At 60.6% G+C, this 57,011-nt stretch carries 52 protein-coding genes, 2 pseudogenes and 1 riboswitch (2 of these 55 only partly in view); of the genes and pseudogenes, 42 read left to right on the top strand and 12 right to left on the bottom strand.

Going from position 1 to position 57,011, the window contains the following annotated elements; genetic code table 11:
• From K5Q02_RS23100 to K5Q02_RS23090, 3 genes are all read left to right on the top strand, one after another.
• Positions 1-1,512, top strand: partial view of a hybrid sensor histidine kinase/response regulator gene (locus K5Q02_RS23100; protein WP_225834728.1) — the 3' portion only. 900 nt of this gene lie to the left of the window's left edge; the window shows 1,512 of its 2,412 coding nt (coding positions 901-2,412); the start codon falls outside the window, past its left edge; its stop codon occupies positions 1,510-1,512.
• A 431-nt stretch (positions 1,513-1,943) separates the two neighbouring features.
• Complete coding sequence (locus K5Q02_RS23095) at positions 1,944-3,230, top strand: iron-containing redox enzyme family protein (RefSeq protein ID WP_225834726.1); 1,287 nt, start codon at positions 1,944-1,946, stop codon at positions 3,228-3,230.
• A 17-nt stretch (positions 3,231-3,247) separates the two neighbouring features.
• On the top strand, positions 3,248-4,192 hold the full coding sequence (locus K5Q02_RS23090; protein ID WP_225834724.1) for a methyltransferase: 945 nt from the start codon (positions 3,248-3,250) through the stop codon (positions 4,190-4,192).
• A gap of 38 nt (positions 4,193-4,230) precedes the next feature.
• On the opposite strand, the gene dapC is transcribed toward K5Q02_RS23090, so the two are convergent.
• A complete protein-coding gene (gene dapC, locus K5Q02_RS23085; RefSeq protein ID WP_225834718.1) occupies positions 4,231-5,427 on the bottom strand; it encodes a succinyldiaminopimelate transaminase in 1,197 nt (398 codons plus the stop codon).
• Positions 5,428-5,630: 203 nt separating this feature from the next.
• Between dapC and K5Q02_RS24680 the strand changes: the two are divergent.
• Positions 5,631-6,620 (top strand): annotated as a pseudogene (locus tag K5Q02_RS24680) (cache domain-containing protein); the annotation flags it as partial.
• A 111-nt stretch (positions 6,621-6,731) separates the two neighbouring features.
• Positions 6,732-7,523: a methyl-accepting chemotaxis protein gene (locus K5Q02_RS24675; RefSeq protein ID WP_442964025.1), complete on the top strand. Its 792-nt coding sequence runs from the start codon at positions 6,732-6,734 to the stop codon at positions 7,521-7,523.
• Positions 7,524-7,574: 51 nt separating this feature from the next.
• Here the strand turns inward: K5Q02_RS24675 and K5Q02_RS23075 are convergent, their stop codons facing one another.
• The gene (locus tag K5Q02_RS23075) at positions 7,575-10,271 is read right to left on the bottom strand and encodes a [protein-PII] uridylyltransferase (RefSeq protein ID WP_225834715.1); all 2,697 of its coding nucleotides are present in this window, start codon (positions 10,269-10,271) and stop codon (positions 7,575-7,577) included.
• A gap of 38 nt (positions 10,272-10,309) precedes the next feature.
• A complete protein-coding gene (gene map, locus K5Q02_RS23070) occupies positions 10,310-11,110 on the bottom strand; it encodes a type I methionyl aminopeptidase (protein ID WP_225834713.1) in 801 nt (266 codons plus the stop codon).
• Between the two features lie 265 nt (positions 11,111-11,375).
• Between map and rpsB the strand changes: the two genes are divergently transcribed.
• The 23 genes and pseudogenes from rpsB (at position 11,376) to ispD (ending at position 37,359) form a co-directional block, all read left to right on the top strand.
• A complete protein-coding gene (gene rpsB, locus K5Q02_RS23065; RefSeq protein WP_225834712.1) occupies positions 11,376-12,119 on the top strand; it encodes a 30S ribosomal protein S2 in 744 nt (247 codons plus the stop codon).
• Between the two features lie 130 nt (positions 12,120-12,249).
• Positions 12,250-13,113 carry a translation elongation factor Ts gene (tsf, locus tag K5Q02_RS23060; protein WP_225834710.1) on the top strand — a complete coding sequence of 288 codons (864 nt, stop codon included), beginning with the start codon at positions 12,250-12,252 and terminating at the stop codon, positions 13,111-13,113.
• A 187-nt stretch (positions 13,114-13,300) separates the two neighbouring features.
• Positions 13,301-14,044, top strand: coding sequence for a UMP kinase (gene pyrH, locus K5Q02_RS23055; RefSeq protein WP_225834708.1), 744 nt, complete (start codon positions 13,301-13,303; stop codon positions 14,042-14,044).
• Complete coding sequence (frr, locus tag K5Q02_RS23050) at positions 14,041-14,598, top strand: ribosome recycling factor (RefSeq protein WP_225834706.1); 558 nt, start codon at positions 14,041-14,043, stop codon at positions 14,596-14,598. Before pyrH ends, frr begins: the two co-directional genes overlap by 4 nt.
• 16 nt (positions 14,599-14,614) lie before the next feature.
• A complete protein-coding gene (uppS, locus tag K5Q02_RS23045; protein ID WP_225834704.1) occupies positions 14,615-15,379 on the top strand; it encodes a polyprenyl diphosphate synthase in 765 nt (254 codons plus the stop codon).
• Entirely contained in the window at positions 15,379-16,194 is an 816-nt protein-coding gene (locus tag K5Q02_RS23040; RefSeq protein ID WP_225834702.1) for a phosphatidate cytidylyltransferase, read from the top strand. The genes uppS and K5Q02_RS23040 overlap by 1 nt, the downstream gene beginning before the upstream one ends.
• Positions 16,191-17,384, top strand: a complete 1,194-nt coding sequence (gene ispC, locus K5Q02_RS23035) for a 1-deoxy-D-xylulose-5-phosphate reductoisomerase (protein WP_225834700.1) — start codon at positions 16,191-16,193, stop codon at positions 17,382-17,384. The genes K5Q02_RS23040 and ispC overlap by 4 nt, the downstream gene beginning before the upstream one ends.
• On the top strand, positions 17,381-18,733 hold the full coding sequence (gene rseP, locus K5Q02_RS23030) for a sigma E protease regulator RseP (protein WP_225834698.1): 1,353 nt from the start codon (positions 17,381-17,383) through the stop codon (positions 18,731-18,733). The genes ispC and rseP overlap by 4 nt, the downstream gene beginning before the upstream one ends.
• A 73-nt stretch (positions 18,734-18,806) precedes the next feature.
• A pseudogene (gene bamA / locus K5Q02_RS23025) lies at positions 18,807-21,166 on the top strand (outer membrane protein assembly factor BamA).
• A 48-nt stretch (positions 21,167-21,214) separates the two neighbouring features.
• On the top strand, positions 21,215-21,718 hold the full coding sequence (locus tag K5Q02_RS23020; protein WP_225834696.1) for an OmpH family outer membrane protein: 504 nt from the start codon (positions 21,215-21,217) through the stop codon (positions 21,716-21,718).
• Positions 21,718-22,779 (top strand): UDP-3-O-(3-hydroxymyristoyl)glucosamine N-acyltransferase, encoded by a 1,062-nt coding sequence (lpxD, locus tag K5Q02_RS23015; RefSeq protein WP_225834694.1) that lies wholly within the window; start codon positions 21,718-21,720, stop codon positions 22,777-22,779. Before K5Q02_RS23020 ends, lpxD begins: the two co-directional genes overlap by 1 nt.
• A gap of 48 nt (positions 22,780-22,827) precedes the next feature.
• Positions 22,828-23,268 carry a 3-hydroxyacyl-ACP dehydratase FabZ gene (gene fabZ, locus K5Q02_RS23010; protein ID WP_042555181.1) on the top strand — a complete coding sequence of 147 codons (441 nt, stop codon included), beginning with the start codon at positions 22,828-22,830 and terminating at the stop codon, positions 23,266-23,268.
• Positions 23,265-24,041: an acyl-ACP--UDP-N-acetylglucosamine O-acyltransferase gene (gene lpxA, locus K5Q02_RS23005; protein ID WP_225834692.1), complete on the top strand. Its 777-nt coding sequence runs from the start codon at positions 23,265-23,267 to the stop codon at positions 24,039-24,041. The genes fabZ and lpxA overlap by 4 nt, the downstream gene beginning before the upstream one ends.
• Before the next feature lie 3 nt (positions 24,042-24,044).
• Complete coding sequence (gene lpxB / locus K5Q02_RS23000) at positions 24,045-25,178, top strand: lipid-A-disaccharide synthase (protein ID WP_225834690.1); 1,134 nt, start codon at positions 24,045-24,047, stop codon at positions 25,176-25,178.
• Positions 25,178-25,786, top strand: coding sequence for a ribonuclease HII (gene rnhB, locus K5Q02_RS22995; RefSeq protein WP_225834688.1), 609 nt, complete (start codon positions 25,178-25,180; stop codon positions 25,784-25,786). The genes lpxB and rnhB overlap by 1 nt, the downstream gene beginning before the upstream one ends.
• A gap of 76 nt (positions 25,787-25,862) precedes the next feature.
• A complete protein-coding gene (gene dnaE / locus K5Q02_RS22990; protein WP_225834686.1) occupies positions 25,863-29,402 on the top strand; it encodes a DNA polymerase III subunit alpha in 3,540 nt (1,179 codons plus the stop codon).
• Between the two features lie 244 nt (positions 29,403-29,646).
• Positions 29,647-30,597 (top strand): acetyl-CoA carboxylase carboxyltransferase subunit alpha, encoded by a 951-nt coding sequence (locus K5Q02_RS22985; RefSeq protein WP_225834684.1) that lies wholly within the window; start codon positions 29,647-29,649, stop codon positions 30,595-30,597.
• Positions 30,598-30,676: 79 nt separating this feature from the next.
• Positions 30,677-32,002 carry a tRNA lysidine(34) synthetase TilS gene (gene tilS, locus K5Q02_RS22980; protein WP_225834682.1) on the top strand — a complete coding sequence of 442 codons (1,326 nt, stop codon included), beginning with the start codon at positions 30,677-30,679 and terminating at the stop codon, positions 32,000-32,002.
• Between the two features lie 295 nt (positions 32,003-32,297).
• Complete coding sequence (locus K5Q02_RS22975; RefSeq protein WP_225834680.1) at positions 32,298-33,929, top strand: CTP synthase; 1,632 nt, start codon at positions 32,298-32,300, stop codon at positions 33,927-33,929.
• 3 nt (positions 33,930-33,932) lie between these two features.
• Entirely contained in the window at positions 33,933-34,778 is an 846-nt protein-coding gene (gene kdsA / locus K5Q02_RS22970; RefSeq protein ID WP_225834678.1) for a 3-deoxy-8-phosphooctulonate synthase, read from the top strand.
• Between the two features lie 148 nt (positions 34,779-34,926).
• Positions 34,927-36,216 carry a phosphopyruvate hydratase gene (eno, locus tag K5Q02_RS22965; protein ID WP_225834676.1) on the top strand — a complete coding sequence of 430 codons (1,290 nt, stop codon included), beginning with the start codon at positions 34,927-34,929 and terminating at the stop codon, positions 36,214-36,216.
• A 157-nt stretch (positions 36,217-36,373) separates the two neighbouring features.
• On the top strand, positions 36,374-36,652 hold the full coding sequence (gene ftsB, locus K5Q02_RS22960; RefSeq protein WP_225834674.1) for a cell division protein FtsB: 279 nt from the start codon (positions 36,374-36,376) through the stop codon (positions 36,650-36,652).
• Positions 36,649-37,359, top strand: a complete 711-nt coding sequence (ispD, locus tag K5Q02_RS22955; RefSeq protein WP_225834673.1) for a 2-C-methyl-D-erythritol 4-phosphate cytidylyltransferase — start codon at positions 36,649-36,651, stop codon at positions 37,357-37,359. Before ftsB ends, ispD begins: the two co-directional genes overlap by 4 nt.
• A gap of 124 nt (positions 37,360-37,483) precedes the next feature.
• On the opposite strand, the gene K5Q02_RS22950 is transcribed toward ispD, so the two are convergent.
• Positions 37,484-37,807, bottom strand: a complete 324-nt coding sequence (locus tag K5Q02_RS22950; RefSeq protein WP_225834671.1) for an HPF/RaiA family ribosome-associated protein — start codon at positions 37,805-37,807, stop codon at positions 37,484-37,486.
• Positions 37,808-37,918: 111 nt separating this feature from the next.
• Positions 37,919-38,806 (bottom strand): LysR substrate-binding domain-containing protein, encoded by an 888-nt coding sequence (locus K5Q02_RS22945; RefSeq protein WP_225834664.1) that lies wholly within the window; start codon positions 38,804-38,806, stop codon positions 37,919-37,921.
• A gap of 135 nt (positions 38,807-38,941) precedes the next feature.
• On the opposite strand from K5Q02_RS22945, the gene K5Q02_RS22940 reads away from it, so the two are divergent.
• Together K5Q02_RS22940 and fghA are read left to right on the top strand one after the other, a co-directional pair.
• Entirely contained in the window at positions 38,942-40,054 is a 1,113-nt protein-coding gene (locus tag K5Q02_RS22940; protein WP_225834662.1) for an S-(hydroxymethyl)glutathione dehydrogenase/class III alcohol dehydrogenase, read from the top strand.
• Between the two features lie 79 nt (positions 40,055-40,133).
• Positions 40,134-40,973, top strand: coding sequence for an S-formylglutathione hydrolase (gene fghA / locus K5Q02_RS22935; RefSeq protein ID WP_225834661.1), 840 nt, complete (start codon positions 40,134-40,136; stop codon positions 40,971-40,973).
• A gap of 56 nt (positions 40,974-41,029) precedes the next feature.
• Here the strand turns inward: fghA and K5Q02_RS22930 are convergent, their stop codons facing one another.
• Entirely contained in the window at positions 41,030-41,575 is a 546-nt protein-coding gene (locus K5Q02_RS22930) for a Dps family protein (protein ID WP_225834659.1), read from the bottom strand.
• Between the two features lie 331 nt (positions 41,576-41,906).
• On the opposite strand from K5Q02_RS22930, the gene ispF reads away from it, so the two are divergent.
• From ispF to rpoS, 7 genes are all read left to right on the top strand, one after another.
• The gene (gene ispF / locus K5Q02_RS22925) at positions 41,907-42,380 is read left to right on the top strand and encodes a 2-C-methyl-D-erythritol 2,4-cyclodiphosphate synthase (protein WP_225834656.1); all 474 of its coding nucleotides are present in this window, start codon (positions 41,907-41,909) and stop codon (positions 42,378-42,380) included.
• Positions 42,377-43,435: a tRNA pseudouridine(13) synthase TruD gene (gene truD, locus K5Q02_RS22920; RefSeq protein ID WP_225834654.1), complete on the top strand. Its 1,059-nt coding sequence runs from the start codon at positions 42,377-42,379 to the stop codon at positions 43,433-43,435. The genes ispF and truD overlap by 4 nt, the downstream gene beginning before the upstream one ends.
• On the top strand, positions 43,423-44,175 hold the full coding sequence (surE, locus tag K5Q02_RS22915; protein WP_225834653.1) for a 5'/3'-nucleotidase SurE: 753 nt from the start codon (positions 43,423-43,425) through the stop codon (positions 44,173-44,175). The genes truD and surE overlap by 13 nt, the downstream gene beginning before the upstream one ends.
• 29 nt (positions 44,176-44,204) lie before the next feature.
• The gene (locus K5Q02_RS22910) at positions 44,205-44,840 is read left to right on the top strand and encodes a protein-L-isoaspartate(D-aspartate) O-methyltransferase (RefSeq protein WP_225839846.1); all 636 of its coding nucleotides are present in this window, start codon (positions 44,205-44,207) and stop codon (positions 44,838-44,840) included.
• 21 nt (positions 44,841-44,861) lie between these two features.
• On the top strand, positions 44,862-45,791 hold the full coding sequence (locus K5Q02_RS22905; protein ID WP_225834651.1) for a DUF368 domain-containing protein: 930 nt from the start codon (positions 44,862-44,864) through the stop codon (positions 45,789-45,791).
• A gap of 52 nt (positions 45,792-45,843) precedes the next feature.
• Positions 45,844-46,701 carry a peptidoglycan DD-metalloendopeptidase family protein gene (locus K5Q02_RS22900; RefSeq protein WP_442963947.1) on the top strand — a complete coding sequence of 286 codons (858 nt, stop codon included), beginning with the start codon at positions 45,844-45,846 and terminating at the stop codon, positions 46,699-46,701.
• 107 nt (positions 46,702-46,808) lie between these two features.
• A complete protein-coding gene (gene rpoS, locus K5Q02_RS22895) occupies positions 46,809-47,819 on the top strand; it encodes an RNA polymerase sigma factor RpoS (RefSeq protein ID WP_225834649.1) in 1,011 nt (336 codons plus the stop codon).
• A 135-nt stretch (positions 47,820-47,954) separates the two neighbouring features.
• Here rpoS and mqo read toward each other — a convergent pair whose 3' ends face one another.
• Positions 47,955-49,457, bottom strand: coding sequence for a malate dehydrogenase (quinone) (mqo, locus tag K5Q02_RS22890; RefSeq protein WP_225834647.1), 1,503 nt, complete (start codon positions 49,455-49,457; stop codon positions 47,955-47,957).
• A gap of 488 nt (positions 49,458-49,945) precedes the next feature.
• A complete protein-coding gene (locus K5Q02_RS22885; protein WP_225834645.1) occupies positions 49,946-50,140 on the bottom strand; it encodes a hypothetical protein in 195 nt (64 codons plus the stop codon).
• Positions 50,141-50,284: 144 nt separating this feature from the next.
• Between K5Q02_RS22885 and K5Q02_RS22880 the strand changes: the two genes are divergently transcribed.
• On the top strand, positions 50,285-50,869 hold the full coding sequence (locus K5Q02_RS22880; protein WP_225834643.1) for a YajG family lipoprotein: 585 nt from the start codon (positions 50,285-50,287) through the stop codon (positions 50,867-50,869).
• A gap of 69 nt (positions 50,870-50,938) precedes the next feature.
• Here K5Q02_RS22880 and K5Q02_RS22875 read toward each other — a convergent pair whose 3' ends face one another.
• The gene (locus K5Q02_RS22875; protein ID WP_442963946.1) at positions 50,939-52,105 is read right to left on the bottom strand and encodes a 1-acyl-sn-glycerol-3-phosphate acyltransferase; all 1,167 of its coding nucleotides are present in this window, start codon (positions 52,103-52,105) and stop codon (positions 50,939-50,941) included.
• Positions 52,106-52,255: 150 nt separating this feature from the next.
• On the opposite strand from K5Q02_RS22875, the gene K5Q02_RS22870 reads away from it, so the two are divergent.
• The 4 genes from K5Q02_RS22870 to K5Q02_RS22855 all read left to right on the top strand — a co-directional run bounded on the left by K5Q02_RS22870 (position 52,256) and on the right by K5Q02_RS22855 (position 54,236).
• A complete protein-coding gene (locus K5Q02_RS22870; RefSeq protein ID WP_225834639.1) occupies positions 52,256-52,438 on the top strand; it encodes a CPXCG motif-containing cysteine-rich protein in 183 nt (60 codons plus the stop codon).
• Complete coding sequence (locus K5Q02_RS22865; RefSeq protein WP_225834637.1) at positions 52,438-52,698, top strand: putative signal transducing protein; 261 nt, start codon at positions 52,438-52,440, stop codon at positions 52,696-52,698. Before K5Q02_RS22870 ends, K5Q02_RS22865 begins: the two co-directional genes overlap by 1 nt.
• A gap of 37 nt (positions 52,699-52,735) precedes the next feature.
• Positions 52,736-53,353, top strand: coding sequence for an SOS response-associated peptidase (locus tag K5Q02_RS22860; protein WP_225834635.1), 618 nt, complete (start codon positions 52,736-52,738; stop codon positions 53,351-53,353).
• Positions 53,354-53,420: 67 nt separating this feature from the next.
• Positions 53,421-54,236: a M48 family metallopeptidase gene (locus K5Q02_RS22855; RefSeq protein ID WP_225834633.1), complete on the top strand. Its 816-nt coding sequence runs from the start codon at positions 53,421-53,423 to the stop codon at positions 54,234-54,236.
• A gap of 108 nt (positions 54,237-54,344) precedes the next feature.
• On the opposite strand, the gene K5Q02_RS22850 is transcribed toward K5Q02_RS22855, so the two are convergent.
• The 3 genes from K5Q02_RS22850 to K5Q02_RS22840 form a co-directional block, all read right to left on the bottom strand.
• Positions 54,345-54,932 carry a TMEM165/GDT1 family protein gene (locus K5Q02_RS22850; protein ID WP_225839842.1) on the bottom strand — a complete coding sequence of 196 codons (588 nt, stop codon included), beginning with the start codon at positions 54,930-54,932 and terminating at the stop codon, positions 54,345-54,347.
• 90 nt (positions 54,933-55,022) lie between these two features.
• Positions 55,023-55,177: riboswitch (yybP-ykoY riboswitch) on the bottom strand.
• A gap of 61 nt (positions 55,178-55,238) precedes the next feature.
• Positions 55,239-56,237, bottom strand: coding sequence for a class I SAM-dependent methyltransferase (locus K5Q02_RS22845; RefSeq protein ID WP_225834632.1), 999 nt, complete (start codon positions 56,235-56,237; stop codon positions 55,239-55,241).
• An 84-nt stretch (positions 56,238-56,321) separates the two neighbouring features.
• Positions 56,322-57,011, bottom strand: the 3' portion of a protein-coding gene (locus K5Q02_RS22840; RefSeq protein WP_225834630.1) for a 2-hydroxyacid dehydrogenase. 276 nt of this gene lie beyond the right edge of the window; 690 of the gene's 966 nt are visible here — the last part of the coding sequence; its start codon lies beyond the right edge, outside the window; its stop codon occupies positions 56,322-56,324.

The raw sequence follows: 57,011 nt of genomic DNA, 5'->3' as shown, positions 1-57,011 counted from the left end.
CTGGCACTGACTGCCAGTTATGCCGTGTCGCTGCGCCTGGCGACCTTGCTGGCGTTGGTGTTTACCCTGGTGGTATCCATCGCCGGTGTGCTGGCCTGGCTGCGAGGCATGCGGGTCGCGCGTTATTTCATCATTGCTTGGGCGGCTTTCCTGCTCGGTGGTGTGGTCAATACGCTGATGGTGCTTGGCTACCTGCCTAATATGTTCCTGACCATGTACGCCAGCCAGATCGGCAGTGCGATCGAAGTTGCCTTGTTATCGTTGGCGTTGGCCGACCGTATCAACGCGATGAAGGAGGAACGTGCGCGCATTCTGCAAAGCGCTACTGCCAAGCTGGAGGCGCTGAACCACGAATTGGCCGACAGCAATCGCCTCAAGGACGACTTCCTGGCCACCGTAACCCATGAGTTGCGCACGCCGATGAACGGCGTTATCGGTTCCCTGGAGTTGATGCAGACCCTGCGTCTGGAGCCGGAGGCCGAGCAGTACCAGAAGACCGCGACGCGTTCGGCGCGGGACATGATGCAGATGGTCAACGACATCCTTGCGCTCACCGAGCTGCAATCCGGCAGGCTCTACCCGCGGAGTGAGACGTTCAGCCTGCGTGGCCTGCTCGATGGGGTGTGCGCCAACTACGAAGGGCGCGCCCGTGACAAGGGCCTGGCTTTCGCTCTCGACCTGGACGAGCATCTGCCTGACACCGTGGAAGGCGATGCGGTAAAGCTGGCGCAAGCATTGGGTTATCTGCTGGATAACGCCATCAAGTTCACGGCGGCAGGCAAGGTGCGCCTGCGCGTACGTGGTAATGGCGAGGCGACACTCGAGAGCTTGCCGCTGAGCTTCGAGGTGATCGATGCCGGCATCGGTCTGGAGGATGTCCGCGAAACGGATCTGTACCGCCGCTTCCATCAGCTCGACACCTCGATGACTCGCCAATACGGCGGCCTTGGTATCGGCCTGAGTATCTGTCGGCAACTGGTCGATTTGCTTGGCGGCAGCCTGGCGTATGAGCCCAATCGTGCCGGTGCAGGCGGTAGTATCTTTCGCTTGAACCTGACGCTGGTCTTGCCGGTACACAAGGGCGCGAGTAAGCCAGTGGTGCGCCGCGCCAGTGGCAGCCCGGTGCGCGCGCCGGAGCAATGCACCGTGCTGGTGGTCGAGGACAATGCCATCAACCAACTGGTGATTCGCGGCATGCTGCTCAAGCTTGGTTACCGCGTGCGCACTGCGGATAACGGCGGCGAAGCTCTGGAGTGCCTGCAGCGCGAGTCGGTCGACGCGCTGTTGCTCGATTGTCAGATGCCGGTGATGGATGGTTTCGCTACCTGTCGGGCGCTGCGCCTATTGCCCGGTTGTGCCGAGCTGCCGGTGCTAGCGATCACTGCTCATAGCCAGTCCGGTGACCGCGAGCGCTGTTTGGCGGCCGGCATGAGCGATTATCTGGCCAAGCCAGTTAAGTTCGACGAGTTGCGTGTGTTGCTGCATGACTGGGTGCTGTGCCGCTCTGCCTGAGCCTGGTGCCGTATGGCGTATTACCACCCATTAGCCAGGCCGGCTGCACGCCGCCTGGCTTTTTCGTCTCTGCGTTTCCAGTCCGCTGATCGGTCACCTGGCTGTCATCGCGACTGACTGTTTTGCGCTGTAGCCATGACGCCCTGTGCCGCTACCGCCTATCCCTCAAGTTGAATCTTTTTTCGCGCAGCCTCCTCCTTATTCCATAAGGCCAAGACTGATTCGCGGGTCGAGCAGACCTGCAAATCGGTAAAACGGCCACCCATGGAATCACCTGAGCGCTGCTCTCGAACCCTCCGCTTCGAAAGCGCCTTTGAACTGCCCACGCAAGGCTCCGACCATGACCACATTGATGCCGATTTTCACCACGCCTCGAGAAAGCTACAGCTTTCTGCCATCCGTATCCTGCTCGCACCCTCTACGAACGACTGTTGCAGCCCCAATTGGCTGATGGCGCTTTGCATCAGGCGCGCGGTTTTCTCGAGGCGCAACTGGAGGCGAGTGAGCGGCTGGCTTGCGACATGCCGGCTCATCCGGAGGCGCTGCTGGGCTGGATGCGCGATGCCGCATTGCGTACTACCGACGCGTATGCGCAGTACCTGCAGGAGCGTCGTCAGGGCGCGCCAAGGCGTTATTTCAGCAATCGTGCCCACGCCGTTTATTTCCTGCGCCATGTGGCGCCCACCAAACTGGTCGATGGCGCCTGGCTCTATGGGTTGCTCAAACACTGGCAGGAGCCGAGGCTGCGGCCGCTGCTGCGTACCTACCTCGAGGAGCTGGGCGACGGCGTCCCTGCCATGAATCATGTGGTGTTGTACAAGCAGCTCCTCAGCCAGAACGGTTGCGACGAGCTGGCCGAATTGGCAGACGAGCATTTTCTTCAGGGCGCCCAGCAACTTGCACTGGGCCATCTGGCTGAGGAGTACTTGCCTGAGGTGATCGGCTACAACCTCGGCTACGAGCAACTGCCCTTGCACCTGCTGATCACCAGCTACGAACTGACCGAGTTGGGGATAGATCCCTATTACTTCCAGTTGCATGTGACTATCGACAACGCCGGTACCGGCCATGCGCAAAAGGCAGTGCAGGCGGTTCTGGAGAATCTGCCGGTGGTCGGTGACCGCGAAGCCTTCTATCGCCGGGTGATGCGTGGTTACCAGCTCAACGACCTGGGCGTCGGTTCCACCGCAGTGATCGCCGCGTTCGATCTCGAAGAGCAGTTGTTGGGCATGTTCGAGCGCAAGCGCGAAGTCGCCACGCAGGTGCATTCCGACTATTGCCGAATCGAGGGGCGCACCGTCAACGAATGGCTGAGCCAGCCAGGGCAGGTGCACGGCCTGCTCGAGGCGCTGGAGAGACGTGGCTGGATTCGTCGTAACGAAGACCCGCAAAACAGCCGTTTCTGGCAATTGGTGCAAGGCGATCGGGCAGCCATGTTCGGCGTGTTCAATGCTTACGAACAACAACTGCTGCATGACTGGATTGCCGGCGACTGGACGCCGCCGCGCAGCCGCGGCCGTAACCGTCGAAGCGCGGCACAACCCGGTGGCCCGCAAATGGGTGGTCTGGATGACGAAACCCAGGCACTGCATGCAACCCTGCGTGCACTGCCGGCTGGCCAGCAGCCGGAAAAGTTGATCGAGTTGATGTCGCCCGCCAGCCACTTCACCCCCGCAGGGTTGCTGGCCACACGCCTGTTCAATGACTATCTCCAGTAACCGTTGTCGGAGCACCGATGCTTAACGAACCACAGCAGGCACTACTGAAACTCGGCCAGGCGCTCACCGCGCGAGGCTATAGATTCATAACCGGCACACCGCTGACTCACGAACGCGTCAATGGCCGCACAGATAATGCACTGGCTCAGGATCTGCCGGGCGTTTTCGGCTGGAGTCGTCCGTTCGTGCCCGGCCTGGTTGGCGCCGATTTGCTCGAATTGATGCGCGCCGCAGGGGTACTAATCGAGGAGGGTGAGCAACTGCGCAGCGCCGTGCGTTACTCCAGCCTGGGTGACCAGCTGTTCGTACATTCGCGCTATCCGACGAGTCAGGCCGATGCGGTGTTCTTCGGCCCGGATACTTACCGCTTCGTGCGAGCGATCGATGCCTTTCTCGGATCGCCGTCCACTGCAACGATCAGTCGTGCGGTGGATATCGGTTGTGGCGCCGGGCCGGGTGCGCAAAGCATCGCGCTGGCGCGTCCGGCGGCCGAGGTGTTGGCCGTTGATATCAATCCCCAGGCGCTTGCTTACACCCGCATCAACGCCGCCCTCGCGGGTGCCGACAATCTCAGGGCTCAGCACAGTGACCTGCTCAGGGGCGTGCAGGGCGAGTTCGATCTGATCGTCGCCAACCCGCCTTACATGCTCGACAGCGAAAGCCGCGCCTATCGTGATGGGGGTGGTGAACTGGGGGCGGGATTGTCGCAGGCTATCGTCGAGGCCGCAGTGACCCGACTGGCGTCAGGAGGCAGTCTGCTGCTCTATACCGGTGTGGCGATGACCGCTGGCGGTGACCCGTTTCTCGCCTACATCCAGCGTACGCTGGGGCACTACTCGCTGGCCTGGCGCTATGAGGAAGTCGACCCGGACGTGTTTGGTGAAGAGCTCTCGAAGCCGGGTTACGAGGACGTCGAGCGCATCGCTGCAGTGGTGCTCACCGTCACCCGCACGGCGAGTTGACGGCAGCAGCGCCGCCCCTGGAAGCGGCGCCACGCAGATTAGGCCTTTTCGATGAAGCGACGGATACGCCGTGCGGCTTCCACGCATTCCTCGAGCGGTGCGACCAGCGCCAAGCGCACGCGACCGCTGCCAGGATTGAGACCATCGACTTCCCGTGACAGATAGGAGCCTGGTACCACGGTCACGTGCTCCCGGGCGAACAATGCACGGGTGAATTCGGCATCGTCGCCCGGCGTCTTGGCCCACAGGTAGAAGCCGCCATCCGGACGTTGCACGTCGAGCACGCCATCGAGGATTTCCAGCACGGCAGCGAACTTCTCGCGGTACAGGTCGCGGTTGGCGCGTACGTGATCTTCGTCCTGCCAGGCGGCGATGCTGGCCAACTGGGTTTGTACCGGCATGGCACAGCCGTGGTAGGTGCGGTACAGCAGGAAGGCCTTGAGAATCTCCGCGTCGCCCGCCACGAATCCCGAGCGCAGGCCAGGCAGGTTGGAGCGTTTGGAGAGGCTGTGAAACACCACGCAGCGTTTGAAGTCGCTACGGCCCAGCTCGGCACAGGCGGTCAGCAGGCCGGCCGGCGGGTTGCTCTCGTCGAAGTACAGCTCGCTGTAGCACTCGTCCGCTGCGATGACGAAATCGTACTGGTCGGCGAGGGCGATCAGCTTCTTAAGCGTTGCCACGGGAATCAGCGCACCCGTCGGGTTGCCGGGCGAGCAGAGGAAGAGAATTTGGCAGCGTTGCCAGACTTCCGGCGCCACCGCATCGAAATCCGGATTGAAGCCCAGCTCGGCCAGGCACGGCAGGTAATGCGGCTGGGTGCCGGCGAGCAGGGCTGCGCCTTCGTAGATCTGATAGAACGGATTGGGGCTGATCACCAGGCCATCGACGTCACGCTGGGCGACGGTCTGGGTGAAGGCGAACAGCGCCTCACGGGTGCCGTTCACCGGTAGCACGTGGCGCGCGGGATCGAGCCAGCCAGCCGGCACCTTGAAGCGGCGTTCGCACCAGGTGGCGATGGCTTCGCGCAGTGCTGCAATGCCCAGCGTGGTGGGGTATACCGCCAGTTGTTCGAGATTGTCGGTCAGCGCCTGGGCGACGAACGCCGGAGAGCGATGTTTCGGCTCGCCGATGGACAGCGCGATGGGCGAGCGATCGGCCGCGGGCTGTACGCCGGCGAGCAGGGCGCGGAGTTTCTCGAACGGGTAGGGCTGCAGCTGGGCGAGGGCGTGGTTCATGATGATCCGACGTGTCCTTTGTAGGGCGGCGACAAAGTTGCCGACACTAGCACGCGAGGCGGTCCCAGCAAAATTCCCTTCGTCTGTCCGATTGCCATCAATTTTGGTCGCTAAGCTGATGCTTGGGGTTCTAAAGACAGTCGCTTCCAAGCCGATAGCCTGATTGCAACCCGTATTCAGTCCTTCATTCAGCGAGACCCTCTATGCGCACCCTCAAGTTCAGCCACAAGATCATGCTGGCTGCGTCACTGGTGGTCATTGCAGCCTTTGCGTCGTTCGCCCTCTACAACGACTACCTGCAACGCAGCTCGATCCGCGACAACCTGGCGAACTACCTCAATGACGTCGGCCAGGTGTCCACCGGTAACATTCAACACTGGCTCAATGGCCGCATGCAGTTGCTGGATAACCTCGCCGAGTCGGTTCAGGACGACAGCGCCGCCGAGCCATTGGCCAGGAACCTGCAGCACCGCAGCATCGCTGCGGCCTTCCTGTATGCCTATTACGGCCAGAATGACGGTACTTACACCCAGTTTCCTCCTAGCGAGCTGCCCGCCGGTTACGACCCGCGTCAGCGCCCCTGGTACAAAAGTGCGGTCGGCAGCAGCGGCCCGGGTCTTACCGAGCCTTACCTGGCCGCCGACCCACGCGATGGCCTGCTGATCACCATCACCCGTCCCGTCAACGCTGGCGGTAACCTGCAGGGTGTGGTGGGCGGTGACCTGAAGCTGCAGACCATCGACGATATCCTCAACTCCTTCGATCTGGGCGGCATGGGGTATGCCTTCCTGGTCGACGACAAGGGCACGGTGCTGGTACATCCGGATAAGAGCCTGGTGCTCAAGAAGCTGCCGGATCTGTTCCCTGGTGGTGCTCCGCGCCTGGAGTCCGGTCTGCAGGATGTCTCCGCTGTCGATGGCAGCGCGCGCATCGTCACCTTCCTGCCGGTTCAGGGGCTGGCCGGGGTGCGTTGGTACGTCGGCCTGTCCGTCGACCAGGGCAAAGCGTTCGCCGCCCTGCAAGAGTTCCGTATCTCGGCGCTGATGTCCACGGTCATCGGGGTAATCGCGATCCTGCTGTTGCTTGGCGCGCTGATCCGCATTCTGCTGCGCCCGCTGCACGTGATGAGCCACGCCATGGGCGGCATCGCCGAAGGCGAGGGCGATCTGACCCAGCGCCTGAAAATCGATTCCGGTGACGAGTTCGGCGAACTGGCGGGTGCCTTCAACCGCTTTGTCGAGCGTATCCACGAGTCGATCCGTGAAGTGGCTTCGGCGACCCGTGAAGTGCATGCGCGGGTGAGCATGGTGGTCGAGGCGTCAAACGCCTCAATGGGCAACTCCAGTGAACAGGCCGCGCGTACTGATAGTGTTGCCGCAGCCATCAACGAATTGGGCGCTGCCGCCCAGGAAATCGCCCGCAACGCCGCCGATGCGTCGGTGCAGGCCAGCGATGCCCGCCGTGATGCCGAAGAAGGGCAGAAGATGGTCGAGCGTACCCTAGGCTCCATGGGCGACTTGTCGGACAAGATCCAGGCGTCCGGCAGCCATATCGAAGTGCTGAGCCAGAAGAGCAGCGATATCGGTCAGATTCTCGATGTGATCAAGGGGATTTCCGAGCAGACCAACCTGCTGGCGCTCAACGCCGCCATCGAAGCGGCTCGTGCCGGTGAGGCCGGACGTGGTTTCGCCGTGGTCGCGGATGAAGTACGCAACCTGGCGCAACGCACCCAGAGCTCGGCTCAGGAAATCCAGCAGATGATCGAGCAGTTGCAGGCCGGTGCTCGTGACGCCGTGACGACCATGGGCGAGAGCCGTCGCTTCAGCGATGACAGCGTACGCATCGGCGGGCAGGCCGGTGAGAATCTGCGTGGCGTGACCCGTCGCATCGGCGAGATCGACGGCATGAACCAGTCCGTGGCCACCGCCACCGAGGAGCAGACCTCGGTGATCGAAAGCCTGAACATGGACATTACCGAGATAAACACCCTCAACCAGGACGGCGTGCGCAACCTGCAGTCCAGCCTCAACGCCTGTACCGAGCTGGATCAGCAGGTCGGGCGCCTCAAGCAACTGGTGGACAGTTTCAGGATTTGAGAGCGCTGAATACCGCTAGGGCCTCGTTGCGAGGCCCTAGCGGTTTGCCTGTTAGATACTGATCTGCAGTGGGCTTGGGCTGCTGGTCGCCGACAGCTTGGTGATGATGGTCTGCTGCAGGCGTGCGCACAGCTCCGGGTCGGACAGCGGCTGGTTGTTGGCGTCGGTGACGAAGAAGACGTCCTCTACGCGTTCGCCCAGCGTGGCGATCTTGGCGTTCTGCAGTGACAGGTCGAAGTCCAGGAATATCCGGCCGATCTTGGCCAGTAGGCCGGGGCGATCCGGCGCGGTCAGCTCCAGCACGGTGACGGGCCGCTGGGCGTCGTTGTGGATGGTCACCTGCGGCGCGAAAGCGAAGTGCTTGAGCTGGCGCGGCACCCGACGCTGAATGATGTTGGGGTACTCGTCCGGGTGCTTCAGGGTATCGATCAGGCTCTGGCGAATCTGCTTGATGCGCTGTGGATTATCGCCGATGGAGCCACCTTCCACCTCCAGCACGATGTAGGTATCGAGCGTGAACTGGCTGGTCGAGGTGAGAATTCGTGCGTCGTGAATGTTCAGGTTCAGCTGCGCCATGGCGGCCACCGTCACCGCGAAGAAATCATGCTGATCCGGTGCGTAGATGAAAATCTGCGTGCCGCCTTCGAACTCGCGCTGCGTCGTTTCCTTGACCAGCACCAGCGGGCCGCCGTCGCTCGGGTGCTGGAGAATCGCATCGGTATGCCAGGCCACATCGCTGGCCGTGTGGCGCAGGAAGTAGTCATCGCCCAGTTGCGACCAGAGTTGTTCGACTTCATCGGAGTCGGTGCCGCCGCGTACCAGAGTATCCAGCGCCGCGCTTTGAGTCAGACGGATCTGCTCTTCGCGCTCCACCGGATTTTCCAGGCCGCGGCGCAGGGCTCGCTTGGTTTCCGTGTAGAGCTGGCGCATCAGGCTGGCACGCCAGGAGTTCCACAGGCTCGGGTTGGTGGCGTTGATGTCTGCCACGGTGAGCACGTAGAGATAATCCAGGTGGGTCTGGTCGCCCACGAAGGCCGCGAAATCGTGGATCACCTGCGGGTCGGACAGATCCTTGCGCTGAGCGGTGGTCGACATCGCCAGGTGGTTCTGCACCAGCCAGACGATCAGCCCGGTGTCCCAGGTTGGCAGATGGTGACGCTGGCCAAACGCTTCGGCATCGATGGCGCCCAGTTCCGAGTGGTCGCCGCCTCGGCCCTTGCCGATATCGTGATAGAGCCCGGCGAGGTAGATCAGTTCGGGTTTGGGCAGCTTGTCGATCAGTTTGCTGGCCAGGGGGAATTTCTCCGCCAGCTCCGGCCATTTGAACTTGCGCAGGTGTTTGATCAGGTTGAGTGTGTGGGCATCGACCGTATAGATGTGGAACAGGTCGTGCTGCATCTGCCCGACGATATGGCCGAACTCCGGCAGGTAGCGGCCGAGAATGCCGTAGCGGTTCATGCGCCGCAGGTTGCGGTGGATGCCCTGTTCGCACTTGAACAGCTCGATAAACAGGCTGGTATTGCGGATGTCCTTGCGGAAATCGTCGTCGATCAGGTGCCGGTGGTCGCGCAGCAGGCGGATGGTGTCCGCGCACACACCACTGAGATGCGGGTGCTGGGCCATCAGCACGAAGATTTCGATGATGGCGAACGGCGTGCGCTTGAATACGTTCGGGTGGGTGACTTCGATGTAACCGTCACGAACCTGGAAGCGGCTGTTCAGTGGTGTGGCCGGGCCACTCTCACCGGCACGCAGAATTTCTTCTTCAAAGTGCTGGTTGATCAGGTCGCTCAGCTCGGCGATGGCCATCACCACCCGGTAGTACTTCTGCATGAAGCGTTCGATAGTGCGCTTGGTGTCGCCTTCGTTGTAGCCCAGTAGTTCGGCCACCTTGCTCTGATGGTCGAACAGCAAACGGTCTTCGGCGCGACCCGCCAGCATGTGCAGGGCATAACGCACCTTCCAGAGAAATTCCTGGGAGGAGGCCAGCAGGGTGTATTCGCTTTCCAGCAGGAAACCCTGGCCAACCATCGCGTGCAGATTGAGCGTGCCGAAGTGGCGGCGTGCAATCCACAGGATGGTCTGGATGTCGCGCAGCCCGCCAGGTGAGCCTTTGACGTTGGGCTCCAGGTTGTACTCGGTGTCGTTGTACTTGGCGTGTCGGCTTTTCTGCTCATTACGCTTGGCCAGGAAGAACTCCTGGCTTGGCCACATGTGTGCGCTGGAGGTGACTTCCTGCATGCGCCCACGCAGGTGCTCGTGACCGGCAATGGTGCGGCTTTCCATCAGGTTGGTGATGACGGTCAGGTCGGCGCGGGATTCTTCGGCACACTCGGCGACCGAGCGTACGCTTTGGCCAACTTCCAGGCCGATGTCCCAGAGCAGGGTGAGAAAGCCTTCGATCGCGTCGCGGAAGGTTTCCTGATCGTCGCTACCGAGCAGGATCAGCAGGTCGATATCCGAATACGGGTGCAGCTCGCCACGGCCATAGCCACCCACTGCCAGCAGGGCGATTTCGGCATCTGTGCTCCAGGAAAAACGATTCCAGGCTTCTAGCAGTATCTGGTCGGTAAACCAGGCACGATCTTCGACCAGGCGACGCACATCGCGGCCGCCCCGAAAGCGCGCGTCAAGCACATCGTGGGCGCGGCGAATGGCTTTCTTGAAGGCGCCGATGGGGCTGGACTTGAGCGCCAGTTCCGCCTGGAACTGGCCGCGATCAAACAACTCGGAGTCTACCTGCGGCATACGGCGGCCTTCCTTCTATCTATAGGCGTGGTTCGAGATCAGGGAGAAACGCGTGCGATGGTGTCATCTGCGCGCAGGGTGAAGATCTCGTAACCATCGGCAGTGACCAGCAGGGTGTGCTCCCACTGTGCGGACAACTTGCGATCCTTGGTGATCGCAGTCCAGCCGTCACCCAGTACGCGGGTTTCTGCGCGGCCCTGGTTGATCATCGGTTCGATGGTGAAGGTCATGCCTTCCTTGAGCTCCATGCCGGTGCCGGCACGGCCGTAGTGCAGTACCTGCGGGTCTTCGTGGAAGACCGAGCCGATACCATGGCCGCAGAACTCGCGCACCACCGAGAAACCATGCTTCTCGGCATGCTTCTGGATCACTTCGCCGATGTCGCCCAGACGGGCGCCGGGGCGCACCACTTCGATGCCTTTGTACAGGCATTCCTGGGTGATGCGTGACAGGCGCTCAGCCCACTCCGGAACGCTGCCGACATGAAACATGCGGCTGGTGTCGCCGTAGTAGCCGTCCTTGATCACGGTGACGTCGATGTTCATCACATCACCGTCCTTGAGCGGCTTGTCATTGGGGATGCCGTGGCATACCACATGGTTGAGCGAGGTGCAGATGGACTTGGGAAAACCAGGGCGGCCTGGTGCGGCGCCGTAATTAAGCGGCGCGGGGATGGCCTTCTGCACGTTGACGATATGGTCATGGCAGAGGGTGTTCAGTTCGTCCGTGGTGACGCCTGGTTTGACATGCTCGGCGATCATCTCCAGCACTTCGGCGGCCAGGCGGCCGGCGATGCGCATTTTCTCGATTTCATCGGGCGTCTTGAGGGTGACGGTCATGGTGATCTCTGTATCTTTATATATAAGGGCAGCATGGTAACAGTTTGCACCTGGAACCTTGAAGCCGTGGGGCTACACTGGCCTGGTCGCCAGGCTGTTTGAGTGGCTAGCTTGGGGCTACTTTTTATGGTATAAAACGCGCCGCTTTACGGGGCAGACCCCGAAAGCTTAACCCCACACACGTGTCGACACGATTTCCTGGGTGCCCGCAAGGGTTGGAAATTGGGACGCGTGGAGGCCTAACCCGACTTATCAAGGAACTACCATGTCCCAAGTCAATATGCGCGATATGCTGAAGGCCGGTGTGCACTTCGGTCACCAGACCCGTTACTGGAACCCGAAAATGGGCAAATACATTTTCGGCGCGCGTAACAAGATTCACATCATCAACCTTGAGAAGACCCTGCCGATGTTCAACGACGCCCTGGCGTTCGTTGAAAAGCTGGCTGCTGGCAAGAACAAGATCCTGTTCGTCGGCACCAAGCGTTCCGCTGGCAAGATCGTTCGCGAAGAAGCTGCTCGTTGCAACTCGCCGTTCGTCGATCACCGCTGGTTGGGTGGCATGCTCACCAACTACAAAACCATCCGTGCTTCGATCAAGCGTCTGCGTGATCTGGAAGTGCAGTCCCAGGACGGCACTTTCACCAAGCTGACCAAGAAAGAAGCGCTGATGCGCTCGCGCGATCTGGAAAAACTGGATCGCAGCCTGGGTGGTATCAAGGACATGGGCGGTCTGCCGGACGCTCTGTTCGTCATCGACGTTGATCACGAGCGCATCGCGATCACCGAAGCCAACAAGCTGGGCATCCCGGTAATCGGCGTTGTCGATACCAACAGCAGCCCAGAAGGTGTTGACTACATCATCCCGGGTAACGACGACGCCATCCGCGCCATCCAGCTGTACATGGGTGCCATGGCTGACGCCGTGATTCGTGCTCGCAGCAACGCTGGTGGCGCTACCGAAGCGTTCGTCGAAGAAGCACCGGCTGCTGAAGCTGCCGAAGGCTAAGCGGTAACGCAGAGCATCTAGTGTTATGCGCTGCGCAAAAAGGGGGCTAGGCCCCCTTTTTGCCACTCACAGATTTGATCGCCTGTTATGACGGGCGATGGTTGAAGACCTACCAAAGAGGATTTTCAAAATGGCAGAGATTACTGCAGCCCTGGTTAAAGAACTGCGCGAGCGCACCGCCCAAGGCATGATGGAATGCAAGAAGGCCCTGGTTGCCGCTGGTGGCGATATCGAGAAGGCCATTGACGACATGCGCGCTTCGGGTGCCATCAAGGCCGCCAAGAAAGCTGGCAACATCGCCGCTGAGGGTGCTATCGCCGCTCGCGTCGAAGGTGGCCGTGGCGTGATCATCGAAGTCAACTCGCAGACCGACTTCCTGGCTCTGCAGGACGACTTCAAAGGCTTCGTAAAAGACAGCCTGAACGAAGCCTTCGCTCAGAACCTGACCGAAGTCGCTCCGCTGATCGCTTCGCGCGAGTCCGCTCGTGAAGCGCTGGTTGCCAAGTGCGGTGAGAACGTCAACATCCGTCGTTTGACTGCTGTTTCCGGTGAAACCGTTGGTGCCTACCTGCACGGTCACCGTATCGGTGTTCTGGTCGTTCTGAAAGGCGGTAACGACGAGCTGGCCAAGCACGTTGCCATGCACGTCGCTGCCTCCAACCCAGCCGTTGTTACCCCGGATCAGGTCTCGGAAGAGCTGGTTGCCAAGGAAAAAGAAATCTTCCTGCAACTGAACGCCGACAAGATCGCTGGCAAGCCGGAAAACATCGTCGAGAACATGATCAAGGGCCGTATCAACAAGTTCCTGGCCGAAGCCAGCCTGGTTGAGCAAGCCTTCATCATGGATCCAGAAGTCAAGGTCGGTGACCTGGTCAAGAAAGCCGGTGCTGAAATCGTTTCCTTCGTGCGTTACGAAGTGGGCGAAGGTATCGACAAGGGCGAGACTGACTTCGCTGCCGAAGTCGCTGCCCAGGTTGCTGCCAGCAAGCAGTAATAGGCCGCTCAGCTAGTGCCCCAGAAGAGGCTGCCCGCTCACGCGCGCGGCCTCTTTTTCAAATGGGCTTTTTTTCAAAACGTCGGTTGGTGCCTGGGGCACGAACGGTCGTGAGCGCTGTCGAAGCGCTCAGCATGGGCGAGCCACGTGGCTCGCACGTTTTCTTACGCCGCAGGAGAGACTGGTAATGGCTCAGCAGGTGAGTGGTCGTCAACCGCGCTATAAGCGCATTCTGCTCAAACTCAGCGGCGAGGCCCTGATGGGGTCAGAAGATTTCGGTATCGACCCCAAGGTACTGGATCGCATGGCGCTGGAGGTCGGTCAATTGGTCGGTATCGGCGTGCAGGTCGGCCTGGTGATCGGTGGCGGCAACCTGTTTCGTGGTGCCGCATTGAGCGCTGCTGGCATGGATCGGGTGACCGGTGATCACATGGGTATGCTGGCCACGGTGATGAACGCCCTGGCGATGCGCGATGCTTTGGAGCGCTCGAATATTCCAGCGCTGGTCATGTCGGCCATTTCGATGGTCGGGGTCACCGATCACTATGACCGCCGCAAGGCCATGCGCCACTTGAAAACCGGTGAGGTGGTGATTTTCGCTGCTGGCACTGGCAACCCATTCTTCACCACCGACTCAGCCGCTTGCCTGCGGGCGATCGAGATTGATGCCGATGTGGTGCTGAAGGCAACCAAGGTGGATGGTGTGTACACTGCCGATCCCTTCAAGGATCCGCATGCGGAAAAATTTGATCGCCTCACCTATGACGAGGTGTTGGATCGCAAGTTGGGCGTGATGGATCTGACGGCCATCTGTTTGTGCCGTGACCATAATATGCCACTGCGTGTTTTTAATATGAATAAGCCGGGCGCCCTGCTGAATATCGTAGTGGGTGGCGCTGAAGGTACTTTGGTCGAGGGAAGTAAAGAATGATCAACGAAATCAAGAAGGACGCCCAGGCGCGCATGCAGAAGAGCGTGGAATCGCTGGCTAACGCATTCAGCCGCATCCGCACGGGTCAGGCTCATCCGAGCATCCTCGGTGGCGTGATGGTGCCTTACTACGGCGCTGACACCCCGCTGAGCCAGGTTGCCAACGTGACCGTTAAAGACTCGCGCACCCTGCAGGTCGTTGCGTTCGAGCGCAGCATGCTGGCTGCCGTGGATAAGGCGATTCAGAGCTCCGGTCTGGGTTTCAACCCGACCAACCTTGGCGAGCTGCTGCTGATCTCCATGCCGGCGCTGACCGAAGAAACCCGCAAGGGCTTCACCAAGCAGGCGCGTGACGCTGCGGAAGACGGCCGTGTGGCCGTGCGCAATATCCGTCGTGATGCCCTGAGCCAGCTCAAGGATCTGGTCAAGGAAAAGGAAATCAGCGAAGACGAAGAGCGTCGTGCTGCTGACGATATCCAGAAGCTCACCGACAAGTTCGTGGCCGACATCGAAGCTGCCGTTAAGCAGAAAGAAGCGGATCTGATGGCCGTCTGACGGCCAGGAAGTCGCCATGGATAATTCCAAAGTCGGTGCCGCGATGGTCGTTCCGCGGCACGTGTCGGTCATTATGGATGGTAATAACCGCTGGGCGCGCAAGCGCCTGCTGCCCGGTGTCGCCGGGCACAAGGCGGGCGTCGATGCCGTGCGTGCGGTGATTGAGGTATGTGCCGAGTCCGGTGTCGAGGTGTTGACCCTGTTCGCGTTCTCCAGTGAGAACTGGCAGCGGCCTGCCGAAGAAGTCGGGGCGCTGATGGAGTTGTTCCTAAGTGCCTTGCGTCGGGAAACGCGCAAGCTCGATGAGAACGGCATCAGCCTGCGTATCATTGGCGACCGCTCGCGCTTTCATCCAGAGCTGCAAGCCGCAATGCGTGAGGCAGAGGCCAAAACGTCGGGCTTGCCAGGCGAAAAGCGCTTCATCTTGCAGATTGCTGCAAATTACGGTGGCCAGTGGGATATCGCCCAGGCTGCCCAGCGCCTTGCGCGAGAAGTTCAGGGCGGGCATTTGCAGCCTGAGGACATTACTCCGGGTCTGCTGCAGAGCTGCCTGGTTACGGGTGAGCTGCCGCTGCCCGACTTGTGCATCCGCACGGGTGGTGAGCATCGGATCAGCAATTTCCTGCTCTGGCAGATGGCTTACAGCGAGCTGTATTTTTCCGACCTGTTGTGGCCGGACTTCAAACACGACGCCATGCGCGCAGCGCTGGCAGATTTTGCCAAGCGTCAGCGGCGCTTCGGCAAAACCAGTGAACAAGTAGAAGCCGAGGCCCGCGCCTGATGCTCAAGCAACGAATCATTACGGCGCTGATCCTGTTGCCGATCGCTCTTGCAGGTTTTTTCCTGCTCGAGGGCAGCGCGTTCGCGCTGTTCATCGCTGCCGTGGTGGTGCTTGGCGCCTGGGAATGGGCTCGCCTGGCCGGTTTCGCCACTCAGTCGCTGCGTATCGGCTACGCGGCGCTGGTGGCGGTGCTGCTTTACCTGTTGCAGGGTCTGCCCGCGCTGGCGCCCTGGGTTTTGGGTATTGGTGTGCTGTGGTGGGCGTTCGCGACCTTTCTGGTGCTCAACTATCCGCACAGCAGCCGCTACTGGGGCGGTTTGCCGGGCCGCTTGCTGATCGGCCTGCTGATTCTGCTGCCGGCCTGGCAAGGCCTGGTGGTGGTGAAGCAGTGGCAGCTTGCCAACTGGCTGATCCTGGCTGTGATGGCGCTGGTCTGGGTGGCGGATATCGGTGCCTATTTCTCGGGTAAACGATTCGGCAAGCGCAAGCTGGCCCCGCAGGTCAGTCCTGGCAAGAGCTGGGAAGGTCTGATTGGTGGCCTGCTGCTCAGTCTGCTGCTGACCGTGATCGTTGGTCTGTACCGTGACTGGTCGTTCGGCGAGTTCCTTCTGGCGCTACCGGCTGCGGCTCTGGTGGTGCTGATTTCCGTGGTTGGCGATCTGACCGAAAGCATGTTCAAGCGTCAGTCCGGCATCAAGGACAGCAGTAATCTGCTGCCTGGTCATGGTGGTGTACTCGATCGCATCGACAGCCTTACGGCGGCGGTGCCGGTGTTCGCCGTACTGCTGTGGCTCGCTGGCTGGGGCGCGCTGTGAGTCAGGTGCAGCGCATTACCGTGCTTGGCGCCACGGGCTCGATCGGCCTCAGCACGCTCGACGTCATCGCCCGTCACCCCGCCCGTTATCAGGTTTTCGCGCTGACCGCGTTCAGCCGCGTGGCGGAGCTGGAAGCGCTGTGCGTGATCCATCGGCCGAGCTTCGCCGTCGTTGCGGATGTGCAGGCGGCGAATGATCTGCAGGCTCGCCTGCGTCTCGCCGGCCTCGCTACCCACGTGCTGTTTGGTGAGGCAGGGTTGTGCGAGGTATCGGCGCATGCCGAGGTGGACGCCGTGATGGCGGCCATCGTCGGTGCGGCAGGTCTCAAGCCCACGCTGGCAGCGGTGGAGGCGGGCAAGAAGGTGCTGCTGGCCAACAAGGAAGCGCTGGTGATGTCGGGCGCGCTGTTCATGCGCGCCGTGCGTCAGAGTGGTGCCGTGCTGCTGCCTATCGACAGTGAGCACAACGCGATTTTTCAGTGCCTGCCGCAGGATTATGCCCGTGGCCTGCAGCCGGTTGGCGTGCGTCGCATTCTGCTGACCGCGTCCGGCGGCCCGTTCCGGGAAACCACGCCCGAGGCACTGCATGCAGTGACTCCCGAGCAGGCCTGCGCTCATCCCAATTGGTCGATGGGGCGCAAGATTTCCGTCGACTCGGCGAGCATGATGAACAAGGGGCTGGAGCTGATCGAGGCCTGCTGGCTGTTCGATGCGCGCCCTGATCAGGTCGAAGTGGTAATCCACCCGCAGAGCGTCATCCACTCGCTGGTCGATTACGTCGACGGTTCGGTGCTCGCCCAGTTGGGTAATCCCGACATGCGTACCCCCATCGCTCACGCACTGGCGTGGCCGCAGCGCATCGATTCCGGTGTCGCGCCGCTGGATCTGCTGAAGATTGCGCGGCTTGATTTTCAGGCCCCCGACGATGTGCGTTTCCCCTGTCTGCGCCTGGCGCGTCAGGCGGCAGAGGCGGGCGGCAGTGCGCCAGCGATGCTCAATGCCGCGAACGAAGTAGCGGTTGCGGCGTTTCTCGATCGGCGTATTCGCTTTACCGATATCGCGCGTATCATTGACGGCGTTCTCGAGGCTGAGCCGGCTGTCGCGGTCGAGTGCCTCGACGCCGTGCTCGAGGCCGACCGCCGTGCGCGGGAATTGGCTGGGCAGTGGTTGAATCGTGGAGAGGTGGCATGAGCGCACTGTATATGATCGTCGGCACCCTGATTGCGCTCGGGGTGCTGGTGACCTTTCATGAGTACGGTCATTTCTGGGTGGCCCGACGCTGCGGCGTCAAGGTGCTGCGTTTTTCGGTAGGCTTCGGCACGCCGCTGGTGCGCTGGCATGATCGCCAGGGCACGGAATTCGTGATCGCCGCCATCCCGCTCGGTGGCTACGTGAAAATGCTCGACGAGCGTGAGGGTGATGTGCCCCCGGCGCTGGCTGAGCAATCGTTCAACCGCAAGACCGTTGGGCAGCGTATCGCCATCGTGGCCGCAGGCCCGGCCGCCAACTTCGCATTGGCGCTGGTGTTCTTCTGGCTGGTAGCCATGCTGGGTAGCCAGCAGGTACGTCCGGTCATCGGTGCGGTCGAGGCGGGGAGCCTGGCCCAAGTCGCCGGCTTGCAGGCTGGTGAAGAGATCGTATCGGTCAATGGCAAGGCGACGTCGGGTTGGTCGGCAGTCAATCTGCAACTGGTGAGGCGCCTTGGCGAAAGCGGCGAGCTGGAAATCACCACCCGTCCTGTTGATGGGGGTGCTGATACGCTGCGCCGAGTCGAGCTGGATAATTGGCTGCGCGGCGCCAATGAGCCTGATCCGATCGCTTCGCTGGGGCTGCGCCCATGGCGTCCGAGCCTGGAACCCGTGTTAGCCGAGTTCGATCCGGAGGGCCCTGCGCAAGCTGCCGGGCTGCGCTCTGGAGATCGCCTGCTGGCGCTGAATGAACAGCCACTGGTCGATTGGCAAGATCTTGTTGATCGTGTGCGTGGATTGCCGGGGCAGTCGGTATCACTGTCGCTGGAGCGTGATGGACAGCGTCTGGATGTGCCCGTCACCTTGGCGAGCCGTGGTGAAGGTGAGGCGGCCAGCGGTTATCTGGGCGCTGGTGTAGCCTCTGCTCAATGGCCGGAGCAAATGCTTCGCGAGGTTAGCTACGGGCCACTGGAAGCCATTGCCGAGGCTGCTTCTCGTACTTGGACAATGAGTGTTCTGACCCTCGATTCACTGAAGAAAATGCTCTTCGGCGAGCTCTCGGTAAAAAACTTGAGCGGGCCGATAACCATTGCTAAAGTGGCGGGCGCTTCGGCCGAGTCAGGCCTCGGGGACTTCTTGAATTTCCTCGCCTACCTGAGTATCAGCTTGGGCGTTCTCAATTTGCTGCCTATTCCGGTTCTGGATGGGGGGCATCTGCTTTATTACCTGGTCGAGTGGGTGCGGGGTCGTCCGCTCTCCGAACGGGTGCAGGGTTGGGGGATGCAGATTGGTATCAGCCTGGTTATCGGGGTGATGCTTCTGGCTCTGGTCAATGATCTGGGGCGCCTGTGACCTCTGCTGAATTACATATCTTTCGTCTCGAACGACTGATTTCTTATCGTTAGTTGGAATAAGAAAGGACTTCATGAAACGTCTGCTGCTACCTGCGGTGCTTGCCGCATTGATGATCGCCGAAGTTCACGCCGAGTCCTTCACCATCTCCGATATTCGCGTTAACGGTCTGCAACGCGTCTCTGCGGGCAGTTTGTTCGGCGCGCTGCCCTTGAACGTGGGCGAGTCAGCCGACGACCGCACGCTGGTCGAGGCGACCCGTGAACTGTTCAAGACCGGTTTCTTCCAAGATATCCAGCTCGGCCGCGATGGCAACGTGCTGGTTATTACCGTGGTCGAGCGCCCGTCGATTTCCAGTATCGAGATCGAAGGTAACAAGGCCATCAGCAGTGATGACCTGCTCAAGGGGCTGACCCAGTCCGGCTTGGCCGAAGGCGAGATCTTCCAGCGCGCCACCCTCGAAGGTGTGCGTAACGAACTGCAGCGCCAGTACGTGGCCCAGGGCCGCTACTCCGCCGAGATCGACGCTGAAGTAATTCCGCAGCCGCGCAACCGTGTCGCGCTGAAGATCAACATCAACGAAGGCACCGTTGCGGCCATCCAGCACATCAACGTGGTGGGTAACAACGTCTTTTCCGACGAAGACCTCAATGATCTGTTCGAGCTGAAGACCACCAACTGGCTGTCGTTCTTCCGCAATGATGACAAGTACGCCCGTGAGAAACTCTCCGGTGACTTGGAGCGTCTGCGTTCCTATTACCTGGATCGCGGCTACATCAACATGGATATCACCTCCACCCAGGTGTCCATCACCCCGGACAAGAAACACGTCTACATCACCGTCAACATCGATGAAGGCGAGAAGTACACCGTCCGTGACGTGAAACTTTCCGGTGATCTCAAGGTGCCGGAAGAAGAAGTCCGCGCCTTGCTGCTGGTCAAGGAAGGCCAGGTGTTCTCCCGTAAGGTGATGACCACCACTAGCGAGCTGATCACCCGTCGCCTGGGTAACGAGGGTTACACCTTCGCTAACGTCAACGGCGTACCTGAACCGCATGATGACGACAACTCGGTATCGATTACTTTCGTCGTCGATCCGGGCAAGCGTGCTTACGTCAATCGCATCAACTTCCGTGGCAACACCAAGACCGAAGACGAAGTGCTGCGCCGTGAGATGCGTCAGATGGAAGGTGGCTGGGCTTCGACCTACCTGATCGACCAGTCCAAGGTGCGACTGGAGCGCCTTGGCTTCTTCAAGGAAGTTAACGTCGAAACCCCGCAAGTACCGGGTACCGATGACCAGGTTGACGTCAATTACAGCGTCGAGGAGCAGGCTTCCGGTTCTATCACCGCTAGCGTCGGCTTCGCACAGAATGCCGGTTTGATCCTTGGTGGCTCGATTACCCAGAACAACTTCCTGGGTAGCGGTAACCGTGTCAGCCTTGGCCTGACCCGTAGCGAATACCAGAGCCGCTATAACTTCAGCTTCGTCGATCCCTACTGGATCGAAGATGGTGTGAGCCTGGGCTACAACGCCTTTTACCGCACCACTGACTACGACGAGCTCGATGTCGACGTATCCAGCTACTCGGTCGACAGCCTGGGCGCCGGCATCAACATCGGTTACCCGATCAGCGAGACCGCTCGTTTGACCTACGGCCTGACCGTGCAGCAGGACGAGATCAATACCGGTCGTTACACTGTCGACGAGATCTTCGATTTCACCCGTCAGGAAGGCGAGAAGTACCTCAACTTGAAAGCCTCCGTCGGCTGGTCGAGTCCACGCTAAACCGTGGCGTGCTGGCCAACCGTGGTCACTCGCAGAGCCTGGTGTTCGAAACTACCGTGCCGGGTAGCGACCTGTCGTTCTACAAACTCGATTACCGTGGCCAGGTCTTCAAGCCACTGACCGACACCTACACGATGCGTTTCCACACGCAGCTGGGTTACGGCGGCGCGTTTGGCTCTACCAGCAAACTGCCGTTCTATGAGAACTACTACGCCGGTGGTTTCAACTCGGTGCGTGGTTTCGAAGACAGCAGCCTGGGCCCGCGCAGTACGCCGAGCACCGGGAACAACGAAGGCACTCTGCGAGACCCGGATCAGGATCCGCTGCCGTTCGGTGGTAACGTGCTGATCCAGGGTGGTGCGGAGTTGCTGTTCCCACTGCCGTTCGTCAAGGATCAACGTTCGTTGCGTACCGCGTTGTTCTGGGATGTGGGTAACGTGTTCGATACCGATTGCAGTTCCGGACAGAAACGCCGTGGCGATAGCTGCGACATCGATTTTGGCAACCTGGCTAGCTCCGTTGGCGTGGGCGTCACCTGGATCACCGCACTTGGCCCGCTGAGCTTCAGCCTGGCGATGCCGGTGAAAAAACCGGACGACGCCGACACCCAAGTATTTCAGTTCTCCCTCGGCCAGACGTTCTAAGCGTCTGCTCATGAATCACGAAGACAGTTTTTCTGCAGGAGTTGCACCGTGCGTAAGTTGACTCAACTGGTTCTGTTAAGCGCTGCTCTGCTGGCAACCCCGGCATTTGCGGAAATGAAGGTTGCGGTACTGAATTATCAGATGGCTCTGCTCGAATCGGACGCAGCCAAGCGCTACGCGGTCGATGCCGAGAAAAAATTCGGCCCGCAACTGAACAAGCTCAAGACCCTGGAAAGTGATGCCCAGCGTATTCAGGATCGCGTCGTCAAAGACGGTGAGAAGATGCAGACTGCTGAGCGCGAACGTCTCGAGTTGGACTTCAAGCAGAAGGCCCGTGACTTTCAGTTCCAGTCCAAGGAGCTGAACGAAGCCAAGGCTGTTGCTGACCGCGAGATGCTCAAGAAGCTCAAACCCAACCTGGACAAAGCTGTTGAAGAGGTCATCAAGGCCGGCAACTTTGACCTGGTGCTGGAGCGTGGTGCGGTGATCGATGTCAAACCACAGTTCGACATCACTCGCCAAGTCATCGAGCGCATGAACCAGATGCGTTGATGATGTCTATGCCTGTATTCACCCTCGGTCAGTTGGCCGAGCGGTTGGGTGCCACCTTGCGTGGCACTGCTGATCATGCGGTCGACGGGCTGGCAACCTTACAGGATGCCGGCCCGTCTCAGCTGACGTTCCTGTCGAACGCTCAGTACCGCAAGCATCTGACTAGCTGCCAGGCTGCTGCTGTGCTGCTGACTGCCGCTGACGCAGAAGGCTTCAGCGGCAATGCGTTGATTGTGGCCAATCCCTATCTGGCTTACGCCTCGCTGTCTCACTTGTTTGATCGCAAGCCAAAGGCGACGGCGGGTATTCACCCCACTGCGCTGGTAGCCGATGATGCTCAGGTCGACCCCAGTGCCGCTATCGGGCCCTATGTGGTGATCGAGAGTGGCGCAAGGATCGCAGCAGGTGTGTCGTTGGGCGCGCATTGCGTAGTCGGCGCGCGCTCCGAGATCGGTGAAGGCGGCTGGTTGGCACCGCGGGTTACGCTGTACCACGATGTGCGTATCGGTAAGCGGGTAGTCATTCAGTCGGGCGCGGTGATCGGTGGTGAGGGCTTCGGCTTTGCCAACGAGAAGGGCGTCTGGCAGAAGATCGCCCAGATTGGCGGTGTGAGTATCGGCGATGACGTCGAGATCGGTGCCAATACCACACTTGATCGCGGCGCGCTGTCCGATACCCGCATTGGTAATGGCGTGAAGCTGGATAACCAGATCATGATCGCGCACAACGTGCAGGTCGGTGACAACACGGCAATGGCTGCCTGTGTCGGTATTTCCGGCAGCACCTCGATCGGCAAAAACTGCATGATCGCCGGCGGTGTTGGCATGGTCGGGCACATCGATGTATGCGACGGTGTATTTGTTACCGGAATGACCATGGTCACTCGCTCGATCACCGAGCCTGGGGCCTACTCATCAGGTACCGCCATGCAACCTGCAGGCGAGTGGAAGAAAAGCGTGGCGCGTATCCGCCAGCTGGATGACATGGCACGGCGTGTGAAGCAGTTGGAAAAACAGCTGAAAGCCGTGACCTCGAGCGGGAATGCCTCATCTGATGCCTGAGCCGGCTGCTGCCGTGCTCTCTTCTTTTTATTACGGGCTTCTCTGGAAATGATGGACATCAACGAAATTCGCGAGTACTTGCCGCACCGTTATCCGTTCCTGCTGGTGGATCGGGTTACGGATCTGGATCTTGAAGGCAAGAGCGTTCGTGCCTATAAGAATGTCAGCGTCAACGAGCCATTCTTCAACGGCCATTTTCCCGAGCATCCGATCATGCCTGGTGTCCTCATTATCGAGGCCATGGCTCAAGCTGCAGGTATTCTCGGTTTCAAAATGATGGACGTGAAGCCTGCCGACGGTACGCTCTACTATTTCGTTGGCTCCGATAAGCTACGCTTTCGTCAGCCGGTAGTGCCTGGCGACCAGCTGATTCTCGAGGCCAAGTTCCTCAGTAGCAAGCGCAGCATTTGGAAGTTCGAATGCAAGGCCACGGTCGATGGCAAGGAAGTATGCTCGGCCGAAATCATCTGTGCGGAACGCAAGTTATGAGTTTGATTGACCCTCGCGCCATCATCGATCCCAGCGCCAAGCTGGCTGACGACGTCGTCGTCGGCCCTTGGTCGATCATTGGGCCCGACGTAGAAATAGGCGAGGGCACTGTGCTGGGTCCCAATGTGATCATCAAAGGGCCAACCCGTATCGGGAAGCACAACAAGATCTATCAGTTCGCCTCGCTCGGCGAAGACACCCCTGATCGCAAGTACAAGGGTGAGCCTACGCGTCTGGTCATCGGTGATCACAACATCATCCGTGAAGGCGTGACCATGCACCGTGGCACCATTCAGGATCGTGACGAAACCACCATCGGTGATCACAACCTGCTCATGGCCTATGCCCATATTGGGCATGACAGCGTCGTCGGTAACCACTGCATCTTGGTCAACAACGTTGCCCTGGCCGGTCATGTGCACATCGGCGATTGGGCGATTCTGTCCGGTTACACCCTGGTTCACCAATTCTGCCATATCGGTGCGCATGCCTTCGCTGGCATGGGTGCGGCGATCGGTAAGGATGTTCCAGCTTACGTTACCGTGTCTGGCAATCCTGCCGAGGCGCGCAGCATGAACTTCGAGGGCCTGCGCCGTCGTGGTTTCAGCTCCGAGGCGATGCAGGCACTGCGCCGTGCCTACAAGATCGTCTACCGCCAGGGTTTCACCATCGAAGAAGCATTGGTGGAGCTGGAAGATGTAGCCAAGCAGTTTTCCGAAGTAGCGGTGTTCCGTGACTCGATCCTGACCTCTAGCCGCGGCATCACCCGCTGACCCATGGCTGAGGTATTGCGTGTCGCGCTGGTCGCCGGCGAGGCATCCGGCGATATTCTGGGTTCAGGCCTGATGCAGGCTCTGAAGGCACAGCACCCCAATGTGCAGTTCATCGGTGTCGGCGGGCCGCGTATGCAGGCCGAGGGGCTGGTCAGCGACTTTCCCATGGAGCGCCTGGCGGTCATGGGGCTGGTCGAGGTGCTTGGCCGTTTGCCCGAGCTGCTGTCGCGCCGCCGCCGGCTGATCGCCAGTCTGATCGAGCGCAAGCCTGATGTGTTCATCGGCATCGACGCACCGGATTTCACCCTGGGTGTCGAACTCAAGCTGCGCCGCGCTGGAATTCGTACCGTGCATTACGTCAGCCCATCGGTATGGGCCTGGCGGCAGAAGCGCGTACTGAAGATTCGCGAAGCCTGCGACCTGATGCTTACCCTGTTTCCTTTCGAGGCGCAGTTCTACGAGGCGCATCAGGTGCCCGTGTGCTTCGTCGGTCATCCACTGGCAGACGCCATCCCGTTGCAGGCCGACCGCGCTGCGGCTCGCGAACTGCTCGGGTTGCCCTTGGACGCGCCCGTGGTGGCATTGCTGCCAGGTAGCCGCGGCGGTGAAGTGTCGCGCCTCGGCAGTCTGTTTCTTGATGCTGCGGAGCGCCTGCGTGCGTTGCGTCCGGGTGTTCGCTTCGTATTGCCTTGCGCCAGCCCCGAGCGTCGCCAGCAGCTCGAGCAGATGCTCGGTGGGCGTGATCTTCCGCTACAGTTGCTCGACGGTCGCTCCCACGATGCTCTGGCTGCCTGCGATGCGGTGCTGATCGCGTCCGGCACCGCCACCCTCGAGGCGCTGCTGTACAAGCGGCCGATGGTGGTGGCCTATCGTGTGGCGCCGATGACCTTCAGCATTCTCAAGCGCCTGGTGACGAGTCCTTACATCTCGCTGCCCAATCTGCTTGCTCAGCGGCTGCTAGTGCCCGAACTGATTCAGGATGCGGCCACTGCTGAGTCGCTGGCCCAGACGGTGTCACCGCTGCTGGTCGATGGCGACGTGCAGACCGAGGGCTTCGATGCCATTCACCGCACGCTGCGACGTGGTGCCTCCGAACGCGCCGCTACTGCGGTGCTCGATCTGCTGGGGCGTCGCTGATGCAAATGGGCCTGGATTTTTCGACCGTCGAAGAACTGGTCGCTGGTGTCGACGAAGTCGGCCGCGGCCCGCTGTGTGGCGCAGTGGTTACCGCTGCAGTGATCCTCGACCCGGCGCGGCCGATCCTTGGTCTCAATGACTCCAAGAAGCTCAGCGAAGCGCGGCGCGAGAAGCTGTTCGACGAAATTCGCGAAAAGGCCCTGGCCTGGTGCATCGCCCGGGCTGACGTGGAGGAGATCGACCGCCTGAATATCCTGCATGCCACCATGTTGGCCATGCAGCGTGCCGTCGAAGGCCTGAGTGTCACGCCGAAACTGGCGCTGATCGACGGCAACCGCTGCCCCAAGCTTTCCGTGCCCAGCGCGCCTGTGGTCGGTGGTGATGCGTTGGTGCCGGCGATTGCTGCTGCCTCGATCCTCGCCAAGGTCAGCCGTGATCGTGAGATGCGTGAGCTCGACGCGCTGTATCCGGGTTATGGCATCGCCCTGCACAAGGGCTATCCGACGCCCGTGCACCTCGAGGCCTTGATTCGTCTGGGCCCGACTCCCATCCATCGGCGTTCCTTTGCGCCGGTACGCCGCTTGCTGGAAGCCACAAGCGGTAGCTGAGCGTACTCGGCCCGCTGTCCATCCTTCCAGTTGCGGTACAATCCGCGTTTTGTCGCTTTTCCTGCAGGGCTTCTTCATGGCTGTTTCTTTCGTTCATCTTCGCCTGCACACCGAATACTCCCTGGTCGACGGACTGGTTCGCGTCAAGCCGCTGGTCAAGGCGGTTGCCGGCTTGGCAATGCCTGCCGTGGCGGTCACCGACATGAGCAACATGTGCTCGCTGGTGAAGTTCTACAAAGCCGCCATGGGCGCCGGTATCAAGCCGATCTGCGGCGCCGATATCTGGCTCGCCAGCGCTTACGAAGACGGCCCGCTGACCCGCATGACCCTGCTGGCGATGAACCCCAAGGGCTATCGCAACCTCACCGAGCTGGTTTCCCGCGGCTGGAGTGAAGGGCAGAGCAATGATCTGGTGATCATTCAGCGCGACTGGGTGAAGGCTGCCAGCGAAGGCCTGATCGCCCTGTCCGGTGCCAAGGAGGGTGAGATCGGTCACGCGCTGCTCGATGGCGAGCTGGCCAAGGCCGAAGCGCTGCTGCAGGAATGGCAGGCGGTGTTCCCGGAGCGTTTCTATCTGGAGGTTCAGCGCACCAGCCGCGTCAACGACGAAGAGCACGTGCATGCTGCCGTGGCCTTGGCCGATAAGCTGGGGGCGCCTCTGGTCGCCACCAACGATGTGCGTTTCCTCAAGCAGGGTGATTTCGAGGCCCATGAAACCCGCGTCTGCATCGGTGAAAGCCGCATTCTCGACGACGCGCGGCGGCCACGTATCTACTCCGACCAGCAGTACCTGAAGTCGCCGGAAGAGATGGCCGAGCTGTTCAGCGATCTGCCCGATGCGCTGGAAAACACTGTCGAGATCGCCAAGCGTTGCAATATCGAGGTAACGCTGGGCAAGTACTTCCTGCCGGACTTCCCGGTGCCGGAAGGCATGACCATCGATGAATATTTCCGCAAGGTATCGTTCGATGGCCTTGATGAGCGCCTTGAGGTTCTGCTGCCCAAGGACACCCCGGACTACGACGCGAAGAAGCAGGTCTACATCGACCGTCTGAATTTCGAGCTGGATATCATCATCCAGATGGGCTTCCCCGGTTACTTCCTGATCGTCATGGACTTCATCCAGTGGGCCAAGAGCAACGGCGTGCCTGTCGGCCCAGGTCGTGGTTCAGGTGCCGGCTCGCTGGTGGCCTACGTGCAGAAGATCACCGACCTCGATCCCTTGGCCTACGATCTGCTGTTCGAACGTTTCCTCAATCCCGAACGTGTATCCATGCCCGACTTCGACGTCGACTTCTGCATGGATGGCCGTGACCGGGTGATCGATTACGTGGCCGAGAAGTACGGCCGTAATGCGGTAAGCCAGATCATCACCTTCGGCTCGATGGCGGCCAAGGCAGTGGTGCGCGACGTGGCGCGGGTGCAGGGCAAGTCCTACGGCCTGGCGGATCGTCTGTCGAAGATGATTCCGTTCGAAGTCGGCATGACCCTGGAAAAAGCCTTCGAAATGGAGGAACCGCTGCGCGACTTCCTCAAGAACGACGAAGAGGCCGCCGAGATCTGGGACATGTCCCTCAAGCTCGAAGGCATCGTCCGCGGCACCGGCAAGCACGCCGGGGGCGTGGTGATCGCGCCGACCAAGCTCACCGACTTCTCGCCGATCGCCTGTGACGAAGAGGGCGCCGGCCTGGTGACCCAGTTCGACAAGGACGATGTCGAGTCGGCCGGCCTGGTGAAGTTCGACTTCCTCGGCTTGCGTACCCTGACCATCATCAAGTGGGCGCTGGAGACCATCCATCGCGACCAGCGCGCCGCGGGCGAGCCGGAAGAGAAACTGGTCAACATCGATTTCATCCCGCTCGATGACAAGCCGACCTATCAGATGCTGCAGAAGGCGGAGACCACCGCGGTCTTCCAGCTCGAGTCGCGCGGCATGAAGGAGCTGATCAAGAAGCTCAAGCCCGACTGCCTGGAGGACATGATCGCACTGGTGGCGCTGTTCCGCCCCGGCCCGTTGCAATCGGGCATGGTGGACGACTTCATCAACCGTAAGCACGGCCGTGCCGAGCTGTCGTACCCGCACCCGGATTATCAGTACGCAGGCCTGGAGCCAGTACTCAAACCGACCTACGGGATCATCCTTTATCAGGAACAGGTGATGCAGATCGCCCAGGTCATGGGCGGTTATACCCTCGGCCAGGCGGACATGCTGCGCCGTGCCATGGGTAAGAAAAAGCCCGAGGAAATGGCCAAGCAGCGCGGCGGTTTCATCGAAGGCTGTGCGAGCAACAATATCAGCGCAGACCTGGCGGGCAACATCTTCGACCTGGTGGAGAAATTCGCCGGTTACGGCTTCAACAAGTCTCACTCGGCTGCCTATGGTCTGGTTTCCTACCAGACAGCCTGGCTGAAGGCGCATTACCCCGCGCCGTTCATGGCTGCCGTGCTGTCGGCGGACATGCACAACACCGACAAGGTGGTGATCCTCATCGAGGAATGCCGCAACATGAAGTTGCGCATCGATCCGCCGGATGTGAACGCCTCCGAGTACAAGTTCACCGTCAGCCATGACGCGAACAATGTGCCGCGGATTCTTTATGGTCTGGGCGCGGTCAAGGGCGTCGGCGAAGGCCCGGTTGAGGCCATTGTCGAGGCACGCCAGGACGGTCCGTTCAAGGATCTGTTCGACTTCTGCTCGCGGGTCGACCTCAAACGCATCAACAAACGCACCATGGACGCATTGATCCGCAGTGGTGCGCTGGATCGCCTGGGCCCGCATTTTTTCGACGAAATCAAAGCCTACCAGGCCAACATCGACCGCAACCGTGCAGTGCTGCTCTCTGCGATGGAAGAGGCCGTGCAGGCCGCCGAGCAGACCGCGCGCAGCCATGATAGCGGCCACATGGATCTGTTTGGCGGCGTGTTCGCCAGCCCAGAGGCCGATGTGTATGCCAACCATCACCGCGCCAAGGAGCTATCGCTCAAGGAGCGCCTCAAAGGCGAAAAGGACACCCTGGGCCTGTACCTGACGGGTCATCCAATCGACGAGTACGAAAGTGAGGTGCGGCGTTTCGCCCGCCAGCGCATCGTCGACCTCAAGCCAGCACGCGATACCCAGACCGTCGCCGGCCTGATCGTCAACCTGCGCGTGATGAAGAACAAGAAAGGCGACAAGATGGGCTTCATCACCCTGGACGACCGCTCCGGGCGCATCGAAGCCTCGCTGTTCGCCGAAGCCTTTTCCAGCAACCAGGCACTGCTGCAGAGCGATGCCCTGGTGGTGGTGGAAGGGGAGGTCAGTAATGATGATTTCTCCGGCGGCATGCGTCTGCGCGCCAAGCGGGTGATGAGCCTGGAGGAAGCGCGTACCGGCCTGGCCGAGAGCCTGCGTGTGCGCGTCCAGGCCAGCGAATTGAAAGGTGATCGTCTACGCTGGCTGGGTGATCTGTGCCGCCGTCATCGTGGCGCCTGCCCAATTACCGTGGACTACACCGGAGCCGACGCGAAAGCCTTGCTGCAGTTTGGCGAGGACTGGCGAATCGACCCGGCCGACAGCTTGATTCAAGCTTTGCGTGACCAGTTCGGACGAGAAAACGTCTTCCTGCAATACCGCTAGAATTGCGGCGCTGAAATGCGGGGCCAAGGCTCCGTACGACGCCCGTGACACTGCATGATCGCCGCCGACGCGAGCCAATCCCCCGGGTTTGGCTGCCGAGTGAATGCCTAGGTGCATTTGCTGGCATATTCGCTGCCGGAAGTGCCTTGCAAGTGTCGACCTGAATGCGCCTGTTCCTATAAGGTAGGCGCCAAATGGATACACGCTCCCCGGCCCTGTGGCCGTCGACGCATGACGGATGCCTATGAACCCGAATTATCTCGATTTCGAACAGCCGATTGCCGACCTGCAAGCCAAGATCGAAGAGCTTCGTCTGGTTGGTAATGACAACTCCCTGAACATCGGCGACGAAATCGCCCGCCTGCAGGACAAGAGCAGTACGCTGACCGAGAGCATTTTCGGCAATCTGACCAGTTGGCAGATCGCTCGCCTTGCTCGTCACCCGCAGCGTCCTTATACCCTGGACTATCTGCAGCACATCTTCACCGAGTTCGACGAGCTGCACGGCGATCGTCACTTCTCCGACGACGCTGCCATCGTGGGTGGTGTTGCGCGCCTCAATGGCCAGCCGGCCATGGTCATCGGTCACCAGAAGGGCCGTGAGGTTCGCGAGAAAGTGCGCCGTAACTTCGGCATGCCGCGTCCGGAAGGTTACCGCAAGGCCTGTCGCCTGATGGAAATGGCCGAGCGCTTCAAGATGCCGATCCTGACCTTCATCGACACGCCAGGTGCTTATCCGGGCATCGATGCAGAAGAGCGTAACCAAAGCGAAGCCATTGCCTGGAACCTGCGAGTGATGGCGCGCCTGAAAACCCCGATCATCGCCACCGTTATCGGTGAGGGCGGTTCCGGCGGTGCATTGGCCATTGGCGTGTGCGACAGCCTGAACATGTTGCAGTACTCGACCTATGCGGTGATCTCGCCGGAAGGCTGTGCCTCGATCTTGTGGAAAACCGCCGAGAAGGCGCCGGATGCTGCCGAAGCCATGGGCATCACTGCCGAGCGCCTGAAAGGCCTAGGCATCGTCGACAAAGTGATCGCCGAGCCTCTGGGTGGTGCACATCGCGATCCGGTCGCTGCCGCCGAATCCATCCGCCAGACCCTCAGCGCTCAGCTTGAGGATCTCAGCACGCTCGACACCGATGCCCTGCTGGCGCGTCGCTACGAGCGTCTGATGAGCTACGGTATCGCCTGATGCCGGCTTGCCCTGCAGGCATGCGAGTCGCCGCTCTGGCGATGCGCATGTCTGCAGGGTCGCTCCGCTAAACTCCACCATGTCTCTCGAATCGGCTCTGCTCGCGCGCCTCGCTCCGTGGCGTGAGGCATCGGCCTGGCGAGTCGCTTTCTCTGGCGGGCTCGATTCCACCGTGCTTCTGCATGCACTGGCAATTGCTGCTCGAAGCCATGCGCTGCCACCCATTTCCGCTATCCATGTGCATCACGGCTTGCAGGCTGCGGCTGACGACTGGCCGATGCATTGCCAGCGCTTGTGCGATGAGCTGGGCGTGCCGCTGCATGTCGAGCATGTTCAGGTAGCGTCTGGTGCCAGCCTGGAGCAAGCCGCTCGTAACGCGCGCTATGCAGCGTTTTCCGCGCAGCTGAATCGGGGCGAGGTGCTGCTGCTCGCTCAGCATCAGGATGATCAGGCGGAGACCGTTCTCTATCGTCTGTTGCGCGGTGCTGGTGTGCGCGGGCTTGCTGCGATGGCGGCAAGTCGCCCGCTGGCCGCCGGGCATGCCGTTCGTCCTCTGCTGGATGTACCACGCAGTGCGTTGGAGGCTTATGCCGAGGCATATGGCCTGCGTTGGGTGGAAGACCCTTCGAATGCAGACAGCGGCCTTGCTCGAAACTTTCTACGCCGGGAAATCCTGCCGCGCTTGCACAGGCATTGGCCTAAAGCGTCCCAGGTGCTGGCTCGTACGGCGGAGCATCAGGCCGAGGCGTTGGAGTTGCTGCAGGAGCTCGCCGAACTTGATTTGCAGCGAGCCCAGGCGTCGCCCGGTTTCGATTGGCTGGACGTTCCCTGTCTCGATCTGCAGGCGTTGCGCGGGCTATCCGATGCCCGGCAGCGCAATCTACTGCGCTACTGGTTGGCGGGTTTCACCCGCTTGCCCGATAGCCGCCATTGGCAGGGATGGTTCGATCTGCGTGATGCCGGGCCCGACGCCAAACCGGTCTGGCGACTGGAGAGCGGTGAGCTGCGGCGCCATGGTCGTTATCTGTTCTGGCTCAATGCCGACTGGGCTGTGGCGTGGGTGGCTCAGGCGCAGCCCTGGCCTCTGGCTGAGCAGCCACTGGCGTTGCCGGGTAATGGTCGCGTCTGGCTCGAAGGCGCCATACCCGTGGGGCAGTTGAGCGTCGGCTATCGCCAGGGCGGCGAGGTTCTCGAGGTGCCGGGGCGTGGTCGGCGTGACCTCAAGCGTCTTCTGCAGGAGGCTGGCGTGCCCGAGTTCATTCGTGGGCGCATCCCGCTGCTGCTGTGCGACGGACGGCCCGTGGCTCTCGCCAATCTGCTCGCCGGCCCCGGCTGCGGCACGTTTCACTGGCAGCCCGAGCAAATTGATCCGCCTCTTGATGGGGCTGTCGATTCTCGCGCGTAAGGGTCGGCTGCTGTAAGAGTGTCGCAGGTGCGAAGCCCCAGGCTAGAGGCTTTTCGGGGTTCGATGTAGATCTCGTTTCAGCAGCTTTTGCCCTGCTTTGGGTTTCGCGTTCTTCCCCACTCAGGACGTTTCCGGTAGACTACGCTCCCGTCTCTATTCAGGTATTCGCTGCTTCTTCAGAAGCGGTGGATGTTTGCTATTTGCCGGCATGGTTCGCCATGTTTGCTAAGGTGAACCAAGGCCTTCTCTGCTCCCCGGCGGCTCGACCGCCACTGCTGACTTCTTAGGGTTTTTCATGACGCGCTTCATTTTCGTCACGGGTGGTGTTGTTTCTTCATTGGGGAAAGGCATCGCCTCGGCATCCTTGGCGGCAATCCTGGAGGCGCGGGGCCTGAAGGTCACGATGCTCAAACTGGATCCCTACATCAACGTCGATCCGGGCACCATGAGCCCGTTCCAGCACGGTGAAGTGTTCGTCACTCACGACGGTGCTGAGACCGATCTCGACCTGGGTCACTATGAGCGGTTCATCCGCACCACGATGACCAAGAGCAACAACTTCACCACCGGCCGCGTCTACGAAGACGTGCTGCGCAAAGAGCGGCGTGGTGATTATCTGGGCGCGACCATCCAGGTCATCCCGCACATCACCGACGAGATCAAGCGCCGCATCATCAAGGGTGCAGGCGACGCTGACGTCGCCATGGTCGAAATCGGCGGTACCGTGGGCGACATCGAGTCGCAGCCGTTCCTCGAGGCGATCCGCCAGCTGCGTTTCGAAGTGGGCGCCAAACGCGCCATGCTGATGCACCTGACGCTGGTTCCGTACATCGCCACCGCAGGCGAAACCAAGACCAAGCCGACCCAGCACTCGGTCAAGGAACTGCGCTCCATCGGCCTGCAGCCGGACGTGCTGGTGTGCCGCTCCGATCACCCGATCGACTTGTCGTCGCGCCGCAAGATCGCCCAGTTCACCAACGTCGAAGAGCGCGCAGTAATCGCCCTCGAAGACGCCGACACCATCTACAAAATCCCGGGCATCCTGCACTCGCAGGGGCTGGATGATTTCGTCGTCGAGCGTTTCGCGCTGGAATGCCGCGGTGCTGACCTGTCCGAATGGGATCGCGTGGTCGATGCCAAGCTGAACCCGGAAAAAGAAGTCAACATCGCCATGGTCGGCAAGTACATGGAGCTTCTGGATGCCTACAAGTCGCTGATCGAAGCGATGAGCCATGCCGGTATCAGCAACCGTACCAAGGTCAACCTGCGTTACATCGATTCCGAAGACATCGAGAATCAGGGTACTGCGCTGCTCGAGGGCGTCGATGCCATCCTGGTTCCGGGCGGCTTCGGCTTGCGTGGTGTGGAAGGCAAAATCACCACTGTGCAGTACGCCCGTGAGAACAAGATTCCTTACCTGGGTATCTGCCTCGGTATGCAGGTAGCCGTCATCGAGTTCGCCCGTAATGTGCTGGGCTGGAGCGATGCCAACTCCACCGAGTTCGATATCGCCAGCAAGCACCCAGTGGTCGGTCTGATCACCGAGTGGCAGGACGCGACCGGCGCGACCGAGCAGCGTACCGAAGCCTCCGACCTTGGCGGCACCATGCGTCTTGGTGCCCAGGATTGCCAGCTGCTGAGCGGCTCCAAGGTTCACGACTGCTATGGCAAGGACGTGATCGTCGAGCGCCACCGCCATCGTTACGAAGTGAACAACAACCTGCTGCCGCAACTGATCGACGCTGGCCTGAAGGTCACTGGTCGTTCGGGTGATGGCGCGTTGGTGGAAGTGGTCGAGAGCGCGGATCACCCGTGGTTCGTCGCCTGTCAGTTCCACCCGGAATTCACCTCCACGCCGCGTGACGGCCACCCGCTGTTCAGTGGCTTCGTCAACGCCGCACTGGCGCACCAAGCGAAGAAGGCCTGACCCATGGCTCAGAAGACCATCCGCGTTGGCGCGATCGATGTCGCCAACGACAAGCCGTTCGTGCTGTTTGGCGGCATCAACGTGCTGGAGTCCCGCGACCTCGCCCTGCGTACCTGCGAGGAATACGTGCGGGTTACCGACAAGCTCGGTATTCCTTACGTGTTCAAGGCAAGCTTCGACAAGGCCAACCGTTCGTCGGTGAGCTCCTTCCGTGGCCCGGGCCTGGAGGAGGGCATGAAGATCTTCGAGGAAGTGAAGAAGACCTTCGGCGTGCCAGTGATCACCGATGTGCACGAACCTCACCAGGCGCAGCCGGTGGCGGACGTTTGCGACATCATCCAGTTGCCGGCTTTCCTGTCTCGGCAAACTGACCTGGTCGTGGCCATGGCCAAGACCGGCGCTGTGATCAACATCAAGAAGGCGCAGTTCCTCGCGCCCCAGGAAATGAAACATATTCTCGCCAAGTGTGTCGAAGCCGGGAACGATCAGCTCATCCTCTGTGAGCGTGGTTCCTCCTTCGGGTACAACAACCTGGTGGTGGACATGCTGGGCTTCGGCATCATGAAGTCCTTTGAGTATCCGGTATTCTTCGACGTCACCCACGCTCTGCAGATGCCGGGCGGCCGTTCGGATTCCGCTGGCGGGCGTCGTGCTCAAGTGACCGAGCTGGCTAAGGCCGGCATGAGTCAGGGGCTCGCGGGGCTGTTCCTCGAGGCGCATCCGGATCCGGAAAACGCCAAGTGCGATGGTCCGTGTGCCTTGCGCCTCGACAAGCTCGAGCCGTTCCTGGCGCAGCTCAAGCAGCTGGATGATCTGATCAAGAGTCAGGATCCGATCGAAACCGCCTGATCGGCGTTTCCACGGTTCGCTTATCTGTTTCACCGCCCGGCCTTTTGGCCGGGTTTGTCATGTCAGCCCGGTCTGCCGTTGATCGTGCCCGGTGCTGGCAGCCGAATGCAGCAGTGCGTTTTCGACAATTTCTGGAGAGCTTACAAGAATGGCAAAGATCGTCGACATCAAGGGTCGTGAGGTTCTCGACTCCCGTGGCAACCCCACCGTGGAAGCGGACGTAATCCTCGACAATGGCATCGTCGGTAGCGCCTGTGCGCCGTCCGGTGCCTCCACCGGTTCGCGCGAAGCCCTGGAACTGCGTGATGGCGACAAGAGCCGTTACCTCGGCAAGGGCGTTCTCAAGGCCGTTGGCAACATCAATGGCCCGATCCGCGACGCGCTGCTGGGCAAGGATCCGGTTGACCAGAAGGCTCTGGACAAGATCATGATCGATCTGGACGGCACCGAAAACAAAGCCACTCTGGGCGCCAACGCCATCCTCGCCGTCTCCCTGGCAGCCGCCAAGGCCGCCGCCCAGGATCAGGATCTGCCGCTGTACGCGCACATCGCCAACCTCAATGGCACCCCGGGCCAGTACTCCATGCCTGTGCCGATGATGAACATCATCAACGGCGGTGAGCATGCCGACAACAACGTCGATATCCAGGAATTCATGGTGCAGCCGGTTGGCGCGAAGAACTTCGCCGACGGCCTGCGCATCGGTGCGGAAATCTTCCATCACCTCAAAGCCGTGCTGAAGGCTCGTGGCCTGAGCACTGCCGTAGGTGACGAAGGTGGTTTCGCTCCGAACCTGGCCTCCAACGAAGACGCGCTGTCGGCCATTGCCGAAGCCGTGGCCAACGCCGGTTACAAGCTGGGCACTGACGTCACACTGGCACTGGACTGCGCGGCCAGCGAGTTCTACGAAGACGGCAAGTACAACTTGACTGGCGAAGGTAAATCCTTCGACGCCGAAGGTTTCGCCGAGTACCTGAAAGGGCTGACCGAGCGCTTCCCGATCATCTCCATCGAAGACGGCCTGGACGAGTCCGACTGGGCGGGCTGGAAGATCCTTACCGACAAGATCGGCAGCAAGGTTCAACTGGTCGGCGACGATCTGTTCGTGACCAACACCAAGATCCTCAAGGAAGGCATCGACAAGGGCATCGGTAACTCGATCCTGATCAAGTTCAACCAGATCGGCACCTTGACCGAAACCCTGGAAGCCATCCAGATGGCCAAGGCTGCTGGCTACACTGCAGTCATCTCGCACCGCAGTGGCGAGACCGAAGACAGCACCATTGCCGATCTGGCAGTCGGTACTGCCGCTGGTCAGATCAAGACCGGCTCGCTGTGCCGCTCCGATCGCGTATCCAAGTACAACCAGCTGCTGCGTATCGAAGAGCAATTGGGCGCCAAGGCGCCGTACCGTGGTCGCGGCGAGTTCCGCGGCTAAGGTAGGTTCGCACGGCGAGGTGGCCAACACCTCGCCACGTGGACTCTGTTGAGATCTGCCGAGTCGACTTCACGGTCTTGTCGGATGCCGATGACGCAGGGAGAATCGACAGATGTCCGCAGCAGCGACCCTTTCTTATCCGAGTGCCTCACCTGCCATGCGTAGTTCCTACTGGCTGTTTCTCGTTCTGGTTCTGGTACTTGCAGGGCTGCAATATCGCCTGTGGGTAGGCGAGGGCAGTCTGGCGCAGGTTACCGATCTGCAGCATCAGATCGCCGATCAGGAAGGCGAGAACGAGCGTCTGCTCGAGCGTAATCGCATCCTCGAAGCGGAAGTGATGGAGCTGAAGAAAGGTATGGAAACCGTCGAAGAGCGCGCCCGCCACGAGCTGGGCATGGTCAAAGACGGCGAAACCCTCTATCAGTTGGCTGAATGAACACACCTGATCTGCCGTCCTTCTGGGCGGTGATTCCGGCCGCCGGCATCGGCAGTCGCATGCGCGCCGACAAGCCCAAGCAGTATCTGCAACTGGCCGGCAAAAGCATTCTCGAACATACCCTCAACTGTTTCCTCGATCATCCGTGCCTGCATGGCGTAGTGGTCAGCCTGGCCGAGGACGATCCGTTCTGGCCGAACCTGAGTTGTGCTCGCGACTCGCGTATTCATATTGCCAGTGGTGGTGCCGAGCGCGCCGACTCGGTGCTCAATGCGTTGCTGCGTCTGGGTGAGCTGGGTGCCAGTGAGCAGGATTGGGTGCTGGTGCACGACGCCGCACGGCCCAATCTGGCGCAGTCCGATCTCGATCTGCTATTGGCCGAGCTGGCTGACGATGCGGTAGGCGGGCTGCTCGCCGTTCCCGCTCGGGACACACTCAAGCGTGTCGGCAGCGATGGACGCGTGCGCGAAACCATCGATCGCTCGGTGATCTGGCAGGCCTACACGCCGCAGATGTTCCGTCTCGGCACTTTGCACCGTGCGCTTGCCGAAGCACTGGTTTCGGATGTTGCGGTGACCGATGAAGCCTCGGCCATCGAGTGGGCCGGTCAGTCGCCACGTCTCGTCGAAGGCCGGGCGGATAACCTCAAGGTCACCCGCCCGGAAGACTTGCACTATCTGGAGCGCCTATGGCGTGGCCGGAGCTAACTCCGTAATAACGCGATAATGTAGGGGCCTGCTTACGGGCGAATGGTTCAGGCGGCGCCGGCAATGCGGCAAGGCCACCATCAATTCGCACCGGGGCGGCGCCCCTACGGCAAGTGAACTTCTTTCAGTGAATCCACTTGTTGGCGTTCTTGCCAAGGTTGCGATCGAGCACACTGGTGAGCCTGTTCATGGCACCGTCGATGGCCTGCTGCATTTCACAGGCATCGAAGGAAACCGACATGGGGTCGCGCCCCTTCATGCGTGCTTCTACTTTGCAGCGTTTGTCCTGGGGGCCGCTTTTCAGGGCGTTTTCGTCGGAGAGATGAATTTCCACGCGTGTGAGGTGTTCCTCATAGCGCTGTAACTTGTCTCGTACTCGACCTCGAATGTCTGTCTTGAATGCCATCGAGGTGTCGACGTGTTTTCCGCTGTTGACCATGACCTGCATAACCATTTCCTCATGCTGGTGGGTTCGCAACGGCCCGAACAAGGGCCTCATGATTTACGACGGGGTGATGACGGCAGAGGTTCGCTGGCGGTTGTGACAGCATATGAGCGGCTAGGTGTATTCGGCTCGTTGGCTCAAACCGTCGCGCAATGCATCGATCAATTGCCTGACCTTGGGCGACAGATGCCGTTGTTGCGGGTAGAGCGCCCACACCGCGGTGTTCGGTGGTTGATGATTGTCGAGCAGGGAAACCAAGGCGCCGCTGCGTAGGTGTTCGAGCACGTAATAATCGGGCAACTGACACAGGCCCAGTCCGCCTAGCGCCGCATCCAGTACGGCCTGGCCGCTGTTGCAGCGCCAGTTGCCCTGAACCCGCTGCGAGGCTTCGCGGCCGTCGAGCTGGAATGTCCAGACATCGCTGCTGCCCACCAGGCAATTGTGCCGAGCCAGCTCCGAGAGGCTGTGCGGGCGACCGTATCGCTGCAAGTAATCAGGCGACGCGCACAGGTACATGCGTCGCGGCGCCAGGCGCGTGGCAAGCATTCGCGAGTCCTGCAGGCGACCCAGGCGAATGGCAATGTCGAAGCCGTCCTGGAGCAGATCCAGGGTGCGGTTGCTCAGTTCGATATCTACGGAGAGTCGTGGATGGCGGGCTGCGAATGCGGTAACCAGCGGCACGATGAAGCGCTCGCCGTAGGCCACCGCGCAAGTCATGCGCAGCAAACCCTTGGGCTCGCCACCGAGATCGCCAATCGCGTTGAGCGCTTCCTCCCGCGCATCCTGCAGACGCTGGCAATGCTGCAGAAAAGTCTGGCCCGCCTCGGTCAGTGCCACCTTGCGGGTGGTGCGATAGAACAGCCGGGTATGCAGGCGTTCTTCCAGGCGGGCGATCTGCCGGCTCACTTGCGACGAGGACAGGCCCAGGCGTTCGGCTGCTGCAGTGAACTGCCCGCATTCTGCGACGGCGACGAATTCGTCCAGCCCCTCCCAGCGATTCATGTCTTCCCCCTGTTCACCTGGTGAATGGCTGATTATCCCTGAATAGCAATAATGTTTTGCATTCTGCCTGATTATCTCTGTTCACGTGTCTACTACACTCTCTCCCCATCGCTTTCCCATCAGGAGATTCTGGACATGATCAAGTCGCGCGCCGCCGTAGCCTTTGCGCCCAACGAGCCGCTGAAAATCGTTGAAGTGGATGTCGAGCCACCCAAGGCCGGCGAAGTGCTGGTGCGCATCGTCGCTACCGGCGTTTGCCATACCGACGCCTATACGCTGTCCGGTGCCGATTCCGAGGGCGTATTCCCCTCGATCCTCGGCCACGAAGGTGGCGGCATCGTCGAAGCCATCGGCGAGGGCGTAACGTCGGTGGCTGTGGGTGACCACGTGATCCCGCTTTACACCGCCGAATGCCGCAAGTGCAAATTTTGTCTGTCCGGCAAGACCAACCTGTGCAGCTCGGTGCGCGCCACTCAGGGCAAGGGCCTTATGCCCGACGGCACCTCGCGCTTCAGCTACAACGGCGAGCCGATCTACCACTACATGGGCTGCTCGACGTTCTCCGAATACACCGTGCTGCCGGAAGTTTCCCTGGCTGTTATTCCGAAGGAAGCGCCGCTGGAGAAGGTCTGCCTGCTCGGTTGTGGCGTGACCACCGGTATCGGCGCCGTGCTCAACACCGCCAAGGTGGAAGAGGGCGCCACCGTGGCCATCTTCGGTCTGGGTGGCATCGGCCTGGCGGCGATCATCGGTGCGAAAATGGCCAAGGCTTCGCGCATCATTGCCGTCGATATCAATCCGGCCAAGTTCGACGTGGCCCGCGAGCTGGGCGCGACCGACTTCGTCAATCCAAAGGATTACGACAAGCCGATCCAGGACGTGATCATCGAGTTGACCGATGGCGGTGTGGACTACAGCTTCGAGTGCGTCGGTAATGTGCAACTGATGCGTGCCGCACTGGAGTGCGCACACAAGGGCTGGGGTGAGAGCGTGATCATCGGCGTGGCCGGTGCCGGTCAGGAAATCAGCACCCGTCCGTTCCAGCTGGTAACCGGTCGCGTCTGGCGCGGTTCGGCTTTCGGCGGCGTCAAAGGCCGCACCGAGCTGCCGAGCTATGTGGAAAAGTCGCAGAGCGGCGAAATCCCGCTGGATACCTTCATCACCCACACCATGGGGCTGGAGCAGATCAACGAAGCATTCGATCTGATGCACGAAGGCAAGAGCATCCGCACCGTCATCCACTACTGATAGCTGCAAGCGACAAGCTTCAAGCTACTAGCGGCCTAGGCTGCCTGGCGCTTGCGGCTTGGCGCTGCTCGGAGGCCTTATGGAAATCGTTTCCAGCAACAAGAGCTTTGGCGGCTGGCACAAGCGCTATCGCCACCGCTCCACGTCGCTCAACTGCGACATGGTGTTCGCCGTCTATCTGCCACCGCAGGCCGAGAAGGGCGCCAGGCTGCCTGTGTTGTATTGGCTCAGCGGGCTGACCTGTACCGACGAGAACTTCATGCAAAAGGCCGGCGCCCAGCGCATGGCTGCCGAGCTTGGCCTGATCATCGTCGCGCCGGACACCAGCCCGCGCGGTGAGGGGGTGCCGGACGACGCCAACGGCGCCTACGATTTCGGCCTGGGTGCCGGCTTCTACGTCAACGCGACACAAGAGCCTTGGGCACGCCATTACCGTATGTACGACTACGTGGTGCAGGAGCTGCCAGCGTTGATCGAGGCCAACTTCCCGGTATCCGACAAGCGCGGTATCGCCGGACACTCCATGGGCGGCCACGGCGCGTTGATCTGCGCGCTCAAGAACCCGGGGCGTTATGCTTCGGTCTCGGCCTTCTCGCCGATCACCAATCCGCTGAACTGCCCGTGGGGTGAGAAGGCGTTTTCCAACTACCTGGGTGAAGACCGTTCGCGCTGGCGCGAGTGGGATGCCAGCGTGCTGATCGCTGATGCGACGGAGAAGTTGCCGATTCTGGTGGATCAGGGTGACCGCGACGACTTCCTCGATGGCCAGCTCAAACCCCATGCGCTGGAAGCGGCGGCCAAAGCGGCGAACCATCCGCTGACCCTGCGCCTGCAGCCGGGTTATGACCACAGCTACTACTTCATCGCCAGTTTCATCGAAGACCACCTGCGCCACCATGCCGAGGCGCTGGCTCGCTGAATGAGAAAGGGCGCTGCCGGTTCAACCGGCAGCGCCCCTCTTTCTACTGTTACAGATCACTCACCCAGGCTGGATCTCAGCATCCAGGCGTTCTGCTCGTGCACGCCGATGCGCGCTACCAGCATGTCGTGGCTGAACAGATCACCGGCTTCTTCCGCCAGTTCGGCGAACTCACTCATGCGTCGTGCCACCGCCTCGTTGTCCTTCACCAGCTCGCCGATCATCTGTGGCGTTGGTTTGTGCGGGGCTTCGTTGTCGATGACGGTAAGTGCACGGAAGGTTTCCCCACCAGTCGGCGCCAGCTTGCCCAATGCGCGAATACGTTCGGCAAGCGCGTCGGCAGCCTGGTGAATTTCGTTGTACTGCTCGTCGGTCAGTTTGTGCAGGCCATAGAAGTTCGAGCCTTGCACGTTCCAGTGCACGCCCAGGGTCTTGACGTACAGGGTGTAGCTATCCGCTACCGCCTTGGTCAGTGCTTCAGCGACCTTCTCGCGGGCAGCGCCATCGACGCTGGTATTGATGGCCAGGCCATCGCCCTTGAGTTTCTGCGCGCTGGCTTTCGCCTTGGGTTTTGCTGCTGCCGGTTTGCGTGCTACGGCCATGATGGTCTCCATGGTTGTTAGAAATGTTTTGCTACTTCTTGTCGACTATCGGTAGGGGGAGAACATTCCAACATTTTCTCGATAGAGAGTTTGCGAGGGCAGTGGAGGTGGTCGCTGCCTTGCGGTTTTCCTCTTCACGTCGCTTGTACGGTCGCGCGCTGACGCCATGAGCAACCCGTGTCGGAGCGCGGTGTTTTGCTCAACGTGGAGATCATTGAAAATGGCTAGGCGGGAATGCGTTTTATTCCATTGACCGCTCCAGCAGCCGGGCAAGTCCGCCTCAAGGTGTTCTTTCGGGTAGAATCGGCCTTTTTTGCGAGGGCGTCGGTTCATGCGGATTGGCCATGGTTACGATGTGCACCGCTTCGGCGATGGGGATTTCATTACCCTGGGCGGTGTGCGTATCCCCCACAAGTTCGGCCTGGTTGCCCACTCCGATGGCGATGTGGTGCTGCATGCCCTTTCCGATGCCTTGCTCGGCGCCGTAGCGCTTGGTGACATCGGCAAGCATTTCCCGGACACCGACCCTAACTTCAAGGGCGCTGACAGCCGTGTGCTGTTGCGCCATGTGCTGGGGCTGATTCACGCCAAGGGCTGGAAGGTTGGCAACGTCGACGCCACCATTGAAGCTCAGGCGCCAAAGATGGCGCCGCATATCGAAGCGATGCGCCGGCTGATCGCCGAGGATTTGCAGGTCGAGCAGGATCAGGTCAACGTCAAGGCCACCACCACCGAGAAGCTGGGTTTCGTGGGCCGTGAAGAAGGTATCGCGGTGCATGCCGTGGCCTTGCTGGTCAGCGCATGACCGAACTGGAACTGCTTGGCCCGCGGGCCTATGGCGAGCCCTGTGGACAGGCCGTACTTAAGGCGGTCGCCGAGGATTTTCAGGTCGACGAAGTGCTGGATATCGAATTGTCCGGCGCAGGTGAGCATCTGTGGCTGTGGGTCGAGAAGCGTGGCCTGAATACCGAGGAGGCGGCTATCCGCCTGGCGCGTGCCGCCGGAGTACCGGTGCGGATGATCAGCTATGCCGGGCTGAAGGATCGCCAGGCGCTGACTCGGCAGTGGTTCAGTCTGCATTTGCCCGGCAAGAGTGATCCCGATCTTGGCAAGGCTCACGACGAAACCCTGGTGATCCTCAAGCAGGTGCGCCACTCGCGAAAGTTGCAGCGCGGCGCCCATGCTGCCAATGGTTTCATCCTGCGCCTGACTGCATTGCAGGCCGATCAGGCAGCGCTGGACGAGCGTCTGAAAACCATCGCGGCCCAGGGCATCCCCAATTACTACGGCGCTCAGCGTTTCGGCTTCGAAGGCGGCAACGTCGCCCATGCCCGGCATTTTGCCGAGCGCAAGGAACTGCCGGAAAAACGCAATGTGCGTTCGCGGGTGCTTTCGGCCGCGCGCAGCTTTCTATTTAACCGGGTATTGGCCGAGCGAGTCGCCGCCGGAACCTGGAACCATGCGCAACCCGGCGACCTGCTGGCGTTCACCGACAGTCGCAGTTTCTTCGCCGCTGGTGAGGCCGAATGCCAGGATCCCCGTCTGGCCCAGCTGGACTTGCATCCGACAGGGCCGTTGTGGGGCGAGGGCGCATCGCCAGCAGGCGGAGCTACCCAACGTCTCGAACAGAGCATTGGCGATGCCGAGCTGCAACTGGCCATATGGCTCGCAGAAGCGGGCATGGCGCACGAACGTCGTATCCTGCGCCTCCCCATTAGCGGTTTGACGTGGCATTATCCCGAGCCTGACATTCTGCAACTGGAATTCGTCCTGCCGGCTGGATGTTTCGCCACTGCTCTAGTGCGCGAAATCGTCGACCTTTTGCCTGCAGGGCAGACGGACAACCCATGCGTATTCTGATTTCAAACGATGACGGCGTGGCCGCACCGGGCCTCGCCGCGTTGCACGCTGCGCTAGCCGATTACGCCGACTGCACGGTGATCGCTCCCGATGGGGATCGCAGCGGCGCGAGCAGTTCGCTGACGCTCGACCGCCCGTTGCATCCGTGTACCTTGGCCAATGGTTACATCAGCCTCAATGGTACGCCGACCGATTGTGTGCACCTGGGCCTCAATGGCTTGCTGCCCGAGGTCGCCGATCTGGTCGTGGCCGGTATCAACATGGGCGCCAACCTGGGTGATGACGTGCTGTATTCCGGTACTGTGGCGGCCGCCCTCGAAGGCCGTTTTCTGGCTCGGCCGGCATTTGCCTTTTCGCTGCTCTCGCGTTCGCCCGAGAACATGCCGACCGCCGCCTATTTCGCCCGAAAATTGGTCGAAGCCCATGAGCACCTCGACCTGCCACCGCGCACGGTCTTGAACGTCAATGTGCCAAACCTGCCGCTAGAACGTATCCGTGGCGTGCAACTGACCCGGCTCGGGCACCGCGCCCGCGCGGCAGCGCCAGTGAAGGTGGTCAATCCGCGTGGCAAGGAAGGCTACTGGATTGCCGCGGCCGGCGATGTCGAGGACGGCGCTGAAGGAACCGACTTCCATGCCGTGATGCAGGGTTACGTGTCGGTTACGCCATTGCAGCTCGATCGTACTTATCAGGATGGCCTGAACCGCCTCAAACCATGGCTGGAGGGGCTGATGACATGAATCGGGAGCACGACCGCCACGGGATTGGCATGACCTCTCAGCGCACTCGCGAGCGCCTGATCCAGCGCCTTTACGATGAAGGCCTGTCGAACGCTCAGGTGCTCGAGGTGATTCGCCGCACGCCGCGCCACCTGTTCGTCGATGAAGCCCTGGCGCACCGAGCCTACGAAGACACGGCTCTGCCGATCGGCCATAACCAGACCATCTCGCAGCCCTATATGGTCGCGCGCATGAGCGAACTGCTGCTCGCCGCTGGCCCGCTGGACAAAGTGTTGGAGATTGGTACGGGGTCGGGGTACCAGACGGCGATTCTGGCTCAACTGGTCGAGCGGGTGTTCACGGTCGAGCGCATTCAGGGATTGCAGGAACGTGCCAAGGAACGTCTGGTCAAACTGAGCCTGCGCAACGTGGTGTTCCGCTGGGGTGATGGTTGGGAGGGCTGGCCTGCGCTGGCGCCCTACAACGGCATTATCGTGACGGCGGCTGCGTCCGAAGTGCCTCAGGCTCTACTGGATCAATTGGCTCCGGGGGGGCGTTTGGTCATCCCCGTCGGTACAGGCGACGTTCAACAACTGTTACTGATCATTCGCGAGGAACAGGGTTTCTCTCGGCACGTACTCGACGCAGTTCGGTTCGTGCCTCTGCTTAATGGCCCTCTGGCCTGATTCAATCGAACGGAAGGATGCATGAAGAAAACCTTGTTGCTGTATGCCAAAGGGATAGCGATGGGCGCTGTCGACGTGGTGCCCGGATTCTCCGGCGGCACCGTTGCCCTGATCACCGGTATATACGACAAGCTTCTCGCCTCGTTCGCCGCCATGCCCGAAGCGATCATGCTGTTCTTTCGCGGACGCATCAAGGATGCCTGGCAGGCCTGTAACGCCAGCTTCCTGCTGGTCGTCATGCTTGGCATCCTCAGCAGTATTTTCACCCTGGCGCGGGCCATCAGCTACCTGATGAACGAACACCCGGTACCGTTGTGGGCGTTTTTCTTCGGCCTGGTACTGGTCTCTGTCTATCTGGTCGGACGTGAAGTCAGCGCCTGGCGAACCAACAGGTTGGTCGGCTTCGCGATAGGGCTGGTGTTTGCGCTGTGGATCACGCTCGCTGTGCCCATGCAGCTTTCCGCAGACCCGCTAATGCTGTTTATCGCCGGTGCCATCGCCATCAGTGCGATGATTCTGCCGGGCATCTCTGGCAGCTTCATTCTCGTGCTGCTAGGGCTTTATCCGGTGGTGCTGGGCGCGGTCAAGAATTTCGATCTGACGGTACTGGCGATATTCTGTGCAGGCTGCGTGCTGGGCTTGCTGATGTTCTCCAAGGTGCTGAGTTGGTTGCTGGCGCATATGCGCGATCTGACCATGGCTTTTCTGGCCGGCTTGATGCTCGGCTCGCTGGTAAAGGTATGGCCCTGGAAACAGACGCTTACCTGGCAGACCAACCGTCATGGGGAATCGTTTCCACTGGAGCAGGTCAATCTATTGCCTTGGCAGTTCACCGAAGTCAGCGGTGACGATGCGCAGCTACTACTGGCCATCACGCTGAGCTGCTGTGCCATTGCATTGGTGCTGGGTGTGGAATGGCTGGCGCGCCGCCGCCAATTGGAAGAAGTCTGACGTTTCGGCGTTCTTTACTGGTCGCTCGAGGCCGTCTGCAAGGGAGATACGGGTGAGTTTCACAGCCAATCAAGGGCGTTATTCCTCGGGCATGCTACGCAATGTGCTGCTTCTGGCGCTGCTGAGTACGCTGCTGGCCGGTTGCGCCAGCTCGAATTCCGGCAATGTACAGGTGGTGGATCGCAACAACGCTGCGGCGCAGCGTCAGCCGGTCACGTCTGGCCAATACCGCGTGCAACGAGGAGACACACTTTACTCCATCGCCTTTCGCTACGGCTGGGACTGGAAAGCACTGGCTGCCCACAACGCGATCCCGGCCCCTTACATGATCCGCGTCGGCCAGGTCATTCGCTTCGGCTCAGGCACTGCAAGCAGGCCTGTTGCGACGTCATCACCGTCTACCAGTACTCCCGTCGTGACTACGCCAAGCCGGCCAACCGCGCCGGTTCAGGCGCCTCCTGCACAGACCACTACACGGCCTTCTGTACCCGTTGCGGTGACGCCAGCGACCACGCCGGTGGAGCCTGTACAGCGCTCTGCATCGGGTTGGGCATGGCCGGCCAGTGGTGCGATTATCGGACGGTTTTCCTCAAACGGTAGTTTGAATAAAGGCATTGATATAGCCGGGGAATTGGGACAGCCTGTCCTTGCTGCGTCTGGTGGATCCGTTGTCTACGCCGGGAGTGGGTTACGGGGCTACGGTGAATTGGTGATCATCAAACACAGCGATACCTACGTGAGTGCCTACGGTCACAACCGAAGACTGTTAGTACGTGAGGGGCAGCAGGTCAAAGTCGGGCAACAGATTGCCGAGATGGGTTCCACGGGAACTGACCGGGTGAAGCTTCACTTCGAGATTCGCCGCCAGGGTAAGCCTGTAGATCCAATGCAATACCTGCCACGTCGTTGATCTGTCGCTCGTTCGCCCCTCATGTGGGATGGACGGGCTCTGATGTTGCCAAGGAGAAAGGCACATCCGGGCTTGCTGGTCGAACTCAGCAAGGGACGGAAAATAAAATGGCACTCATTTCTAAAGAAGCGCCGGAGTTTGACATCGACGATGAAGTGCTCCTTATGGAGCCCGACATTGATCTTGACGATGGGGCTGGCGAGCAGGCAGGTAAAAAGACCGCTGCGCGCAGTAAGGCCAAGCAATCCACCGGCAGCAAGCAACACAAGTATATCGACTACACCCGGGCGCTAGACGCCACTCAGCTTTACCTCAACGAAATCGGTTTTTCCCCATTGCTTACCCCGGAAGAGGAAGTGTTCTTCGCGCGTCTGGCGCAGAAGGGCGACCCTGCCGGCCGCAAGCGCATGATCGAGAGCAACCTACGCCTGGTGGTCAAGATCGCTAGGCGTTACATCAACCGTGGGCTCTCCCTTCTAGACTTAATAGAGGAGGGCAATCTCGGTCTGATTCGGGCTGTTGAAAAATTCGATCCCGAGCGTGGTTTCCGGTTTTCTACCTACGCCACCTGGTGGATCCGGCAGACCATCGAACGGGCGATCATGAATCAGACCCGCACCATTCGCCTGCCCATCCATGTGGTCAAGGAGCTCAATGTCTACCTGCGCGCCGCGCGGGAACTGACGCAGAAGCTCGATCACGAGCCGTCCCCCGAAGAAATCGCCAACCTGTTGGAGAAGCCGGTGGGTGAGGTCAAGCGGATGCTCGGATTGAATGAGCGTGTATCGTCCGTAGACGTATCGCTTGGCCCTGACTCCGACAAAACGCTACTCGACACCCTGACCGATGATCGCCCCACCGACCCTTGCGAGTTGCTGCAGGATGACGACCTTTCACAAAGCATCGATCAGTGGCTTTCGGAGTTAACGGATAAGCAGCGGGAAGTGGTGGTTCGCCGTTTCGGCTTGCGTGGCCACGAGAACTGTACGCTCGAGGAGGTTGGTCAGGAAATCGGTCTGACCCGCGAGCGGGTACGACAGATCCAGGTGGAAGCACTCAAGCGTTTGCGCGAGATCCTTGAGAAGAACGGCCTTTCCGCCGACTCTCTGTTCCAGTAAACCCCGGCCTGCCAGGCCTTGTGCCAGTCAGCTCTGCTGACTGGCTTTTTATTGGGCGTTGTTTGCGCTGTCAGTTAGCTGTGCACAAAAAACGGCGCCTAAATAGGCGCCGTTTCTGTGTTCACGCTTGAGCGATCACACCTGCTGCAGTTCTTGCAATTGCAGTAGTGCGTCCGACTGCGACTGCACCGCACGATATTGCTCGGCATCGCTGCTCAATACCGCATAGGGTGCCGGGAAGATCTCGTGCAACTTGCTGCTCCACTCGGCCGAGGCCGCCTTGTCGGGGAAGCAGCGGCGGATCAGATCGAGCATGATCGAGACCGTCACCGAAGCGCCCGGCGAAGCGCCCAGCAGAGCGGCGATGGAGCCGTCTTTGGCCGCTACCAGCTCGGTACCGAATTGCAGGATGCCGCCTTTTTTGGCGTCTTTCTTGATGATCTGCACGCGCTGTCCGGCAATCTCCAGACGCCAGTCACTGGCCTTGGCTTCAGGGTAGAAGCCGCGCAGCGTATTGAGACGCTGATCGTGGGACTGCATGACTTCCTTGACCAGGTAACGGGTCAGGTCGAAGTTGTCGCGAGCCACCGCCAGCATCGGGCCGATGTTGTTGAGGCGCACCGACATGGGCAGGTCGAGGAACGAGCCCTTTTTCAGGAATTTGGTGGTGAAACCCGCGTAGGGCCCGAACAGCAAAGATTTCTTGCCATCGACCACGCGGGTGTCCAGGTGCGGCACCGACATGGGGGGCGAGCCCACTTCGGCCTGGCTGTACACCTTGGCCTGGTGCTGGTTGACCACTTCCGGATTATCGCAGCGCAGCCACTGGCCGCTGACCGGGAAGCCGCCGAAGCCCTTTCCTTCCGGAATGCCCGACATCTGCAGCAGGGGCAGGGCACCGCCACCGGCACCGAGGAACACGAAGCGGGCCTGAATTTCGCGATGATTGCCGCTTTTCGGGTCTTTGGTGCTCACACGCCAACCGTGCTCGTTGCGGGTCAGATCGGTGACTCGCTGGTTGCAGGTCACGCGAGCGTTGCTCTGCTGCACCAGGTAGTCCAGCAGGCTCTTGGTCAGCGCGCCGAAATTGATGTCGGTGCCGTTAGCCACGCGGGTCGCTGCAATCGGCTCACTGGAATCACGGCCTGGCATCATCAGAGGCATCCACTGGGCCATGGTCTCGCGGTCTTCGCTGTACACCATGTCTTCGAAGGCGTGGTGTACACGCAGGGACTCGAAGCGCTTCTTCAGGTAGTCGACGCCTTTCTGGCCACGCACGAAACTGAGGTGTGGAACCGAGTTGATAAAGGTCTTCGGCGAGCCGAACGTACCTTTCTTGACCAGGTAGGCCCAGAACTGTTTGGACTCTTCGAACTGGGCGTTGATGCTCACCGCTTTCTTGATGTCGATGGAGCCGTCAGCGGACTCAGGGGTGTAGTTGAGCTCGCACAGGCCGGCGTGGCCAGTACCTGCGTTATTCCACGGGTTGGAGCTTTCCACCGCGCCGGAGTCCATCGCTTCCACGACTTCCAGCTTGATGCCCGGATCGAGTTCCTTGAGCAGCACGGCCAGCGTTGCGCTCATGATGCCGGCTCCAACCAGCACTACATCTACAGCTTCGTAATCGTTCTGCGCCATTGCCACATCTCCAAAAAATCAGCGTCCAATCGATGGCCTTCGGCCTGGGCGTCGAGTGCGCCTGTCAGCGGTTGCAGAGCTGTCCTGGGGATCCGGGTGACGGGAAGGGGTCGCCTTGTCCTGCCGCAAGATGATTCATATGTTCGCCACACTCTTGTGAAGTTATTGAAACCGTTTTTTCACGTTCTTTTGGAACGCGAACCTCAAAAGTTCATGTGCCTGTTGGGCCTTCCTCGGCGGCAGATGTTCCGCGAAAACGCGGTAATCGCTGCATGGAACGAGGATGGCTGTCGATATCGAGCAGCACGAAGTGGGCGACTCTCTGTGGCGTTGCCGATGGCGTGAAGTGCATCAGCGGTACGGCGAGGCCGATCAGGAGGCGTCCTTATAATCGGGGCGCGATTATAAGGCGAAAGCGAGAGAATTGATCAGCTGCATGTGACTTTTATTGCACACGCGGTTCTGCGCACAAAAGCCCGGGCAGGCGCTCAGCGGGAAGTGAAAGCGCTTTCCGGGAGCGGAGCGCCGAGCCAGACGAGACGTTGCTCGTTGACCTCATGCCAGCTTGCAGGCCCCGGAGCGTGGGCGCTCTGGCGAAATGCCCGGCAGATGCCCTGCTCATCGACGCAGGCGAAAATACGTGGGCGTGGTGGGTTGGCAGTCTTTTCCAGTAGTGCACGCATCAAACAAACTTCCATCATGCAAAGCGACCAAAGTCTTATACCGCTAGCATGTGACGGGCACATGACCGGAACCGCGTTCACCCATTGCAGGTCGATTCGTTATACTTTGCGACGCCTTATGCGCCCCTCCATGGAGAACCGAGTATGAATCGCCTGTTGTTTGGTCTGGTTGCCGCTCTCAGTCTGGCTCTTGCCGGTTGTGCCCACAGCCCGCAGCAAATCACCCCGCAGCCCAGGCTCATCGGATCCTTGACCCCAGTTGGTCAGGGCCAGCCTGTCGTCGTGCGTGTTGTTGATGGTCGCCCATCCCCGGTTCTGGGAACTCGCGGTGGTCTGTACCCGGAAACCAGCGCCATCAGCGTTGCTGGCAAGGATGTGCTGCCCAAGCTGCAGGCTCAGGCCGAAGCGGCTGTACGCCTGCTAGGTTTCACCCCCTCGGCCAACGCCTACAATGCACCGCAACTGACCCTCACTCTGGCAGAGCTGAAGTATCAGTCGCCCAAGGAAGGCCTCTATGTCACCGAAGCTGACATGACCGCCACCTTCCGCGCCGATGTGCAGAACAGCAATCGTCGTTACAGTGGCCGCTACGGTGCTTCCCTGAACCAGCGTTTCGGCATGGCACCCAACCAGGAAACCAACACCAAGCTGGTCAGTGACGTGTTGAGCGATGCGCTGACCCGAACCTTCAAGGATCCGACTCTGTCGCAGATACTCAGCGGTCAATAAGCGAGTAGCGTGACAAGAAAAAGCCCCGAGATGTCGGGGCTTTTTCGTTTTTGCGGTCAGTGCCTGCCCTCAGAGAGGAAGGCCAGCCTTGATGCGGTACTGGTTGCGCACTGGTGTGGCGTACTGCAAGACCAGATAGGGCTGCTGCTCGCTGGGGCAGTTGCTTAGGCGTCGCTGCCATTGCTCCTTTGCTGCTGCCAATTCGCTTGCATCGAATAGCGCTTCGGCCGTCGGTACCTCAAGCTGTGGATCACGCTCGCTCCACATGGCATACGCCAGGTAATGCACGGGAAATAGGCGATAGCCGGTGAGAATGTGCGCATCGGTGATGGTCGCAAGTTGCTTGGCATCCTCGAAACCACTGGTCAGTGGATCGCCAAAGTGTACGTGTACACGGCCTTTGTAGCCGGTGATGCCTAGGGCGATGCTTTTGTCATCTTCGCCTGGTTGCTTGGTATAGCTACCGGTGGTCGCACGGGTATAGAGCTCGAGGGCTTTGGCCTGGTCGCAAGGATCATACTCGTAGCTGATCGACACGGGAGTCAGCTTGAGGCTGCTGATAACTTCGGCGAATGGCTCGTCCTTGCGGCTCATGTGGAACATCTTGAGAATCGCCGAATCGGTACGGTCGTCACCGTCTTTGGCACGGCCTTCGGCTTGAGCGATCCAGATCGATTCGCCATCGTTGCGAATCGAGTGGCTGATGTAGGCCGACAACAATTGGTAAGCCGCCAGCTTTTCGCGGCGGCCAGTGATCGAGCGGTGCACGATAAAGCTCTTGTTCAGACGCATCAGGTCGCTGACGAAGGGCCTTTGCAGCAGGTTGTCACCGATCGCGATGCGTGGCGTCTTCAGTCCCGCGTGGTAAACCGCGTAGTTGACGAAGGCTGGATCCATGACGATGTCGCGGTGATTGGCCAGGAACAGATAGGCGCTGCCGGACTTGAGGGTTTCTACGCCGGAGTAGGTCACGCCATCAGTGGCTTTCTCGACGGTACGGTCGACGTAGGGCTCGACGGTATCCTGCAGCGCGCTCACCGAATTGATGGAGCGGAACTGCGACCGCAGTCGATGAGCTATAAGAGGTTTGAGCAGCCAGCCGAACGGTCCCGCCAAGCGCGGGAAACGGAACTGGGTAAGGATGTCGAGGAACGCATCGTCGGCCAACAGGCGCGCCAGAACTGCTGGAATTTCCGCGTCGGCGTAGGGTCGGATGCTATCGAATTCGCCCATCAATGATCTCTTGTGATTGTCGCTGCGATTGAGAGGTTGAGCCCCTTCGGGGGAGAGCCGTTGCCGTTCGAGCCTTTGGGGCGCAACGACAGCCGAGCAGAGGGGCAGCAATAGACCGCCGATTATACCCTGCAAGTCACACGGAGGCGCCCTATGCTGGAAACACAGGATTACCAATGCCCTTATTGTGGTGAGCCGGTCGAGGCTGTACTGGATCTATCGGCGGGGGATCAGCAGTACATCGAAGACTGCCCGGTGTGCTGCCGGCCGATCGTTTTCTCGCTCAGTACCGATGGTGTTGACTGGCAGCTGGATGTGCGAGGAGAGAACGACTGATGAAGCGGATCTACGAGCCACAGGATCTTATGGAGGGCGAGCTGTTGAGGAGCATGCTCGCCAGTGAAGGTATTCAGGCGCATCTGATTGGCGGCCACCTAGTCGGTGCGGTCGGCGAGCTGCCGGCCTGCGGCTTGCTCGGGATGCTGGTCGAGGATGACGACGCCGAGCGCGCCCAGCGGTTGATCGCCGAGTACAATGGCGCGCAACCGCTGCCCGGTGACGAACCGGATAATTTTCAGGGTGTGTTGCTGTGCTAAGGCAGTCTCGCGCCTACTCCTCCTGACCGGGTACCCCATGAGTGGACGCTTCGCCCTGTTTCGCTGGACGCCTGCCTTTGCAGCGCTACCCGGTTTCCCCGCTGATCAACAGCCGCACTGGAATCTTGCGCCAGGCGCCCAGGTGCTGCTGCAGCGTGCCGATGGCGAGCAACGCTCGCTGGTGCGTGTTCGCTGGGGGCTGACGCCATCCTGGCTCAAGGATTTGTCGAAAACGCCTGCCCATGCCCGCGCTGAAACCCTGGCTGAGCAGCCAATGTTTCGCGACGCTTTTCGCCTGCGCCGTGGCTTGATCCCGGCCAACGGTTTCTATGAGTGGCGTGGAACCGCACGTAAGCGCCCTTATTGGTTGAGTGGCCAGGATTCGCTGCTCTATTTCGCAGCCCTGTGGGAGGCTTATCCGGTCGAAGGGCATGTTTACCTGAGTGCTGCATTGGTCACCCAGGCCGCTGCCACATTGCGCCGCCCGCTGCTCTTGAATGAGCACGATCAGCAGCGTTGGCTGGCGGCGGATACGCCAGTGGAAGAGCTGCAGGCACTGCTCGTTGGTACGTCACCGGTGCTGCGGGAACGGGTCTTGAGCAACTTGGTCAATGATCCGACACTTGATGGGCCCGAGTGTCTGACGCCCGCTTGATCACTCAACTTGCGAGCACCTCTTACAGTCCCTAGCATACGCCGCTCAGACCTCAGGGAGATCCAGCATGAAATCGTCGTTGTCTTTCACTACTCTGGCTGCGGCCTTGCTGCTGGCGGGATGCCAGTCCGTCAACACCACCAGCGGTGGCGCAGTGGGTGTCGAGCGCAAGCAGTATATGTTCAGCGCGTTGTCGACCGATGAAGTCAACCAGATGTATGCCCAGTCCTATCAGCAGACGCTTAGCGAAGCGTCTAAGCAGGGCGTGCTGGAGAAAAACAGCGCAGATGCCAAGCGTCTGCAGCGCATTGCCGACCGTCTTATCAAACAGGCGCCGCTGTTCCGTCCCGATGCCGCCCAGTGGCAGTGGGAAGTCAACCTGATCGATAGCCCAGAGCTGAATGCCAACTGTGGCCCGGGCGGCAAGATCATTTTTTACACGGGCATCATCGACAAACTGAAACTCACCGATGACGAGATCGCCGCGGTGATGGGCCACGAGATTGCCCACGCTTTGCGTGAGCACGGTCGAGAGGCGATGTCCAAGGCCTATGGTGTGAACCTGGCCAAGCAGGGCGCTGCTGCGTTGCTGGGCGTAACGCCGGATAAGATGGCACTGGCTGACGCAGCGGTGAACTACGGGATGACGCTGCCCAACAGCCGCAGCAATGAGAACGAAGCCGACCTGATAGGCCTGGAGTTGTCCGCGCGGGGTGGATTCAACCCCAATGCGGCGGTCTCGCTGTGGGAAAAAATGGCCAAGGCCAGCGAGGGCTCGCCGCCTGAGTTCATGAGCACTCACCCGGCTTCCTCGAGCCGCATCGCGTCGCTGCAGGCAGCTATTCCGAAGGTAATGCCGCTTTATCAGCAAGCGAAGAAGTGATCTAGTGTCTGTTGCCGTCATTGGATGACAGGCGGCAGCGCAGTACTCATTCGGCGATCTGCGCCGCTGCCTGCGTTAGATGCTTAGCGCACGCTAACGCGGGGGCGATTAACGGCCTATCACACCACTCAACAGCATTGCCTGATAGGCCGCGTAGAGCGCCAGCGCCGCGAAGGCGGTGGCGGCCAGCCGGCGGATCAGGGTGAGGGGCAGGCGATCTGCAGCGAAGTTGCCGGCCAGTACCACCGGTACGTTGGCGATCAGCATGCCCAGAGTGGTGCCGATGACCACCATGATGAAGTGCGGATACTGGGCGGCGAGCATCACGGTCGCCACCTGGGTCTTGTCGCCCATCTCGGCCAGGAAGAAGGCGATCAGGGTGGTCAGGAACGGGCTATAGCGTTTCAGGTTGGAGCTTTCGTCATCGTCGAGCTTGTCTGGAATCAGCGTCCACAGCGCCACAATGATGAACGAGGCGGCGAGTATCCAGCTGAGCAGCGCGGGAGATAGCAGCCCCGCTACCCAGTTACCGACCGCGCCAGCCACCAGGTGATTGGCCAGGGTGGCGACCGCCATGCCCCAGATGATCGGCCACGGCCTGCGGAAGCGCGCCGCCAGCAGCAACGCGAGCAGCTGCGTCTTGTCGCCGATTTCCGCCAGGGCAACGATCAGGGTGGGAACGAAAAGAGATTCCAGCATCAGGTTTCCTAAAGGGGCGGGTAGACACGGCTATGACACGTACAGCCTTCCCGCCCCGGGTAAGGTGTTCGTGTCATAGGTCTTGTCAAACCCTGCGCGGCACTCGTGCTTGCTGTGGCCGAGTGGCGCAGACCCGTCTTGGCGGGTCTTGGGTCGCACGCACCATGGTCAGCTGACCAAGTATGTTGATGCATGCCGGGCGAGCTGGCGCTCGCGGGAGACTACTCCCCTAGGACGCGCGCATTCTGCCCAAGTAGGGCGTTTTGGGCAAGGCCTGCGCCGCTGTGCCGCAGGCCCGACGTTTCAGCGGCTGAGCGCTTGGTAGATGCGGAAACCCTCGGCATCGGCCAGGGTGTGGCAGGTGCCGATATGCTGCTCGATCAGCGGCGGGTATTTGAGGAAGCGGTTGGCCACCAAGCGAATCTGCCCACCCTTGCGCAGGTGTTTGGCTGCCTGACGCAGCAAGTCTTCGCTGGCCTGATAATGGGTATGCACGCCTTGGTGGAACGGTGGGTTGCTGAGGATTGCGCTCAGCTCGCTAGGCGCCGCGGCGATGCCATCACCGCTGATCACGTCAGCTTCCAGGCCATTCGCAGCCAGGGTCAGGCGGCTGCTGGCGACGGCAAACGCATCGACGTCGAGCAGCGTGACGTGGCTGTCTGGATAGCGACGTTTGAGTACCGCACCAAGCACGCCGGCGCCACAGCCGAAGTCCAGTAAGTGGCCGCTCGGCAGCTCGCTCAGGTGTTCGAGCAGCAGGGCGCTGCCGATGTCCAGCCGGCCATGGCTGAATACCCCGGGGAGGGTGATCACCTCGAGCGGGCCGTCATCGAGTTGCAGACTGTAGTGCTGCGCCAGCGTGGAGAGATCCGGGTTGGCGGGTGCCTGTTCCACGCGCACTTGCCACAGCTGGCAGTGGCGCGCGCTGTCGAGCTTGCGCGGCGTGCCATAGGCGCCCATCTGTTTGGCCGCACGCTCGACGCCAGCGCGCTTTTCGCCGACCAGATAAAGCACGCCACCTGGCAGACGGGCAGCCAGAGCGTCGAGCAGGTAACCGGTCAGCTCGCGGGACTTGGGCAGAAACAGCACAGCAGCGTCGAAGCTGGCCTGCGGCGGGGTCACCCCAAAGCTGCTGCGCTCGGCGAAGCGAGTTTCGAGTCGGCCGTGGTCGCCTGCGTGCCAGCTCCAGCCAAAGGCGTGTGGCAGTTGCCCGAGCAGGTCATCGGCGGGGAGCCCCGCGAGCAGTATCGGGCCGTTGAACAGCTCGGCCTGACGCAGCAGCACTTCACTTCGCGGATCCATGAGATCTCCCCCGGCAAAAGCGCGAAGGGTAGGGGGGCCAGCTTCAAGCTGCAAGCCCAAAGCTGGAGGCGAAGGGCAGAGCCTTCAGTTCACTTGCCGCTTTGCCTGGCCTGACAGAAAGCCTGCCGCATTTTCCGCCAGTTGCCCGACGATCCGCTGACGCGCCTCGCGGCTACCCCAGGCGCTGTGGGGCGTGATGATCAGACGAGGAATGTCGACAGCCAGCAACGGGTTGCCATCACGGGGCGGCTCCTGAGTCAGCACATCGGTGGCTGCGCCGCCGAGTTTGCCGGCACGCAGGGCGTCGGCCAGGGCCTGCTCGTCGATAAGGCCGCCACGGGCGGTATTGATCACGAAAGCGCCGGGTTTGAGCAGATCCAGTTCGCGGGCGGTGATCAGGTTGCGGGTCTGCTCGGTCAGCGGGCAATGCAGGGTCAGTGCATCGACCTGAGGGAGCAGTTCGTCCAGCGGCAGGCGATCCGCTCGCGGCGGGCGGCCCGGCAACTGCCCGTAGAGCACGCGCATACCGAAGGCTTCGGCCAGCCGGGCGACGGCACCGCCCAGTTCACCATGACCGAGCATGCCCAGGGTCTTGCCTTCGAGTTCGACGATCGGATGGTCGAGCAGGCAGAACATCGGTGATTGCTGCCAGCGACCGGCGCGGATGTCGCGTTGGTAATCCGCCAGGCTGGTAGCCAGGGCGAGCAGCAGCGTGAGGGTGTGCTGCGCAACCGAGGGCGTGCCGTAACCCTGGCAGTTGCAGACGGTCACGCC

Source organism: Pseudomonas sp. MM211 (assembly GCF_020386635.1).
Taxonomy (GTDB): domain Bacteria; phylum Pseudomonadota; class Gammaproteobacteria; order Pseudomonadales; family Pseudomonadaceae; genus Aquipseudomonas.
Note: the sequence above shows the minus strand (reverse complement) of the source record. Positions and strands in the feature narration are given on the sequence as shown.

Bases quoted from the DNA above. Each gene is read 5' to 3' on its own strand.
- K5Q02_RS23090 (WP_225834724.1), top strand. From the start codon at position 3,248: ATGCTTAACGAACCACAGCAGGCACTACTGAAACTCGGCCAGGCGCTC.
- dapC (WP_225834718.1), bottom strand. From the start codon at position 5,427: ATGAACCACGCCCTCGCCCAGCTGCAGCCCTACCCGTTCGAGAAACTC.
- K5Q02_RS24675 (WP_442964025.1), top strand. From the start codon at position 6,732: ATGGTGGTCGAGGCGTCAAACGCCTCAATGGGCAACTCCAGTGAACAG.
- K5Q02_RS23075 (WP_225834715.1), bottom strand. From the start codon at position 10,271: ATGCCGCAGGTAGACTCCGAGTTGTTTGATCGCGGCCAGTTCCAGGCG.
- map (WP_225834713.1), bottom strand. From the start codon at position 11,110: ATGACCGTCACCCTCAAGACGCCCGATGAAATCGAGAAAATGCGCATC.
- rpsB (WP_225834712.1), top strand. From the start codon at position 11,376: ATGTCCCAAGTCAATATGCGCGATATGCTGAAGGCCGGTGTGCACTTC.
- tsf (WP_225834710.1), top strand. From the start codon at position 12,250: ATGGCAGAGATTACTGCAGCCCTGGTTAAAGAACTGCGCGAGCGCACC.
- pyrH (WP_225834708.1), top strand. From the start codon at position 13,301: ATGGCTCAGCAGGTGAGTGGTCGTCAACCGCGCTATAAGCGCATTCTG.
- frr (WP_225834706.1), top strand. From the start codon at position 14,041: ATGATCAACGAAATCAAGAAGGACGCCCAGGCGCGCATGCAGAAGAGC.
- uppS (WP_225834704.1), top strand. From the start codon at position 14,615: ATGGATAATTCCAAAGTCGGTGCCGCGATGGTCGTTCCGCGGCACGTG.
- K5Q02_RS23040 (WP_225834702.1), top strand. From the start codon at position 15,379: ATGCTCAAGCAACGAATCATTACGGCGCTGATCCTGTTGCCGATCGCT.
- rseP (WP_225834698.1), top strand. From the start codon at position 17,381: ATGAGCGCACTGTATATGATCGTCGGCACCCTGATTGCGCTCGGGGTG.
- lpxD (WP_225834694.1), top strand. From the start codon at position 21,718: ATGATGTCTATGCCTGTATTCACCCTCGGTCAGTTGGCCGAGCGGTTG.
- fabZ (WP_042555181.1), top strand. From the start codon at position 22,828: ATGATGGACATCAACGAAATTCGCGAGTACTTGCCGCACCGTTATCCG.
- lpxA (WP_225834692.1), top strand. From the start codon at position 23,265: ATGAGTTTGATTGACCCTCGCGCCATCATCGATCCCAGCGCCAAGCTG.
- lpxB (WP_225834690.1), top strand. From the start codon at position 24,045: ATGGCTGAGGTATTGCGTGTCGCGCTGGTCGCCGGCGAGGCATCCGGC.
- rnhB (WP_225834688.1), top strand. From the start codon at position 25,178: ATGCAAATGGGCCTGGATTTTTCGACCGTCGAAGAACTGGTCGCTGGT.
- dnaE (WP_225834686.1), top strand. From the start codon at position 25,863: ATGGCTGTTTCTTTCGTTCATCTTCGCCTGCACACCGAATACTCCCTG.
- K5Q02_RS22985 (WP_225834684.1), top strand. From the start codon at position 29,647: ATGAACCCGAATTATCTCGATTTCGAACAGCCGATTGCCGACCTGCAA.
- tilS (WP_225834682.1), top strand. From the start codon at position 30,677: ATGTCTCTCGAATCGGCTCTGCTCGCGCGCCTCGCTCCGTGGCGTGAG.
- K5Q02_RS22975 (WP_225834680.1), top strand. From the start codon at position 32,298: ATGACGCGCTTCATTTTCGTCACGGGTGGTGTTGTTTCTTCATTGGGG.
- kdsA (WP_225834678.1), top strand. From the start codon at position 33,933: ATGGCTCAGAAGACCATCCGCGTTGGCGCGATCGATGTCGCCAACGAC.
- eno (WP_225834676.1), top strand. From the start codon at position 34,927: ATGGCAAAGATCGTCGACATCAAGGGTCGTGAGGTTCTCGACTCCCGT.
- ftsB (WP_225834674.1), top strand. From the start codon at position 36,374: ATGCGTAGTTCCTACTGGCTGTTTCTCGTTCTGGTTCTGGTACTTGCA.
- ispD (WP_225834673.1), top strand. From the start codon at position 36,649: ATGAACACACCTGATCTGCCGTCCTTCTGGGCGGTGATTCCGGCCGCC.
- K5Q02_RS22950 (WP_225834671.1), bottom strand. From the start codon at position 37,807: ATGCAGGTCATGGTCAACAGCGGAAAACACGTCGACACCTCGATGGCA.
- K5Q02_RS22945 (WP_225834664.1), bottom strand. From the start codon at position 38,806: ATGAATCGCTGGGAGGGGCTGGACGAATTCGTCGCCGTCGCAGAATGC.
- K5Q02_RS22940 (WP_225834662.1), top strand. From the start codon at position 38,942: ATGATCAAGTCGCGCGCCGCCGTAGCCTTTGCGCCCAACGAGCCGCTG.
- fghA (WP_225834661.1), top strand. From the start codon at position 40,134: ATGGAAATCGTTTCCAGCAACAAGAGCTTTGGCGGCTGGCACAAGCGC.
- K5Q02_RS22930 (WP_225834659.1), bottom strand. From the start codon at position 41,575: ATGGCCGTAGCACGCAAACCGGCAGCAGCAAAACCCAAGGCGAAAGCC.
- ispF (WP_225834656.1), top strand. From the start codon at position 41,907: ATGCGGATTGGCCATGGTTACGATGTGCACCGCTTCGGCGATGGGGAT.
- truD (WP_225834654.1), top strand. From the start codon at position 42,377: ATGACCGAACTGGAACTGCTTGGCCCGCGGGCCTATGGCGAGCCCTGT.
- surE (WP_225834653.1), top strand. From the start codon at position 43,423: ATGCGTATTCTGATTTCAAACGATGACGGCGTGGCCGCACCGGGCCTC.
- K5Q02_RS22910 (WP_225839846.1), top strand. From the start codon at position 44,205: ATGACCTCTCAGCGCACTCGCGAGCGCCTGATCCAGCGCCTTTACGAT.
- K5Q02_RS22905 (WP_225834651.1), top strand. From the start codon at position 44,862: ATGAAGAAAACCTTGTTGCTGTATGCCAAAGGGATAGCGATGGGCGCT.
- rpoS (WP_225834649.1), top strand. From the start codon at position 46,809: ATGGCACTCATTTCTAAAGAAGCGCCGGAGTTTGACATCGACGATGAA.
- mqo (WP_225834647.1), bottom strand. From the start codon at position 49,457: ATGGCGCAGAACGATTACGAAGCTGTAGATGTAGTGCTGGTTGGAGCC.
- K5Q02_RS22885 (WP_225834645.1), bottom strand. From the start codon at position 50,140: ATGCGTGCACTACTGGAAAAGACTGCCAACCCACCACGCCCACGTATT.
- K5Q02_RS22880 (WP_225834643.1), top strand. From the start codon at position 50,285: ATGAATCGCCTGTTGTTTGGTCTGGTTGCCGCTCTCAGTCTGGCTCTT.
- K5Q02_RS22870 (WP_225834639.1), top strand. From the start codon at position 52,256: ATGCTGGAAACACAGGATTACCAATGCCCTTATTGTGGTGAGCCGGTC.
- K5Q02_RS22865 (WP_225834637.1), top strand. From the start codon at position 52,438: ATGAAGCGGATCTACGAGCCACAGGATCTTATGGAGGGCGAGCTGTTG.
- K5Q02_RS22860 (WP_225834635.1), top strand. From the start codon at position 52,736: ATGAGTGGACGCTTCGCCCTGTTTCGCTGGACGCCTGCCTTTGCAGCG.
- K5Q02_RS22855 (WP_225834633.1), top strand. From the start codon at position 53,421: ATGAAATCGTCGTTGTCTTTCACTACTCTGGCTGCGGCCTTGCTGCTG.
- K5Q02_RS22845 (WP_225834632.1), bottom strand. From the start codon at position 56,237: ATGGATCCGCGAAGTGAAGTGCTGCTGCGTCAGGCCGAGCTGTTCAAC.